General features: G+C 44.2%; 50 protein-coding genes and 1 other annotated feature (1 of these 51 cut by a window edge). Of the genes, 28 read left to right on the forward strand and 22 right to left on the reverse strand.

Annotation, left to right across the window (positions count from 1 at the left end; genetic code table 11):
• Window positions 1-1064: the 3' portion of a sodium/glutamate symporter gene (gene gltS / locus AB4323_RS14650; protein WP_372152784.1), read on the forward strand. The gene continues 151 nt to the left of window position 1, outside the view; 1064 of the gene's 1215 nt are visible here — the last part of the coding sequence; its start codon lies off the left edge, out of view; it ends in the stop codon at window positions 1062-1064.
• Between the two features lie 64 nt (window positions 1065-1128).
• Here the strand turns inward: gltS and AB4323_RS14655 are convergent, their stop codons facing one another.
• On the reverse strand, window positions 1129-1881 hold the full coding sequence (locus AB4323_RS14655; protein WP_372152786.1) for a DeoR/GlpR family DNA-binding transcription regulator: 753 nt from the start codon (window positions 1879-1881) through the stop codon (window positions 1129-1131).
• 9 nt (window positions 1882-1890) lie between these two features.
• Entirely contained in the window at window positions 1891-2595 is a 705-nt protein-coding gene (locus tag AB4323_RS14660; protein ID WP_372146067.1) for a glycerophosphoryl diester phosphodiesterase, read from the reverse strand.
• 272 nt (window positions 2596-2867) lie between these two features.
• Here AB4323_RS14660 and AB4323_RS14665 point away from each other — a divergent pair, with 272 nt between their 5' ends.
• The 13 genes from AB4323_RS14665 to AB4323_RS14725 all read left to right on the forward strand — a co-directional run bounded on the left by AB4323_RS14665 (window position 2868) and on the right by AB4323_RS14725 (window position 16310).
• Window positions 2868-3881, forward strand: a complete 1014-nt coding sequence (locus AB4323_RS14665; protein ID WP_372152787.1) for a C4-dicarboxylate TRAP transporter substrate-binding protein — start codon at window positions 2868-2870, stop codon at window positions 3879-3881.
• Between the two features lie 107 nt (window positions 3882-3988).
• Window positions 3989-4453, forward strand: a complete 465-nt coding sequence (locus AB4323_RS14670; RefSeq protein WP_017062049.1) for a TRAP transporter small permease — start codon at window positions 3989-3991, stop codon at window positions 4451-4453.
• A 9-nt stretch (window positions 4454-4462) separates the two neighbouring features.
• Window positions 4463-5746 (forward strand): TRAP transporter large permease, encoded by a 1284-nt coding sequence (locus tag AB4323_RS14675; RefSeq protein ID WP_065585139.1) that lies wholly within the window; start codon window positions 4463-4465, stop codon window positions 5744-5746.
• 35 nt (window positions 5747-5781) lie between these two features.
• Window positions 5782-6567 carry an HAD-IIB family hydrolase gene (locus AB4323_RS14680; protein ID WP_372152789.1) on the forward strand — a complete coding sequence of 262 codons (786 nt, stop codon included), beginning with the start codon at window positions 5782-5784 and terminating at the stop codon, window positions 6565-6567.
• A gap of 762 nt (window positions 6568-7329) precedes the next feature.
• Window positions 7330-8313, forward strand: coding sequence for a hypothetical protein (locus AB4323_RS14685; RefSeq protein ID WP_372152791.1), 984 nt, complete (start codon window positions 7330-7332; stop codon window positions 8311-8313).
• 50 nt (window positions 8314-8363) lie between these two features.
• Window positions 8364-9371, forward strand: a complete 1008-nt coding sequence (locus AB4323_RS14690) for a hypothetical protein (protein ID WP_372152793.1) — start codon at window positions 8364-8366, stop codon at window positions 9369-9371.
• Between the two features lie 3 nt (window positions 9372-9374).
• Window positions 9375-9986 (forward strand): lipoprotein, encoded by a 612-nt coding sequence (locus tag AB4323_RS14695; RefSeq protein WP_017062044.1) that lies wholly within the window; start codon window positions 9375-9377, stop codon window positions 9984-9986.
• An 84-nt stretch (window positions 9987-10070) separates the two neighbouring features.
• Window positions 10071-11564 carry a transglycosylase SLT domain-containing protein gene (locus tag AB4323_RS14700; RefSeq protein WP_017062043.1) on the forward strand — a complete coding sequence of 498 codons (1494 nt, stop codon included), beginning with the start codon at window positions 10071-10073 and terminating at the stop codon, window positions 11562-11564.
• A 78-nt stretch (window positions 11565-11642) separates the two neighbouring features.
• Window positions 11643-11813, forward strand: coding sequence for a hypothetical protein (locus tag AB4323_RS14705; RefSeq protein WP_017062042.1), 171 nt, complete (start codon window positions 11643-11645; stop codon window positions 11811-11813).
• 2 nt (window positions 11814-11815) lie between these two features.
• Entirely contained in the window at window positions 11816-12622 is an 807-nt protein-coding gene (locus AB4323_RS14710) for an ETEC_3214 domain-containing protein (protein ID WP_017062041.1), read from the forward strand.
• Window positions 12623-12680: 58 nt separating this feature from the next.
• Entirely contained in the window at window positions 12681-13658 is a 978-nt protein-coding gene (locus tag AB4323_RS14715) for a bifunctional oligoribonuclease/PAP phosphatase NrnA (RefSeq protein ID WP_017062040.1), read from the forward strand.
• Between the two features lie 245 nt (window positions 13659-13903).
• A complete protein-coding gene (locus tag AB4323_RS14720) occupies window positions 13904-14830 on the forward strand; it encodes a LysR family transcriptional regulator (RefSeq protein ID WP_017062039.1) in 927 nt (308 codons plus the stop codon).
• Window positions 14831-15056: 226 nt separating this feature from the next.
• A complete protein-coding gene (locus AB4323_RS14725) occupies window positions 15057-16310 on the forward strand; it encodes a D-amino acid dehydrogenase (protein ID WP_229647089.1) in 1254 nt (417 codons plus the stop codon).
• A 75-nt stretch (window positions 16311-16385) separates the two neighbouring features.
• Here the strand turns inward: AB4323_RS14725 and AB4323_RS14730 are convergent, their stop codons facing one another.
• The 4 genes from AB4323_RS14730 to AB4323_RS14745 all read right to left on the reverse strand — a co-directional run bounded on the left by AB4323_RS14730 (window position 16386) and on the right by AB4323_RS14745 (window position 20383).
• Window positions 16386-17123: a dienelactone hydrolase family protein gene (locus AB4323_RS14730; RefSeq protein ID WP_372152794.1), complete on the reverse strand. Its 738-nt coding sequence runs from the start codon at window positions 17121-17123 to the stop codon at window positions 16386-16388.
• Window positions 17124-17348: 225 nt separating this feature from the next.
• Entirely contained in the window at window positions 17349-18284 is a 936-nt protein-coding gene (locus AB4323_RS14735; RefSeq protein ID WP_372152796.1) for a pyridoxal-phosphate dependent enzyme, read from the reverse strand.
• Between the two features lie 126 nt (window positions 18285-18410).
• Window positions 18411-19709: a sensor histidine kinase gene (locus tag AB4323_RS14740; RefSeq protein ID WP_372152798.1), complete on the reverse strand. Its 1299-nt coding sequence runs from the start codon at window positions 19707-19709 to the stop codon at window positions 18411-18413.
• Window positions 19706-20383: a response regulator transcription factor gene (locus AB4323_RS14745; protein WP_065585153.1), complete on the reverse strand. Its 678-nt coding sequence runs from the start codon at window positions 20381-20383 to the stop codon at window positions 19706-19708. Before AB4323_RS14745 ends, AB4323_RS14740 begins: the two co-directional genes overlap by 4 nt.
• Before the next feature lie 125 nt (window positions 20384-20508).
• Between AB4323_RS14745 and AB4323_RS14750 the strand changes: the two genes are divergently transcribed.
• From AB4323_RS14750 to AB4323_RS14760, 3 genes are read left to right on the forward strand one after another with little or no spacing between them, the layout of a single operon-like run.
• Complete coding sequence (locus AB4323_RS14750) at window positions 20509-21528, forward strand: glycosyltransferase family 2 protein (protein ID WP_017063526.1); 1020 nt, start codon at window positions 20509-20511, stop codon at window positions 21526-21528.
• Window positions 21525-23012: an ArnT family glycosyltransferase gene (locus tag AB4323_RS14755; RefSeq protein ID WP_372100500.1), complete on the forward strand. Its 1488-nt coding sequence runs from the start codon at window positions 21525-21527 to the stop codon at window positions 23010-23012. The genes AB4323_RS14750 and AB4323_RS14755 overlap by 4 nt, the downstream gene beginning before the upstream one ends.
• On the forward strand, window positions 22999-23463 hold the full coding sequence (locus AB4323_RS14760) for a GtrA family protein (RefSeq protein ID WP_017070766.1): 465 nt from the start codon (window positions 22999-23001) through the stop codon (window positions 23461-23463). Before AB4323_RS14755 ends, AB4323_RS14760 begins: the two co-directional genes overlap by 14 nt.
• Before the next feature lie 85 nt (window positions 23464-23548).
• On the opposite strand, the gene AB4323_RS14765 is transcribed toward AB4323_RS14760, so the two are convergent.
• Window positions 23549-25846 carry a YgiQ family radical SAM protein gene (locus AB4323_RS14765; RefSeq protein ID WP_017067347.1) on the reverse strand — a complete coding sequence of 766 codons (2298 nt, stop codon included), beginning with the start codon at window positions 25844-25846 and terminating at the stop codon, window positions 23549-23551.
• Window positions 25847-26176: 330 nt separating this feature from the next.
• On the opposite strand from AB4323_RS14765, the gene AB4323_RS14770 reads away from it, so the two are divergent.
• Both AB4323_RS14770 and AB4323_RS14775 read left to right on the forward strand, forming a co-directional pair.
• Entirely contained in the window at window positions 26177-26857 is a 681-nt protein-coding gene (locus tag AB4323_RS14770; protein WP_016768378.1) for a hypothetical protein, read from the forward strand.
• Window positions 26858-26972: 115 nt separating this feature from the next.
• Window positions 26973-27173 (forward strand): DUF4250 domain-containing protein, encoded by a 201-nt coding sequence (locus tag AB4323_RS14775; RefSeq protein ID WP_010437991.1) that lies wholly within the window; start codon window positions 26973-26975, stop codon window positions 27171-27173.
• Between the two features lie 138 nt (window positions 27174-27311).
• Here AB4323_RS14775 and AB4323_RS14780 read toward each other — a convergent pair whose 3' ends face one another.
• On the reverse strand, window positions 27312-28223 hold the full coding sequence (locus tag AB4323_RS14780; protein WP_010437993.1) for a LysR substrate-binding domain-containing protein: 912 nt from the start codon (window positions 28221-28223) through the stop codon (window positions 27312-27314).
• Window positions 28224-28504: 281 nt separating this feature from the next.
• Between AB4323_RS14780 and metE the strand changes: the two genes are divergently transcribed.
• On the forward strand, window positions 28505-30853 hold the full coding sequence (gene metE / locus AB4323_RS14785; protein ID WP_372152800.1) for a 5-methyltetrahydropteroyltriglutamate--homocysteine S-methyltransferase: 2349 nt from the start codon (window positions 28505-28507) through the stop codon (window positions 30851-30853).
• A 108-nt stretch (window positions 30854-30961) separates the two neighbouring features.
• On the opposite strand, the gene AB4323_RS14790 is transcribed toward metE, so the two are convergent.
• The 6 genes from AB4323_RS14790 to AB4323_RS14815 all read right to left on the reverse strand — a co-directional run bounded on the left by AB4323_RS14790 (window position 30962) and on the right by AB4323_RS14815 (window position 34566).
• A complete protein-coding gene (locus tag AB4323_RS14790; protein ID WP_372152801.1) occupies window positions 30962-31357 on the reverse strand; it encodes a GspS/AspS pilotin family protein in 396 nt (131 codons plus the stop codon).
• A 1-nt stretch (window position 31358) separates the two neighbouring features.
• Window positions 31359-31655, reverse strand: a complete 297-nt coding sequence (locus tag AB4323_RS14795) for a YciI family protein (protein ID WP_010437999.1) — start codon at window positions 31653-31655, stop codon at window positions 31359-31361.
• A 195-nt stretch (window positions 31656-31850) separates the two neighbouring features.
• Window positions 31851-32249: an acyl-CoA thioester hydrolase YciA gene (gene yciA / locus AB4323_RS14800; protein WP_010438001.1), complete on the reverse strand. Its 399-nt coding sequence runs from the start codon at window positions 32247-32249 to the stop codon at window positions 31851-31853.
• Window positions 32250-32444: 195 nt separating this feature from the next.
• A complete protein-coding gene (locus tag AB4323_RS14805) occupies window positions 32445-33011 on the reverse strand; it encodes a septation protein A (RefSeq protein ID WP_372107034.1) in 567 nt (188 codons plus the stop codon).
• Window positions 33012-33144: 133 nt separating this feature from the next.
• A complete protein-coding gene (locus AB4323_RS14810) occupies window positions 33145-33393 on the reverse strand; it encodes a hypothetical protein (protein WP_010438008.1) in 249 nt (82 codons plus the stop codon).
• Window positions 33394-33678: 285 nt separating this feature from the next.
• The gene (locus AB4323_RS14815) at window positions 33679-34566 is read right to left on the reverse strand and encodes a LysR substrate-binding domain-containing protein (protein WP_065585159.1); all 888 of its coding nucleotides are present in this window, start codon (window positions 34564-34566) and stop codon (window positions 33679-33681) included.
• A 181-nt stretch (window positions 34567-34747) separates the two neighbouring features.
• Between AB4323_RS14815 and hisC the strand changes: the two genes are divergently transcribed.
• The 5 genes from hisC to AB4323_RS14840 all read left to right on the forward strand — a co-directional run bounded on the left by hisC (window position 34748) and on the right by AB4323_RS14840 (window position 40090).
• Complete coding sequence (hisC, locus tag AB4323_RS14820; RefSeq protein WP_102427834.1) at window positions 34748-35890, forward strand: histidinol-phosphate transaminase; 1143 nt, start codon at window positions 34748-34750, stop codon at window positions 35888-35890.
• 10 nt (window positions 35891-35900) lie between these two features.
• The gene (locus AB4323_RS14825; protein ID WP_029235360.1) at window positions 35901-36674 is read left to right on the forward strand and encodes an ABC transporter substrate-binding protein; all 774 of its coding nucleotides are present in this window, start codon (window positions 35901-35903) and stop codon (window positions 36672-36674) included.
• A 580-nt stretch (window positions 36675-37254) separates the two neighbouring features.
• Complete coding sequence (locus tag AB4323_RS14830; RefSeq protein ID WP_017063537.1) at window positions 37255-38214, forward strand: TRAP transporter substrate-binding protein; 960 nt, start codon at window positions 37255-37257, stop codon at window positions 38212-38214.
• A gap of 67 nt (window positions 38215-38281) precedes the next feature.
• A complete protein-coding gene (locus AB4323_RS14835) occupies window positions 38282-38761 on the forward strand; it encodes a TRAP transporter small permease (RefSeq protein WP_017061503.1) in 480 nt (159 codons plus the stop codon).
• Between the two features lie 21 nt (window positions 38762-38782).
• Entirely contained in the window at window positions 38783-40090 is a 1308-nt protein-coding gene (locus tag AB4323_RS14840) for a TRAP transporter large permease (RefSeq protein WP_010438025.1), read from the forward strand.
• A 102-nt stretch (window positions 40091-40192) separates the two neighbouring features.
• Here the strand turns inward: AB4323_RS14840 and AB4323_RS14845 are convergent, their stop codons facing one another.
• The 8 genes from AB4323_RS14845 to AB4323_RS14880 all read right to left on the reverse strand — a co-directional run bounded on the left by AB4323_RS14845 (window position 40193) and on the right by AB4323_RS14880 (window position 48978).
• Entirely contained in the window at window positions 40193-41512 is a 1320-nt protein-coding gene (locus AB4323_RS14845) for a dicarboxylate/amino acid:cation symporter (RefSeq protein ID WP_346393668.1), read from the reverse strand.
• Between the two features lie 310 nt (window positions 41513-41822).
• Complete coding sequence (gene trpA, locus AB4323_RS14850; RefSeq protein WP_017069986.1) at window positions 41823-42629, reverse strand: tryptophan synthase subunit alpha; 807 nt, start codon at window positions 42627-42629, stop codon at window positions 41823-41825.
• Window positions 42629-43819 carry a tryptophan synthase subunit beta gene (gene trpB / locus AB4323_RS14855; RefSeq protein ID WP_048607243.1) on the reverse strand — a complete coding sequence of 397 codons (1191 nt, stop codon included), beginning with the start codon at window positions 43817-43819 and terminating at the stop codon, window positions 42629-42631. The genes trpA and trpB overlap by 1 nt, the downstream gene beginning before the upstream one ends.
• Window positions 43820-43965: 146 nt before the next feature.
• A complete protein-coding gene (gene trpCF / locus AB4323_RS14860) occupies window positions 43966-45417 on the reverse strand; it encodes a bifunctional indole-3-glycerol-phosphate synthase TrpC/phosphoribosylanthranilate isomerase TrpF (protein ID WP_372152803.1) in 1452 nt (483 codons plus the stop codon).
• Window positions 45418-45442: 25 nt separating this feature from the next.
• Complete coding sequence (gene trpD / locus AB4323_RS14865; RefSeq protein WP_372152804.1) at window positions 45443-46438, reverse strand: anthranilate phosphoribosyltransferase; 996 nt, start codon at window positions 46436-46438, stop codon at window positions 45443-45445.
• A 9-nt stretch (window positions 46439-46447) separates the two neighbouring features.
• Window positions 46448-47056 (reverse strand): aminodeoxychorismate/anthranilate synthase component II, encoded by a 609-nt coding sequence (locus AB4323_RS14870; RefSeq protein WP_017063544.1) that lies wholly within the window; start codon window positions 47054-47056, stop codon window positions 46448-46450.
• Window positions 47057-47058: 2 nt separating this feature from the next.
• Window positions 47059-48666, reverse strand: a complete 1608-nt coding sequence (locus AB4323_RS14875; protein WP_372152806.1) for an anthranilate synthase component 1 — start codon at window positions 48664-48666, stop codon at window positions 47059-47061.
• Window positions 48667-48791: 125 nt separating this feature from the next.
• Window positions 48792-48906 (reverse strand) — a sequence feature (Trp leader region).
• Window positions 48853-48978: a trp operon leader peptide gene (locus AB4323_RS14880; RefSeq protein ID WP_009848753.1), complete on the reverse strand. Its 126-nt coding sequence runs from the start codon at window positions 48976-48978 to the stop codon at window positions 48853-48855. It overlaps the preceding feature by 54 nt.
• A 120-nt stretch (window positions 48979-49098) precedes the next feature.
• Here AB4323_RS14880 and rnm point away from each other — a divergent pair, with 120 nt between their 5' ends.
• The 3 genes from rnm (at window position 49099) to rluB (ending at window position 51830) form a co-directional block, all read left to right on the forward strand.
• On the forward strand, window positions 49099-49953 hold the full coding sequence (rnm, locus tag AB4323_RS14885) for an RNase RNM (protein WP_017061496.1): 855 nt from the start codon (window positions 49099-49101) through the stop codon (window positions 49951-49953).
• A 62-nt stretch (window positions 49954-50015) separates the two neighbouring features.
• Complete coding sequence (locus tag AB4323_RS14890) at window positions 50016-50636, forward strand: L-threonylcarbamoyladenylate synthase (protein WP_009848751.1); 621 nt, start codon at window positions 50016-50018, stop codon at window positions 50634-50636.
• Window positions 50637-50795: 159 nt separating this feature from the next.
• Window positions 50796-51830 (forward strand): 23S rRNA pseudouridine(2605) synthase RluB, encoded by a 1035-nt coding sequence (rluB, locus tag AB4323_RS14895; RefSeq protein WP_017055112.1) that lies wholly within the window; start codon window positions 50796-50798, stop codon window positions 51828-51830.
• Window positions 51831-52050: the final 220 nt, after the last annotated feature.

Raw genomic sequence — 52050 nt, forward strand, 5'->3', positions numbered from 1 at the left:
TAGCGGCGCTTTACTATATTTTTGAAATCCAAATCACTTTTAGCCTAGATGTCAGAGACTTTTTGCTTCTCTACTTTTTTGCTGGCATCGGGCTCCAAGCGGATATTAAAACACTGATTAAAGGCGGGCGACCGTTGTTCATCCTACTGTGTCTTGCTGCCATTTTTATCGTGTTGCAAAACGTAGTCGGAATGGCAGTCGCTTCTGGCTTTGGAATGGATGCGAAAGCAGGCTTGCTATCTGGGTCTGTTAGCTTGATAGGCGGCGTAGGCACAACGTTAGCTTGGGCGCCAATGTTTGTGGAAGAGTTTGGTATTGCTAACGCGCTCGAACTTGGTGTCGCTTCAAACACGGTTGGTTTAATTGCAGCGTGTGTGATTGGTGGTCCGATTGCGAACTACCTGCTCAATAAACACAAAGTAAGCCCTTCTAATGAAGAAGAGGTTACGGTTGGTGCATTCCAAGAGAGTGAAACAAAAACAGAGCTTAGCCACTACGGCGTTCTGTGGGCGTGGTTGATTCTTAACTTAACACTAATGCTGGGTTACAGCTTGAGTGAAGTTATCGACTCGATGGGCCTAAAACTGCCGTTATTCGTTAGCTGTTTAATCGCAGGTATCCTAATTGGAAACGTTGGTCGCGCACTGTTTAAGAAACGTCGTACACAAGAGAAAATCGCTCAAGGCCGCAAAGGCTTAGCGATGATCTCTGATATTTGTTTAGGCATGTTCTTGACCATGGCATTGATGGGGTTGCGTATCTGGGATCTCGATGGACTGTTTGGCTATATCTCTGTTGTCATGAGTATCCAGATCTTGCTTTCCCTGTGGTTTACTGTGTTTGTCGTTTATTACTTGATGGGAAGAAACTACGATTCTGTGGTGATATGTTCAGGCTTCGGTGGTATCACTCTAGGCTCGACCGCAACAGCAATTGTGAACATGACCGCAGTAACTCACCGCTATGGCGCAAGCCCACAAGCGTTCATTGTGGTGCCATTAGTGTGTGGTTTCTTTGTTGATTTGATTAATGCGCTAGTGATCAGTTTCTTTGTTGGTCTGTAGCGCTAATTAAGAGCAATTGTCTTAAGCAAAAAAAGCCTAGCTGTGATGCTAGGCTTTGTTGTATTCAAGTATGAGCATTCTCTTCTACTAAGTGTATGTTTAGCTCCGAAGGTAATTGGCTGCTATTGGTGTATATGCGGTCAAAGTCATTCAGTGACGCTACCTTTAGAGCGGCAAAGCGTCCCCATTTACTGGCATCCGCGACAAGCCAGCTTTCACGGCTGTTCTTTATGATTGATTTGGATAGGTCAGCCTCAACTTGCTCATGTTCCATAGCGAAATGACTGTCTGTTACTGAGCCACACCCACAGATGCCAATGTCAGTTTCAAAATCGGAAAAGAAGTGGACCACGCTACTGCCCACCATGTCTTGGTGTTCTCGTCTGAACAAACCACCGGCCAAATACACTTCAATTTGCTCGTTTGCTTCTAAGATACGGGCCACTTGTAGGTTATTGGTGATCACTCGTAACGCGGGCTTTGCCAACAAATACTGCGCAATTTGAGTGACGGTCGTACCAATGCCCATCATGACGGTTGAACCTTCAGGTATCGCGTCGGCAACCGCCATCGCAATACTGTCCTTTGTCTCTGACTCAACACCAGCACGGAATCGGTAGCTCGTGTTGGTGAGCGTTGTGGGTAAGCTAACGCCTCCGTGCACTCTTCGTGCTAGGCCTTGCTCGCACAGGTGGTTTACATCACGACGAATGGTTTGAGTGGTAACAGAAAAAAGCTCGGCTAAGTGGTCGATCTGTATATCTTGATTAGCCTTAAGCGTTGCGAGTATTTCTTTCTGACGATGGTTCAGTTCCATAGAAGCTCACTAAAATTGGTTTGGTACGTCGGTGATGATGTTATCGACACCAAGGTTGAAATATTTAGCCGCCAATTGAGGATCGTTCAGTGTCCATATTTTCAGAACCGCGCCTGAAGCTTTGATTGCTTTGGCCTTTTTCTCGTCAAGAATTCGGTGGTCAATATGAATGCTGTAAAGGTCGAGTGATTTAAGTGACTCGAGGCTGAAATCATTCCAAACCTCGCAGATAAAGCCTCTTTTAACCTCTGGCATTATTTGCTGGCAAAGGCTTAGTGCCTCCTTTTTGAAGCTTGAGATGAGTAGCTTTTCAGTAGGGAACTGCTTTTGTTCAATCAGTGCCGCGACTTTCTCAACTAAAGGTTGGATAGCCTTATCGTCGTAAATTTTGATCTCAAGGTTCAAAGTCACATCGAGCTCTAGACACTTGTCGAGCGCTTCGCTCAACGTAGGAATAGTTGTCCCCGCGAACTCGCTACCAAACCAACTGCCAGCATCTAGAGCCTTGAGTGCAGTTAAATCTAAGTCTGCAATATTGCCCGTTCCGTTGGTACAACGATTTACCGTCTTATCATGAAAAACCATTGGGGTGCCATCAGCGCTTAACTGGGTATCAATTTCAATCCATTTAGCACCAGCTTTCGCTGCTTGTTCAATACTGACTAACGTATTTTCTGGTGCTAAAGAAGCGGCACCGCGGTGGCCTGTGATCATAATTCAATCTCGATGTTCATTTGAAAATTCAGGAAACAGTATCTCTACTTTATTACAGATTTATTATCTATCCGCCATATCTGCTTACTTTAAATGAGAGCTAGCCTAAATCTGTTGTACAGAGTTTATACAATAGTGAGACCTTATACTCACAATGTTCAAATCGGTAGGATTAATGTTCATATGAATGTAATAATTCACTTACATACTCTACGAAAACTTAATAACACCCTCTATATTTAGAAACGATAGCCAAGAAAAGGTGATTAGAAATGAAAAAGCTATTGGGTACAGTAATTATGGCGGCGACGCTGCTTGTTGGTTGTGGTGAAGCTGACAAGGCTGGTTCTGAAGCTAAAGACGAGCCGAACAATATCAATATGAGCCTTGTATTCACTCAAAATGAGTTGTTAACACAAGAACTTATCAAAGCGACCGACAAAATTAGAGAAAGAACCGACGGCTCGGTAAACATTAAAGTTTTCCCTGGTGGCCAATTGCCTGTTTACAAAGATAACTTGGAACAAGTGGTTAACGGTGCCAACTGGATTGCCGTAGAGGATTTGACTTATCTAGGTGATTACGTGCCTGACTTTGCTGCACTTGCAGGTCCAATGCTGTACAACACCTACAATGAATACTTAGCGATGATGGACACTGATTTCGTCGCTGGCCTTAAGACTAAAGCGGAAGAGAAAGGCATCAAAGTATTGAATGCAGACTACATGTTTGGATTCCGCCACATGATCACCAATAAAGAGATCGTTAACTCTGATGACATGAAAGGCATGCGTATTCGTGTTCCACAAAGTCAGCTGTTCATTAGCACACTTTCAGCAATGGGCGCAGCTCCAACTTCTCTTCCATTCCCTGAGACCTATGCAGGTGTTCAACAAGGCGTTGTTGACGGTCTTGAAGGTTCTATCCTGACAATGTACTCAACCAAGATCTACGAAGTGGCTAAGAACATGTCTTTGACTAAGCACTTCCTTGGCACAGTGGGTATCTACATTTCACCAACGCTTTGGGACAAATTTACGCCAGAGCAACAACAGATCATCAACGAAGAGCTAGAGGCTGGCGCTGAATCTAACACTGCTGAGCTAGTTAAATTGGATGTTGAATACACTCAGAAACTTGAAGAGCTAGGCGTTACCTTCAATGAAGTGAATTCTGAAGAGTTCAACCAGTTGACGGCAGATGTGTACAACCAGTTCCCAAGCTGGAGTGAAGGTATACACGCGACGATCATGAAAGAGCTAGAAACGATCCGAGCTGCACAGTAATCCTGCATACGTCAATTAATTAGTTAATGATTACGGCCTAACTATTCTTAGGCCGTTTTATTCCTGAAATACCCACGTTGTATTCGGTATTTCGCTGGAGAAGTCTTTTGTTTTTATTGAAAAATATTGAAGAAATCCTCGCTTCTATCGCTATATCGATCACCGTTTTGGTTGTTATCGTTAACGTCGTCCTGCGTTATGGATTTGGCTTTGTTGTCCCGTGGAGCGAAGAGTTGTCGGTTATTTGCTTCATTTGGGCTGTCTACTTAGGGATTAGCTCCTGTTACAAACACAAGCTTCACATGGGTGTGGACGTGGTGGTTGCCATGTTGCCAGAAAAAGCAAAAATCCCATTTAGGCTATGTGTTTCCGTTTTCCTACTGGCTCTGAACCTCTTAATGGCAGTTCTGAGTTATCAATATCTCATGTTATCTAACAAGGTAACGCCAGTCATGGGCGTATCATATTTTGTTATCAATGGCGTGTTGTTGCTTTGTTTCTCATTGATGGCGATCCACACCGTTCGATTTATTGCGAACGATGTCGCTTCTCTAAAGCGCTCTTCTAAGTAGGTACGATTCATGGAAAGCTATCTTCCAATCCTTATTCTGTTTGTTCTATTTCTTTTGAACATCCCCATCGCGTTTTCTCTGATTGCATCGGCGATGGTTTACTTTCTTTTTATCAATGACTCTATTCCGGTGAGCTTGGTTATGCAGCGCTTTATTAGCTCTGCTGAGTCTTTTCCGTTGTTGGCTATTCCGTTCTTTATCATGGTGGGTTCGGTGATGAACTATGCGGGGATCAGTAAGAGCTTACTTGCCTTTGCTGATTCTATGATTGGTCACAAAACCGGTGGCCTTGCTCAAGTGAATGTAGCATTGAGTACTCTGATGGGCGGTATCTCTGGATCTGCCAATGCGGATGCGGCGATGCAGTCTAAGATTCTTGCTCCTGAGATGACCAAGCGTGGTTACGACTTACCATTCACGGCCGCTGTAACAGCTGCTTCATCAAGTATCAGCCCTGTGATTCCACCGGGTATCAACCTAATCATCTTTGCTTTATTAGCGAATGTGTCGGTCCATCAAATGTTTATTGCGGGTTACGTTCCGGCATTTTTGATGGCGCTGTCGCTGATGGTGACGATCGCGTTCATCGCTCGCAAACGTCGTTACAAACCGTCGCGTTCTGAGCCAGCTTCTGCCAAAGAGCGCTTTCATTATTTCCTGAAAGCGATTCCGGCACTGTTGATCCCATTTGGCATTATTTTAGGCATGCGTTTTGGCTTGTTCACGCCTACTGAAGCGGGTGCGATTGCTGTATTACTCTGCGCGATTATTGGCATCTTTGTCTATCGTCAACTGGGCTTCCGCCATATCCCGCTGATCATGCGTGAAACAGTGCAAGGCACCAGTAGTGTCATGTTCATCATTATCGGTGCCATGGTCTTTGGTTACTACATGACGCTAGAGCAGATCCCACACAATGTTGCGTCTGCGTTGATTGAACTTACCGACAACAAGCTCGTCTTGCTGTTGTTGATTAACGTACTGCTGTTAGTGGTTGGCATGTTCATCGAAGGCGGTGCTGCGATGATCATACTCACGCCATTACTATTGCCAGCTGTGCTTAACCTAGGCGTTAACCCGGTTCACTTCGGCATTATTGTGATTGTGAATATCATGATTGGTGGTGTGACTCCGCCATTTGGTTCGATGATGTTTACGGTTTGCTCGATTTTAAAAGTTCGTATTGTCGACTTCGTAAGAGAAGTGGCTCCGTTGTTGCTAGCACTACTTACGGTTCTGATGTTGCTGACTTTCTCTGAAAGCTTAGTGATGTTTTTACCGAATTTGCTTTAACACTGTTTAGTGATTGATTGTTTAGAGGTGTAGAAATGAATTCGGTATCGAATGAATTGAACCAAAATTGGAAAAAGATAGATTGGGTGTTAACCGATGTGGATGACACCTTAACGTGGCAAGGTCAATTGCCTCCTGAAACCTTGATTGCGTTAAGCAAGCTACGTGATTCAGGGAAAAAAGTAGTTGCGGTAACGGGCGCATGTGCAGGGTGGTGTGATCACATTGCTCAGTTGTGGCCTGTTGATGCGGTTCTCGGCGAGAACGGCGCGTTCATTATGGAAAAGAAAAACGGTTATCTGACATTGCGCTCTGATATCCCTTTGCCAGAAGTCAGTGCCAATCAGAGTAAGCTGAAAGAACAAGTATTGGCTATTTTGGGCGATTACCCAGAGCTCAGTTTAACGCTGGATCAGTCTTACCGCCTGTGTGAGGTGGCAATCGATATCGGTCAAAACCGTCCTAAAGTCGACGATGCCATTATCGAAGAGATAGTCTCTAAGATTCACGCGTTAGGTGCACATGCGATAGCAAGCTCTATTCACATCAATGCTTGGTATGGTGAGCACTCTAAGAAAGCGACATCGACCGCTTTTCTTAAAGAGAAGGGGTTATCTGACCAAGAGATACTTGAGCGTAGTTGCTATGTCGGTGACTCGATGAACGACCAATATATGTTTGAAGCCTTATCAAATAGCGTTGGGGTATCTAACATTCAGCACTATTGGCAACGCCTTGAACACCATCCAGTCGTTGTGATGACTCAACCTGGCGGATATGGTTTTGCCGAGTTTACGGACAAGTTACTCGCGCTAAAATAGTCAGAAAGACATGCTCAAACCCTTCATAGATAAAAGTGAAACTACCCTTAAGGTGGTATCTGTACTTTCTGTCTATGAAGGTTATTTTTAATAAGGATTCATTGTCTGTTGGTGTTTTATTTGGTTTCTTGGTTCGATTTAAATAGAAACTAAAAATAATTTATCTTCCCACAAGATCTACTTCCCATCTTTATTTATCCGCTAATGGCCTATATTTCTGATATCCATTTAATTAGACCTTATTTTCATTTTTATCAGTATTGGCATGAGAAATAGACAGCTCATTTCTGTAAATCCCGCGCGATAGTGATTTATTAACATTGTTGTGATTAACGGAATTTCATTTTTTCGAGTGTCTGTCTGGTATCTTTATTTAGGGTAGAGACTAAAATCTGCTGTTAATATCAAATTTGTCATTGAGATCAGTATCTCACTTTTATTGAATGAATATCACTTTTTTAATCAAAGTTATGTGTATTTTTTGAACCGAAATTCGGTTTTTTTAAGACTTTGTTCACGTTTTTATCAATGGAAAATAAAGAGTTATTGTGTAATTTATAATTTACATTAATTGCCTAAAAATCAAGGCTTTGTATTGTCTTTTTTGTTAATTAACGGAGGTTTTGTATGAATTTGATGTGTGAGATCAATAGAAAATAAATATATTTGGCTCAAAAATTAATCAAACTATAAATTTGGTCGTTTGAATGTTTAATTTTGAGGATATAAGATTGCGACAAACTTTTTCGATGTTGGTTCCAAATGTCTTCAAATAAAAAAATAGTTCGCTTTTTCATAGCGCTATTCGCGTTGCTTGTTCTTTCTGGCTGTCAATCTACAAAACCTGAATGGTATCTAAAGCCTAAAGTAGACAGTGACGAGTACATTTATGCAGTTTCTCAAGCGCTAACTCTGTCTCATGCTAAAAAAATTGCTGTAAACAACATCAACGAAAAGTTATGGACTCAAGTCGAGTCGTCTTTTTACATGAGAGACACCGTTCGAGAAACCAATGGTAAGGGTTTTTCAAATAGTCTAGTTGATAACAAAGTTAATACTAAGACTGAATCCTTGACCTTAAATGGTATCGAATATGTACAAATGGAAGAGAATGATCTTGGTGCGTTTGTCGAAGTAAGAGTGAAAAAGTCACTCGTGACTCAACAGTTGATTCGCGAAATAAAAGATCTAAACCGTAAATCTCAAATCGAACTTGATGCGCTTTCTCACGAAGATAAATTACTTTGGTGGTTAGACAATCGCAGTGTTTATCAAACTGAACACGATGCTTCTGTGCGTATCGCAATGCTTTCATCTCTGAAGCCTAGTTATAAAGCTGACATCAGCGCAATCGAACTGCTGACTATTACACACCAAAAACTAAGCAGCCAAATTAACATCCGTCTCTCTTCAGATAGAGAGTCAAGAAAAGCAATTGAACTGCTGGGGAACCAGTTATCAGAGTTCAATATCGCGACCTCAACTTCAAAGAACAAAAACCAAACTCATGTGTTGAAAGTGGATTCTGAGCGTCGAAGAAACAAAGTCGGAGACGCGTATATTTCAACCTTGGTCTCTAATATCAAAATTATAAATAAGAAATCTAAAACAGTGTCACGTAGTGAAATTATCTCTACAGGAAATTCTGTAACTAGCTACAAATATGCCGACGAAGGGGCTGCTCGCCACTTTGATGAGCAAATAAAAGAGAAAGGGATTTGGACTGCGCTGGGCTTAATTAAATAGCGAACCTCTAGTCCTAGAAAAATAAAATAAACATATTCGGGAGAGAATATATGTTAAAGAAAACGTTAATGGCTAGTGCTGTAATCACTGGTTTAACTGGCTGTGTTATCAAGGAAGATGTTGTTTGTACTCCTGATACGCGTGTAGATATTGAAACTGCTGAAATTCAAATCCCATCTTCAGAAAATATGAAGGTTGTTGTTCTTCCTGTCGACATTGATTTTGAAAACTCTGCTTCGAACAAAATCCAGTCAGCAATGCGAAATGCAATAGAGACCCAGATTGACGAGACAGGTGCAAACCTTGTTGATCGCAAAATTGCCAACAAAGTAAAAGGTGAAATTAAACTGGCCGAGCAGAGCGGTCGCCTAAGCACTAAAGGTGTACCAATCGCCGATTACGCGATTATTACGGAGGTTACACACGCTGACCTAAGTACATCGTTTAGCGAGCGCCGCACATATAAAAACGATGATGGCGAAACAGTGGAAATCGCGCCTTCATGTAGCTACGACTTTGACGTAGAAGCGGTAGCAAAAGTTGTTGTACTGCCAAGTATGGAAGTTGTTAAGCGAATCAAGCTTGAAGGCGACGAGTATTCCTCTACGGAAACAAATAATTCACGTTGTCCTGTTAGTAACGCGACTTATGGCTCCATGGCGGCTAAAGCAGCAGCAGAAGCGGTCAATTACTCTACCGAACTTAACAAAATGCTAGCGGCAAGTGCACCTGTTCTTGAGATGCGCCAATGTGAGGCGGGCACACAAGTACGCATTGCGATGGGTAAAAACCAGAAGATTAAACCAGGCGCAGATATTTTGTTCTCTAACGCTATGAAATCTATGGAAGGCGAAACTGAAATTCACCCAATCGGTGAAGGCTACGTTGTAAATAATGAGCAAAATGCTGTAACTAACAAGTATTCTTGGGTGGTAATTGATGAAGAAGTATCACTGAAAGTTAAGCAAGGAACAATTAGTAAGGTAGATGCATCAAGCATTGACTGCCCTCTGTTGGATCCATCATGTCATGTCGAAAACTTAAAGAACGAATTTTAATTTATGAAAAAACTACTTATTGCAACTTCACTAGTAGCAGTTCTAGCTGGCTGTCAGAGCAACAACGCGACGGTTAAGGAAGCGCAAAACTTCGCTCCATGTACTTTCCCAGATGCACCTACCGTATCTGCGCCGGGTTGGATTTGTGATGTGATACCAAGCGATATCGCTGCAGCGGCAAAAGGCTACTCCAAGAAGAGTGCAGCTGGTATGAGCGTTATGCGAAAAGTTGCAGTCAATGATGCTCGTGTAAACCTTGCAGCTGAGTTTGAAACTGACGTGAGCAACCTATTCCAAGCGGCTACTGAAGGTGTGACTTCTACATCGGCAGCAGAGGGTATAACGCTAGTGACTGAAGATGTTCAAGAGACATTCGAGAACATCACTAAGACAGTCGTGAATAAAACGCTTACTAGCAGCCGCATTATCGTAAGCCAAGCAAGCCCAACGGGCGGCTTGTACGTTCTAGTCGGTATGGACCAAGCTGCATACGATGCGAATATGAACAAAGTAATTGATGAAGTTGGTGGTGAAGATTCTGCTTTGTGGGATCAATTCAACAATGAGAAAGCGGCAGCAGACCTTGCGGCGGCGTTCGATGCATTGAAAAAATAACCGCGAACGGAACCGCGATTAGTATTAGTGAAAAAGGCCGCCATTTGAGTGGCCTTTTGTCTCTATACACTCTGGGAGTGAACTATGTACAAAATGATCAATAAGACCGTGTTAGCTGTAGTTATTTCGGCAGCTATTAGTTCTCAGGCATTTGCTGTGTCAGAAGAACAAAAGCAGCAGCTAAACAATGCTGTTGCCAAAGCAAGCCAGTCTCAAGAAGACAAAGTCAAAGAGTTTCATGCTTACGTTAATGCTTATTTGGATGAGTACGAAGCTTGGCGTGATGAATATACTAACAACCTCGATGAGCGCAGAACCGATCTAATCAAGACATGGGGCGAGGGTGAGGTTTCATCTCAAACCAAGCAGGTGGATTACTCTCAAGACGATCAGGTGAAAACTTCAGTCGATTACGAAACCAATACTGCAACAGTATCTGTATTGGTGGATGAAGATAGCAGCCCTGAAGAGATTAAAGCGCTTGTTAAAAACATTCCGGTTGAGGTTGCTGGTCAAAACGTTGAGCTAGCGGAGCTAAAAGCAGAAGACCACGCGGTGCTTTACTCTTTGGAGAAAGAGCAAGAAGAGAAAAACTTCGTTATCCAGCAGACGCAAAGCCAGATGAATGAGTTGGATGTGCAAGCCGAGCGATTGATTTTATCTGATACTGGTATTCCAGACTCTTTCATTTACCAGCGTGCTCATAACAAGAAAATGGCACTACTGGCAAAAGCTCAGGAACGTATTGCGGCGCAAACCAAGCTGTATGACGAAATGCGTGCCAAACATGGTATTGAGGTTAAACGACCAGAGCCAGAAGTTGAGATCGTAAAGCCAGCTGAAAAGGTTGAAGTATCAAAAGAGGTTGCCAAGCTAGAGCCCGCGCCAACAAAAAAGCAGCCGCCAAAAGTTGTGGAAAAAGTCGTCGAAAAAGCGCCACAGCCACAAGTGGTAAAGCCTAAGCCAGCCGTTGACGTTGCGGCGGCCCCGGCTAAGCCGAAAAAAGTGATCAGTTACAAAGTTAAGCTTCCTGAGAACAGCTTAAAAGCGCGCGCGAGCAAGTACAGTGCGTTGGCTGAAAACGAGAGTAAAAACTGGGAAGTTGATGCTGCACTGATTATGGCAATCATGCACTCGGAATCGGCGTTCCGTCCGGATGCGAAATCACACGTGCCTGCGTTTGGTTTGATGCAAGTGGTACCAACCAGTGCGGGTCATGACGTTAACAAACAAGTCCGTAATATCGACGCGCCAATGAAAGTGGCGGATCTGTATCAACCAGTTATCAACGTAGAAACAGGTACGGCCTATTTAGACATCCTAAACAGTAAGTATCTTCGCAAGATAAAGAATGACGAAAGCCGTTTGTACTGTGTCATTGCCGCATATAACACTGGTGCGGGTAATGTGGCTAGAGCGTTCAATAAAGATCGCTCCACCAGTATTGGCAAAGCATCGAAGATTATCAACCAGCTGACGCCTCAACAAGTCTATGATCAGCTAGTGGTTAATCTGCCGTACGACGAAACCAAAAATTACTTGAAGAAAGTAAACAGTCGTATCGCTTTGTATAAGTAATAAATTAGTTAAGCAAAACAAACAAGTACATGTCATTGGCATGTACTTGGATTACCAGTTAATGAATTGAGAGTAGCAATGTTTAAAATTTTCGCTTTAGTATTTATCGGTATCGGCATTTATCTTGGTCTTAATTACAGCGATGAAATTGAAAGCACCATGGACACGGATGCTTTTGAGCGAGTTCAAGAGAAGGCTGAAGATGGTACAGATGCGCTAATGGATAAAATCGACGAGATCAAAGGTTAAAAATGTCTGAAGAGCAAAACAAGGATATTCAAAAAGATATACAGGAAGAGTTACAAGAACTTCAAGACACTCAAGAGTCTCTGTTGGAAGAGCAGAAGAAGGGCGGTATGGCACGCACTATCGGCTTAGTGTCGGTTATTTCCATTGCTTTGGGCGGCTTTAATGACAGCTTTGACGCGCTAGAAAAGATGTTCGATTTTGGTCTTTCTCAAATGACAGACATTCCATCGCATAGAAAGTTGGACAAAATCTATATTCGTTCATCTGCCGAAACCTTAGACCAAACATTTGGTGCGCCTGTTTATATTAAGCGCGCTACAACGGATGATGTGATTAAGTACTACCAGGACGACAACTTCATCCTTTCTGCGATTACTCGAGATAATGCGATCGTCGCTTATCTGGTCTTCCCAAATGAAGACTTTGCTCCAGAAACATTCGAGCATGCAGGTGGTTCTGAGTTTTTTGCACAGACGTTTAGTTCTATTGAAAGTGTCAATGAGATCCGTGCATCGTTTGCAAGAACAGGTAACTACTACATTGAAGAGAATAATGGTGGCGAATTTGGCTACTTGTACTCATCAATCAGTGGTGCGAGTGAGTTTATTTCGCCGATGTCACAAGAGAACAGGAAGTTGCTTTCGGAAGTGGTAGACGCTTTAACAATGGACGAGAACGTTGTAGAAAGCGTACAGTCTTTACGTTTGAATGCGAAACCTAATTTCTATGGTTACAGTACGTTAGGTGTGGGGGCTTTAGAAGAAGCTATTTTGTCTAACACCGAATATCGTTTAATTCATAAGAGTTAACCATTAACACATCAGTTCTAGCTTATGATCAAGCTAGAACTTTATTAGCAGTGGGATTATGGCAAATTTAAAGTTCGAAAGCTTTCTAGAACGGCTTAAGGGTGATGACAGAATCATTATTCAAGCTCATGACTTCCCTGACCATGATGCGATTTCTTCCGCATACGCTTTAGCATACTTATTAAAAAGCAAAGGGTTGCGCCCATATATTACGTTTCATGGTTATATAGATCGAGTGTCACTCAGGAACTTAATAGATTGGTTAGATATTCCAATCTATCAGCCAAAAGATTTGAAACTACAACCGGATGACAAGGTTATTGTTGTTGATGGCTGTATTGGTGAGAAAAATGTCATCGATTTTCCGGGGCTTGAGGTCGGAGTGATCGACCACCATCAAGTGAAAGCACCTGATTTTGTATGGTATTCCGATATACGTTCAAACTATGGTTCAACAGCAACCATAATGGTTGAGTATTATCGTTATTTTTCTCTGCAGATGCCCCAAAATATTGCGACAGCACTATTGGTTGGTCTGAGTTTTGATACCGCAAACTTTACCCGAGGGGTAGGGACTGCAGATCTAAAAGCATTGTTGTATCTTCAAGCGAAGGCCAATAATGATATGGTTAACAAAATTTGTCGTAATCAAGTAGAGTTCCATGAATTAAAACTTTTCTATTCCATGCTCGATAGCTTACGTCGTGAAAAAAACGCAGCATTTGCTGTGCTTCCTGAAGGTTGCCCTAAAAATATGCTTGGCGTGTTAGGTGATTTCTTGCTGAGTGTTGATGAGCTCGATATTGTTGTTCTCACTGCTAGAAATAGAGAGAAGACCTTTATCTCTCTCCGTTCAGAGTGTTCAAAAAACAATGTCGCGAAGATAGTTAGAAGGGCCCTTAATGAAAAAGGGATTGGTTTTGGCGGCGGGCACCCTCATATGGCTGGCGGCATTATCAACAAACAGTTTGAATTCAGCAGTGAACTTGCTTGTGTTTATGACTTGATTCGACCGAACCTTTTACTTGATGCCTAAGTCCATCAGTGAAAATGATTGTTGCTCTACAAGAAGTAACAACTCAAAGGTGATGACGAAAGTTGTCGCCTTTGTTTTATCGACAGCAAGCTAAAACACGTATATCAGCCTTTGATGTGATGTCTTGAAGTGACTCGGTGCACAAGTTAGAAAGTGCAATTACAATCTTGATAAATTGGGATATATGTTCGTAGTAAAATTGTGAGACGCTTGATCAAGTGTTAGTCGAATCACAAGGAAGTTGAATGCACCACTTTAATATCCGTGCTCTTGAGTATTTAAATGCGTTGTCAAAATATGGGTCGTTACGTAAGGCATCTAAGATGATGAACGTTGACCCTGCCGCGATGAGTCGGATGTTGACACAGTTAGAAGCGCAAGCGGAAATGAAAGTATGGGAGCGCAACAACCGCCAATCACTGTTAACCGAAGCGGGTAATGAACTGCTGAATTACTACCGTTCCATTGTTCGTGGAGAGGCCGCTGTACTTGCTCGACTAACTAAGCTTAAAAACCTCAAAGGAGGCAATGTCAGCATTGCTATCGGTGAAGGGTTTATTACCAACTTGGTGTCAAAACCGATGCAAACCTTCATGACTCGTTATCCTGATATCAATCTTTCTATTGAGATCGCTGGGGCATTGGATGCAGTCAAGATGTTGGAAGATCAACAGATAGACTTTGCGATAACCTATGCGTCTGCACCGCACCCTAAACTGCACTCCCACGTTGAACGCAGCCATCCGCTCGAATTGATTGCTCCGAAGGGGCACTTCCTTACGATGAAAGAAGCACCAGTGGTAATGCAAGATATTCAAGACGCTTCTCTCGCCTTGATCGATAACTCGACCGGTATGGGGAGGCTAGTAAAGCAGGCTGAACAAATTTCCCATCTTACCTTGCAGCCAAAACTTCAAACTAACTCAGTCACGGCACTGACTAACTTCGTTTCAGCAGGGTTGGGCGTCACCTTTATGCCTAAGCTCACTGTGATCGATGAAATAAAGTCAGGGCAGATTGAAGTGGTTGCGACCGAGTTGGAGATGCTATCGAAGGCGACGGTTAAGGTTCAATCTTTGAAAGGCCGTGCACTTACGCTACAAGCCGAAACCTTGTTGGATTTCTTACTCGAGAACGCCACTTTCTTAAGCCATGACGCTTACAATATCTAGGCTTAGTTGATTTACTTAGCGACTCCTACCTAAGCTTTCAAATACCGCCAATATCACACTTTCAAACTGCCGAATTCGTTTTTAAGTCGAATTGAGTTTTTGTCAACGCTTTCTCTATTGTTAAGTCAACACGTGCGGAATAAGTTACAAACCATTAACGAAACGAGTTTTACACTGACAGTTGTGTTCGGCTGGTTTTGGCTTTGTCGGGCATTAGGGGAAGAGAATGGAAGTAATTGTAATTGGCAGCGGTGTGATTGGCTTGACCAGTGCTTGGTATCTGGCGAAAGAGGGCCACTCGGTGACGGTTATCGATCGTCAAGATAGCAGTGGCAAAGAAACCAGTTTTGCGAATGCCGGGCAAATTTCTTACGGTTATTCATCACCATGGGCGGCACCGGGCATCCCTTTGAAAGCGATGAAATGGCTTACCCAAGAACATGCGCCACTTAAAGTGAAGCCTTCTCTTTCTCCAGAGTTAATGTCTTGGGCGACTAAGATGCTCGCCAACTGTAATGAAGCCAAGTACGCACAGAATAAATCGCGGATGTTACGAGTCGCTAACTACAGCCGAGATTGCCTGACTCATCTAAGAATCAGTGAAGATTTGGCTTATGAGGGCCGGCAGAAAGGCACCTTGCAAGTATTCAGAAGCGAAAAACAATTGGACGCTATTCAGCAGGATATGAAGCTATTAACAGAGAGTGGAATCGAACACTCGCTGTTTGATGTTGAACAGTGTCTGTCAGTGGAGTCTGGTTTAGCAGACGTTAAAGACAAGCTGGTGGGCGGCCTGTATTTACCACACGATGAAACCGGTGATTGTCATCAGTTCTGTTTAACCTTGACCGAAAAAGCCAAGCAACTCGGCGTTCAGTTCGTGTTTAATACCGAAGTGGTTAGGCTCAATCATCAGAATCAAACCATTGAGAGTATTACAACGACTCAAGGCGAGTTCAAAGCGGATGCTTACGTGGTCGCTTCAGGAAGCTATTCTCGAGAACTGTTGAAGCAAGTCGATTTGTCGATCCCGGTTTATCCAGTGAAAGGCTATTCGCTAACACTGCCGATCGTGAATGCAGATAAGTCACCAACCTCGACTGTGATGGATGAAACTTACAAGGTAGCGATGACGCGATTTGATGATCGTATTCGCATTGCAGGGACGGCTGAACTTGCGGGGTTTAATTACCTTATCCCTGAAAAACGCAAAGCCACGATTGATATGGTGATTAAAGATCTTTTCCCACAAGCGGGTGACTTTTCTAAGGCTGAATACTGGACTGGGTTAAGACCAATGACGCCGGATGGTACGCCTATTATCGGTAAGACGCCTATCAAGAACCTATTTACAAATACTGGACATGGGACATTAGGTTGGACAATGGCATGTGGCTCAGGAAAGATCTTGGCAAGCGTGGTCAGTGGCTCAGCTAGTGATATTAAAACTGATGACTTAAGTATCCACCGCTATTTGTAGCGAGATGATGCAGTGATAATTAAACAACCCCATTCTTAAGTTTTCGAATGGGGTTGTGGGTTCTGAGGGAGAAGATTATCTGGTCGTGGTTTCTAGCACATGGGTAAATCTATCCCAAGATTTTTGGTCAGCTTCTTGTTGATAGTTGTTTGAGCCGAATACGGTAAAGGCATGCGGCGCACCACTATAAGTGATCATCTCATGCGGAACTTTGGTTGATTCAAGTTGAGCGGCGAGGCTTCCAAAGTCGTGCATTGAAATCATGGCATCAGCCGTGCCGTGGAACACGACTACGGGAGCTTTAGTCTGCGAGTAGTCTTGGCCTTTTGGTGTTGATAAACCGCCATGGAAGGTTACGTAAGCCTTCGAAGGAATTCCCGCACGAGCGGCTTCCAATACAGCAGCTCCACCAAAGCAGTATCCCATTATTACGTTGTTATCTAAGTTGCCGCCAAGTCTTTTCGCTTCCATGGCTCCTGCGTTGAGTAGCGCACGCATTTTCTCTCTGTCTTTGTACAGTTCACCTGTGTGTTGTTTTTTGTCTTTCACTTCGGTTGGGCGAATGCCTTTACCAAATAGATCGATGGCGAACACGTTGTAACCGAGTTCGTTGAGCATCTCAGAACGTTTCTTTTCGTAATCGGTTAAGCCATCCCAATCGTGTATTAGCAGTACCAAAGGCGCTTGGTCACTGGCTTCACTCCAATAACCTTCGTAATCCATCCCATCGACTTGATAAGTGACGTTTTCTCCTGAAATCGCAGAGAAGGGCAGTAAAACTGAAAACAGGCCGAGCGTAGTGAGTTTTCGCATGCGTAATTCCTTTCGATGACAATTGACGTTCCAATCGAAAGTATAGATAACGCGATGATTCTCGCCAGATTTATGTCTCTAACTTGAAATGTATGGCAGGGATAGCAGGTGGCGATTACTGATAAACAGCCATCGAAAGGGAGTGCGATAGCTGTTCATGATGTGCTGAGAAATTCTCAGGTCCGCAGAAACGCGGGGGGTATTAGAGTAGAAAAGAACGGATTACTACCAAGTAGCGTTATCAGCGGTGTGACTACTTCGAAGTTCTGGGTACTTACGTTGATAGCGCGGCAACATCGACTCATTACCTAAGATGCCGCCTTGGTGGATATAGATGACGGTTTTTGTTGGGTTCTCTTCTTGCCATTGCTCTAGGCATTGCCACATCAATGGGTCGTAGAGCAGGTCGAATTCAATATCCGTCTGTTCTTGCAGATCCAACCAAGTTTGATAGTCCTGCTGGTAAAGCTTACCAAAGTGGTGTTTGGCTTTAAGTGGTAATATCTGCGGGTGATCGGTTTCGCCGAGTTCATTGAACTGCTGTGTTAGGTAATCACTGCCGCCAACACAAGCGCAAGTTAACACTGGGATGTTGTGCATTTTTAAATGCTTATGCAGATACAGAGCTGTGCTGCCTGTGCCTGCTGGAAGTACTACCACGAAATCGTGTTTGTTTTCGAAACGCGTCCAGCTGAGTATTTCAATCGCCAGTTGCTTCACGCCGTATTCAGAAAGCTGAGAGCGTCCACCTTCTGGTAACACAATGCATTGTGAGTCAGGTTGTCTTACTTGCTCAATATACTCTTGTGGATGAAGCTCAGAGCCTGTTTCTTTGACTGAAATAACCTTAGCCCCTAGATCGATAGCGCCACGGTAGTTGCCGAGTGGGCGTTCTTGTAGCCATTGAGGCAGGTGGTCGACGTAAAACTCAAGCGTCCAGCCTTTGATTTTCGCAAGTGCGGCGAGTGAGAACAAGGAGTTAGCCTGAGCGGAACCATAGCTTATTAGAGTGGTGGTGTTTGGGCTATCGTCTTCCAGTAGCTTCATGAACTTTCTGGCTTTGTTGCCGCAAAAGTGGGAGTGAAGCTGATCGTCACGCTTTAAGAAAAAGGTGTGCTCGTTGTATTGATGTTGAGTTACAGGGCTATTATTTAGTTTCATCGCACTTAGACAAAATGCTGACTCAGAGCCAGCATTTATAGTTCAAATAGGACTGACGAGTATCTAGTAGCTAGGGACCGCTGTAAACCAACTAAATCAAGTTTTCGTTCGATATTGAGCCGTGAACTACGAATTCATTTGCTCTGGGATTGATGAGGATAGATCGGTTTGAAAGGTGATCTTAGCGGTACATCCACCACAACTGCGATTGACCAATTCAAAGCCCCATTGGAAGCGTTGACATAAGTCCTCGACAATCAATAAACCTAACCCATGCCCATTCGGATTGTACTGTTCTTGTAGGCCTTCGCCTTGATCTTCAATCACAACACTCTCTTGGGACAGAGTGACCGTTACGGTGCCACTATTGGTCGCTGCAATGGCATTTCTCAACAAGTTTCCGACCAACATATTCATTATCGCGCTGGTGGCCTGAATTGTGGGTTCTGATTGAACGTACATGGAGATGTCGACGTCTTTCTCATCCGCCTGTGCTGAGTTTTTTGAGACGATAGTCTCTAACTCTTGTTGGCTAAACAATCGCAGTGGCGCATCGTCACTGTTTCTTTCGTAACGCACGAGGCCGAGTAGGGCATCGACCATCTCTGACATCTGAACAATGGCTTCATCAATGCGCTCAATCTGGCGAGATTGAAACTCGGTGGTTTCGCTTCTTAGCAGTAATTTATTTGCGCCACGAGCGACCGTTAACGGTGTTCTTAGTTCATGACTTGAGTAGCGAGCAAAGGCTTGTTCACGTTTGAGTAAGGAATTGATTTCTCTTCGGTACTGATTGAGTTGATCTGTGAGCTGACGAAACTCAACTGCGGCGTCGTCATTGACACTAAATTCTTCATTGAGGTTGAGCTTATTGGATTCCAATTGTTCGGAAATAGAATTGAAGGGTTCAATCAGTCGTTTAGATAATCGATAGAGCAGAGCACCAAAGCTAAAAATTAGAATAGAGAGTAATGTTAGTACAAAGGTGGTCGCATAAACCAGTTCGTAAATCTCAAACTCGACGCGGTCGATCTCGGAAAGCAGAACGATTGGGTGGGTTTGACCTTTATCAGAATACTCACCAACATACACCATGCGAGAGTTAGGTTCTTCACCTACCTCGCCAACAAAGCTTTCTTTGCCTTTAATGTATTTGAGGTATTCGGCAGGTATCAATGAAAGATCATTGTAGGCGATTGTCAGGTCATCAATTCTTAACGTACCGCTTTCCCCTGCTTGGAATAAACCAACCGCATAGTTACGGTCGATCAGGATGCGTCTTTCACCGACGCGATCTTCTGACATGTAGAGTGCGGCAACAAAGACTAAATAGACAAAGGCCGATACAATCACGGCCATTAACCCAAAGAAAACCGCTAAGCGGCCGGTTAGGGTTTTGGTGCTCGTGAGAACATTTAAAATCAATTCGATGACTCCAGACGGAATCCAACTTTAGGGACGGTAATCAACATCTGAGTATCAAACGGCTTGTCGAGTTGGTTACGTAATTGATAGATGTGACTGCGCAACACGTCATTGTTGGGTTCGTCTTCTTCCCAGAGTTTGTAGGAAATATCTTCGCGAGTAACCACTTCTGGTGCTTTTTGGCACAACATCTCAAGGATGGTGTAAGTGGTTGGGTTGAGTGCGAGTAACTTATCTTGACGGTACGCTTTACGCGTTTTTTGGTCGATGGTGAGTTCATCAAACTGCAATTTAGAAGAAGCTACTTTTCCTCGGTAACGACGAACAAGCGCTTTCATTCTGGCTTCCAAAATATCCAAATCAAAAGGTTTGGTTAGATAGTCATCGGCACCATGCTCAAACCCTTTTAACATATCATCGCGGCTATCTAACGCAGTCAACATCAAAATAGGTGTCGCGTTGCCTTGGTCTCGCAGTTTATTACAAACCGTGAGGCCGTCCATTCTTGGCAACATCAGATCCAATATGATGATATCAAATGAGTTTTCCAACGCGAGTTGTAGGCCAAGTTCACCGTTGTCTGCGTAATCGAGTTCCATGCCAATACACTCAAAATAATCAAACAAGACACCTGCAATTTCACGGTTATCTTCGACTAATAGAACTCGTTTCATTTTGATTCTCATACAGAAATAGACAGTAACATTATCCTGAGTGAGCGTGAAAAATATGTCAATAACATAACTTTCACTTATGGGAGGGTAGATTGGCTTCAGATTAAAAAATAGAAGAACGTATTATGTCTGAACTTCATATTAGCCGACCTAAAGTCTCCACATCACGGATCAACCCTGCCGTTTCACTATCGATCATTGTGCCATTTTACGATGAACAAGAGGTGTTAGAAGAGTTTCATTCTCGCTTAACTAAGGTGCTGGATAGCTTACCCATCACCAGTGAAATCGTTTATGTCGATGATGGCAGCAAAGACAACAGCTTGAATTTGGTGAGTTCATTCACTTCAATCAATAGCTCAATTTCTGTGATCGGTTTAAGCCGTAACTTTGGTAAAGAGTCAGCGATGAGTGCTGGCCTCGAACATTGCCGAGGACAAGCCGTGATCTTGCTCGATGCCGATCTGCAAGATCCGCCCGAGCTGATTCCTCAAATGATTGCCAAATGGCGCGAAGGTTATGACGTCGTCAATATGCAGCGTAGCCAACGTGACGGTGAAACGTGGTTTAAGAAGTTTTCAGCCGCAAGCTTTTACAAAGTCATGAACGTGGCGGCGAAGATCGATGTTCCAGAAAATGTGGGTGATTTCCGATTGTTAAGCCGAGAGGTTGTCGACCATATCAACCAACTGCCTGAACGTAACCGTTACATGAAAGGCATCTTTTCATGGCCAGGTTTTAGACAAGCAACGATTCAGTTTAAGCGCGATGCTCGCTTCTGTGGCGAGACGAAATGGAACTACCTGAAACTCATCGGATTGGCGATGGATGGCATCACATCATTTTCTATCCGCCCACTGCGTATTGCGACGGCCGTTGGTGGATTAGTGGCGCTTACCGCTTTTGTGTATGGCGTCTTCATCGTGTTCAAAACCATGATGTTTGGTGAGCCTATTACTGGCTACCCATCCATGATGGTGGTTCAACTTGCCCTTGGCGGCATTCAACTTCTGAGTATTGGTTTAATGGGGGAATACATAGGTCGTATTTTCATTGAGACCAAGAACCGCCCTTTGTATCTGATTCAATCGGTGGTCGATACCCCAGCATTAAAAACACATTTTAAATTAGAGGAGTCAGCATGAGCCTGAACCGAACGCACCTATGGTATTTGTTGGCTTTTGCATTGGTTCTAAGGCTCTTATCTCTGGCGACATACCCTTTAATGGATACTACGGAAGCGCGCTATGGAGAAATGGCTCGCTTGATGGTAGAAACCGGCAATTGGTTAACCCCTCAATTTGATTACGGCATCCCTTTCTGGGGTAAACCACCGTTGTTCACATGGATGAGTGCGGCTGGGATTGAGCTGTTTGGTTTGAGTGAGTTTGCTGTGCGTGCACCACACTGGCTAGCAGGTTTTGCGACGATTCTGTTGGTTGCATACATGGCTAAGCGTACCGGACAAAGTGCCTTGGTGGCGGCTGTGGTATTGGCGACATGTGGGATTTTCTCTATTGCGGCGGGTGCTGTGATGACCGACATGGCGTTAACGTTAGCGATGACCATTGCCATGTTAGGTTTTTACCTATGTTGGTTAGGAGGAGAGAGTTGTAAGGGAGAGGGCAATGCTGAGACTAATCGGTCTTGGGGTTATGTTGGTTTCATTGGTTTAGCACTAGGCTTGCTTGCAAAAGGGCCGGTAGCGATTGTGATCATGGGTATCGCTGTTTTCCCTTGGTTAGTATTGCAACATGGCTTCTTTGGCGCTTTCAAAGTGTTATGGCAACGCTTTCCACTGTTGTCTGGCTTAGGTGTGATGCTGGCGATTGCCTTGCCTTGGTACATCATGGCTGAAATGGCAACACCGGGTTTTATTGATTACTTTATTGTTGGCGAGCACTTTAAGCGTTTTGTTGTGAGTGGCTGGGAGGGCGATTTATACGGTTCTGCCCATGACCAAGCAAGAGGCATGATCTGGTTGTTTTGGCTTCAAGCGGCTGCACCGTGGTCGATTGTGTTGCCTATTTTGACTTTCGCCCGTCGTAAGAAAATCGCAGAAGTTAACGCTGAACATAGTGGATTGTTTTCATTCCTCGTGTGTTGGTTGGTCTCTCCTCTGATTCTTTTTACCATGGCGGGTAATATTCTTCCTGCCTATGTGTTGCCAGGCATTCCTGCCCTTGGCTTGTTGGTGGCAATGCTTGTAGTAGAAAAAGATAAGAAGTGGTTCTCGAGTGTGGCTTTAGTGCTACCTGTGTTGCTAATGATTGCAATGGTCTACCTCAACTTAGGCAAAGCGAATGAGAAAAGTGACCGTATTATCTTCGAACAGATTACGGATGAAGCGCCGAGCTTTTATGTCGGTAAACGACCGTTCTCCGGGCAGTTTTACAGTCATGGACAAGCGAAAAAGTTACTCGATGTTGAACAGTTAGATGGTATCGACAAGTTCTATCTGATTGGTAAAAGAGCGGAAGTAGAAACCAAGATTAAAGACAACGCGTTAACCTGTATTTTAGAACCGACGGTGAAGATCAAGCGCGCTCTATTTAGTTGTCATAGCCAAAATATCAAACCAAATCTATCGTTGAGCCATATTCGAAGTGATGGCGATGTTCAATTTTAACTCGTCATCGAGACTGTTTAGCCACAAGTTCGACGCGCTAAACAAAAAACTACAACCTCACCATAAGATGATTAAATTCGCTATGGTGGGGGCGGGTGGCTTTGTTGTCGATTGTGCCGTGTTTGCATTGCTGCATTACGTTATTGGACTGCCTTTGATGAGTGCTCGAATTGGTTCTTTCATCGTAGCTGCAACGACAACTTGGTTTGGAAATCGAGTGTTGACCTTTGAGCTCAAAGGGCAGGGGAGTTGGTCCGAAAAGCTGATTCAGTGGCAAAAGTTCATGCTGTCAGCATCGATATCGGCGATACCTAATTTGCTGTGCTTTAAGTTGATGACGGAGTTACTCCCTGCATTTACTGGGGCAGTGTTTATCGCAATGGCGGTTGGCATCTTGGTGGGCATGGTCAGTAACTATTTGCTTAGTCAGTATTGGGTGTTCACACGTTAAGCTCCCTAGTAGCAGACACAAAAAAGCGCAGCTAAATAGCTGCGCTTTGTGTTTTTACGATAGCGAAGTAAACTGGTTCGCGATATTAGCGTTGTGCTGCGCGCTGGCGGTTCTTGCCGTTACTTGCAGGTTTGCCACCTTGACCATTGCCCGCTTTGTTACGGTTTGGTTTGCCATTTCCGCCGCCATTACCTTGTGATTGCTGACCACCAGGACCTTTCTTAATGAAGCCAGTCGCTGGTTTACGAGCATTGCCATTACCGCCACCTTGGTTAGCATTACCTTGGCTACCGTTGCCGTTACCATTCGGCTTCTTGCCACCCGGTTTCTTACCAGAGTGGTTACGTGGGCTTTCGCCACCAAGACCTGGCTGAGATTTACTGTGCTTAGTCGCAAAGCGTTGTGAACCGTGACGACCAGACTTACGACGTTGTGCCGGTGTTTGTGCATCAAAGTCTTCTGCTGGTACTAGGCAGTTTGCTTTGTCACCAATTAGGTGCTGTTTACCCATGCTGATCAGTGCTTCACGGATGATTTTCCAGTTTTCAGGATCGTGGTAACGAAGCAGTGCTTTATGCAGACGACGTTGACGATCACCTTTTGGCACAGGAACATCTTCACGCTTCTTATATTTCACGCGTTTCAGAGGGTTAGTCTCTGAGTAGTACATCGACGTTGCATTACACATTGGCGATGGGTAGAAGTTCTGTACTTGGTCACACTCGTAGTTGTGCTTTTTCAGCCACATTGCAAGGTTAAGCATGTCTTCATCTTCTGTGCCCGGGTGAGCAGAGATAAAGTAAGGAATTAAGTACTGTTTCTTACCGGCTTCAGCGCTGTACTTCTCGAACATCTCTTTGAAACGATCGTAAGTGCCCATGCCCGGCTTCATCATCAGATCCAGTGGGCCTTTTTCAGTATGCTCTGGAGCAATCTTCAAGTAACCACCAACGTGGTGAGTCACAAGCTCACGAACGTATTCTGGAGATTCAATCGCTAAGTCGTAACGTACACCAGAAGCGATCATGATCTTCTTAACACCCGGTACTTTTCTCGCAGAGCGGTACAGGTCGATAGTGTGTTGATGGTCTGTGTTTAGCTTTTCACAGATTTTCGGGAACACACATGATGGACGACGACAGTTAATTTCAGCTTTTGGATCTGAACAACCTAAACGGTACATGTTCGCCGTTGGGCCGCCCAAGTCAGAAATAGTACCTGTGAAGCCCGGTACTTTATCTTTAATGTCTTCGATCTCATCCAAGATAGATTCTTTCGAACGGTTCTGAATGATGCGACCTTCGTGCTCTGTGATTGAACAGAAAGAACAACCACCAAAACAACCACGCATGATGTTAACCGAGGTTTTGATCATGTCGTATGCTGGGATTTTCGCTTTGCCGTACATCGGGTGCGGAACACGCTTGTACGCAAGGCCAAACACGTAGTCCATCTCTTCTGTGGTCAATGGAATAGGCGCTTGGTTAATCCAAAGCTCGCGATCACCGTGACGTTGAATCAGAGCACGACCTGAGTACGGGTTTGTCTCAAGGTGCAGAATACGACTAGCGTGAGCGTAAAGAATACGGTCATTGTTTAGCTTTTCGTAACCTGGGATACGAACCGCTGTAGTTTTTGCATCGTGACGAGAAGGGCGAATAGTAATAGGTTGCGCTTTTACTTCTTCTTTTTCGTCTTTCTTGGTATCACACTGAGTTTCAACTTCGTACGGGTTAACCGGAACATACGCTTTGTTCGGCTTTTCGATACGAGAAGAGTCAATGATCTTGAAGCCTTCAGGGGCCGCAGGAAGATTGATAGCAGTACCGCGGATATTGGTCAGCGTAGACATGTCTTCACCATCGGCAATGCGGTGTGCTACTTCAACCAGTGCACGCTCAGCGTTACCAAAAAGAAGAATGTCAGCTTTTGCATCAAACAATACAGAGCGGCGAACTTTATCTGACCAGTAGTCGTAGTGAGCTACACGACGTAAGCTCGCTTCAATACCACCAAGCACGATTGGCGTGCCTTTGTAAGCTTCACGACAACGTTGAGAATAAACCAGAGTTGCACGATCAGGACGCTTGCCACCTTCATTGTTCGGAGTATAAGCATCATCGTGACGTAATTTGCGATCAGAGGTGTAGCGGTTGATCATGGAGTCCATGTTACCCGCTGTGATGCCGAAGAATAGGTTAGGTTTACCTAGCTTCATGAAGGCATCTTTATTGTCCCACTTTGGTTGAGCAATAATGCCCACGCGGAAACCTTGAGCTTCAAGCAGACGGCCGATGATAGCCATACCAAAGCTCGGGTGATCGACATAAGCGTCACCAGTTACAATAATAATGTCACAGCTATCCCATCCAAGAGCATCCATCTCCTTTCTACTGGTAGGCAAAAAGGGTGCAGTTCCGTAGCACTCGGCCCAGTATTTTTTGTGTTCGTGAATAGGAGTGATATCGCTGTACATATTTCAACCTCTGATTTTTGAGGCGGGAATTATAGCGGCATGAGCCTAGACTAGCCAGTAGAACATGCCCCTGTTAGTTCTGGTGTCTTTCGTCTTTTTACGATAAATGGCGACAAAAGAACCATACAACAGCATAGTTGAAGCCTTGAATAACGTCGCTAATTTGTGATTTTGATTAGTGTTCGCAGCAGTTTTTGATATTATTCGCGAAAATAAGTCTGAAGAAGTAGATCCACAATGGTCGAAACGTTATTAGTACAATTTGCTCCGATGCTTTTAGGAGCCCAACTGATCTTAACCCTCATCTTGGTGAAAGGGGATATTTGTCCGGGGCAGCGTGGTCGTATCCACAAGATGTTACCTGCGATTGGCGTGCTGTGGCTTGCCGTTGCCTCAGTAAAAATTGAAGCCTTTCTGGTCGTGTTTGCGATCTTTTATTTCTATTCTCAAGTTCAAACCAAGAAGACTCGCGATTCTGGTCCTATCTGGGTGATGTACTTGGCCTGTGGTTTAGCGTTGTCATATGTTGCTATACAAGCGACTGAGCAAGCAACCGCTGTTGGTATCATTACTACTTTGCTGCTAGTGGTACTGTTAGGAGCAGCGTTTGGCCATCTACTACTGACGATTGCAAGGACACGGTTGCAGGCATTTCATCGAGTGCTTCCTGTTGTGGGCGTGCTAACCGGTATGTTGGTAGTACTGGCGACCGTCGTGAGTGTTTACTCTTTGTCTGAAGCTCAATTAGAACCTGTGATTTCCACTTTGCTATTTAGTTTTGCTTTGTTGATCTCCTCAATCGTGGTGTGGTGTTGGCATTTACTGTTCGCAAGAACGCCTGAAAAGCTTCAACTGAGTATTTCGTTGTTGATGTTATTGGTGGCCGTTGTGGGTTTAACGCCAGTTTGGGCGCTTTAATCACGCACTTTCATTAATTACGTATTCTTGTTAAGAAGTGTGATCTGTTTTTTAGCGTGACGTTGGTAAGCGTTCTAAACTTAACTCTAGTCAGTGTGTTCGTAAGGAGTACGAGATGGATTTAAGCAACGTCAAAGGTTTCGATAGCATTATTTTGCTAGGAATCGTTAATGAAAAACTTCGCCTAGAATGCGATAGCTTTGAAGAGCTGATCAGCATGTATGAAATGGATACAGAAAGTGTTGTGGGCAAGCTCGATATGCTTGGCTATCAATACGATCCATTGACTAACCAGTTTAAGTCTTACTCGAGATAAGCTAAAGATTAGCGCATCTTTTATCGAAAATGACATGCATCGCGTGTTGTGGGTGTTGAGAGAAAAAAAGTCACAGATTATCTGTGACTTTTTTGTTTCTGACGAATCGATCGAGCTTAACTTAGCCATAAATCATCTTTAAACGACCTCTATGCCATCTAAGTGACTCTTACTTTGCTGTCTTGCCGTGCTAAAGAAAGCTTGCAGGTAACGTTTATCTTTCTCAGAGTTTCTTACCGCTGCGAACAGTCTTCTTGATAGTCCTTTGCCTAATGGCTTGCTGGCAATCAGCCCTTGTCTTGAGAATTCACTGATCGCCCAGTTTGGTAGAGCCGCTACTCCCAAACCTGCTGATACCATTTGAACTAGCATTAACGTGTTGTCCGCTTGTTTCCACTTTTTAGGTTCTACACCCGCAGGCTGTAAAAAGTGCTTCACGACATCTAAACGCTGTTTTTGAACAGGGTAGGTGAGCATAGTGAGATCGCTAAGATCTTGCGGTTCAATGCTCGCTTTTTCTGCCAAAGGTGAGTTGATTGCGGTGATCAAACGCATCTCAAAATCAAAGAGTGGTTCGTAGTGAACCTCAGAGCGAGGCTGTATATCAGAGGTGATCACCAAATCTAGCTCGCCTGCCATTAGCGCGGGTAGCGGCTCAAACCCAAAGCCTGACGAGAAATCTAGCGTTACGCTTGGCCAAGCCACTTGATATTCCTTCAAAGCAGGCATTAACCATTGGAAGCATGAGTGACATTCAATCGCCATGTGCAAACGACCATTCACATCCTCTTTCAGGCTCGCGAGTTCGTTCTCCGCTTTAGCTATTCTTGGCTGTATCTCATCGGCAAGCCTAAGCAAAATCTCACCTTCAGAGGTGAACTTAACTGGTCTAGTTTTACGTAGGAAAAGCTGACCACCGATACGCGCCTCAAGGTCTTTCAGTTGGTGAGAAAGCGCCGACTGAGTCAAGTGAAGAGAAGTTGCCGTCGCTGTTAGCGAGCCGCTGTCTCTTAAGGTAGTCAATGTTCGAAGGTGTTTAAGCTCTATCATGAGTTTTCCTCATATTCCCTAAGCCAATTCAATATTTCTTAATAATCACCCTACGGGGTTTTCTTTCATTTGTAAACGTCTAGATGTCCAGATGGATTTAATTTTTTCAGCTTTAGATTATTCAAGATGAATATTTTTAATAAACAAGATGAATATTTGGACGTTGTTCATCGTTCAAATTAGGGAGATAGTTTAGCCATCCAGACGCCTTATAAAGAACTTAAACCATAAGCTAGGCAGTTTGATCGAACACTAAAAATTATTGAATAAGGAACAGGTTCATGACTACGACAACGCATATTTTAGGCTACCCACGTATCGGCGAAAAACGCGAACTCAAATTCACTTTAGAAAAATACTGGCGCGGTGAGATTAGCCAATCAGATTTAAAGCAACTCGGTAGCGAACTAAGAAATCGTAACTGGAATGTACAAGCTGACGCGAATCTTAGCTTTGCAACTGCGGGTGACTTCGCATGGTACGACCATGTATTAACAACGACTTTACTTCTAGGCCACGTACCAAAGCGCCATACTGGTGGTTCTGAAGATGAAAAATCCTTCCCAGATTTAGATACTTTGTTCCGTGTGGGGCGTGGTCAATCTCAGGTTCAGTCGACTTGTTGCGGTGGTACGCATACGTCTAGTGACGGCACTAAAGATAGCTCTGCGGCTTCTGATATGACTAAGTGGTTCAACACCAACTACCATTACATTGTGCCTGAGTTCAGCAAAGACGATTCCTTTGAAGTGAGCTGGCCACAACTGTTTGACGAAGTGAGTGAAGCGATAAAATCCGGGCATAAGGTGAAGCCAGTTTTGTTAGGCCCGTTATCTTATTTATATCTTGGTAAAGAAGTGGAGGAGGGTTTTGATCGTTTATCTCTTCTTCCGCGCCTTCTTACCGCTTACCAAGCAATTTTGGCAAAACTCGCTAAGTTGGGGGTTGAGTGGGTTCAAATCGATGAACCAATTCTTTCGCTTGAGCTTGAGAGTCAATGGGCAGATTCATTCAAGTTGGCGTATCAAGTGATTCAAGGTGATGTAAAACTGCTGCTCACTACTTATTTTGATTCGGTGACTGATACCTTAGATAAGATAGTAGAGCTACCAGTTAATGGCCTACATATCGACTTAGCAGCAGCACCACAGCAACTTGATGAAGTAGTGGGTAAGTTACCTGAACACTGGGTACTTTCAGCAGGGGTGATTAATGGACGAAACGTTTGGCGAGCTGATTTAGCCGCTCAACTAGAGTTACTACAACCAGTGAAAGAGAAGCTAGGAGACAAACTTTGGGTAGCAAGTTCATGTTCACTTTTGCATAGTCCAGTCGACCTTGAGTTAGAAGATTCACTCAGCGATGAAGTGAAGAGTTGGTTTGCTTTCGCGAAACAGAAAGTGACCGAGGTGAGTATATTGGGTGCGGCACTAGACGGTAACCACAATGCTATCTTGGCGTGTGAAACCTACAGCCAGCCGATTGTTGCACGCAAGAGCGCGACTCATGTGAACAAGCCTCAGGTACGAGAGCGCCTTAATACCATCACGAAAGCACTAGCAGATCGAAGTGCGCCTTATGCAGAACGTGCGGCACATCAGTCTGAAGTTCTCGGCTTACCGCTATTACCAACCACAACCATTGGTTCGTTCCCACAAACAGGAGAGATCCGAGTTCAGCGCAGTGCTTACCGTACTGGTAAACTGAGCGAAGCGGAATATACAACGGCATTGAAAGGTCATATTGCTGATGCGGTTAAACGTCAAGAAGCGTTAGATTTGGATGTGTTGGTTCATGGTGAAGCCGAGCGTAATGATATGGTGGAGTACTTTGCAGAAAATCTAGCAGGCTTTCAAACCACCAAGTTTGGTTGGGTACAAAGCTATGGCTCTCGCTGCGTGAAGCCAGCGATTGTGGTCGCGGATATAGAACGTGAGAAACCGATGACGGTGGAATGGTCGACCTATGCTCAATCTCTGACTTCAAAGCAGATGAAAGGCATGCTGACAGGACCCGTCACTATTCTATGTTGGACATTCCCACGTGAAGACATCTCACGCAAAGAAATCACCAATCAACTGGCGTTTGCTCTGCGAGATGAAGTGTCTGATTTACAAGACGCAGGCATTAACATTATTCAAATTGATGAGCCTGCTATTCGCGAAGGTTTACCACTGAAAAAGCGGGACCACGCAGAATACCTAGAGTGGGCGGTCGATGCCTTTAAGATCTCAGCGGCGAGTGCTAAACCAGAAACTCAGATCCATACCCATATGTGTTACAGCGAGTTCAACGAGATCATTGATTCAGTAGCCGCGCTAGATGCCGATGTGATTACCATTGAGACTTCTCGCTCGAACATGGAGCTACTGAAAGCGTTTGAAGAGTTTAACTACCCGAATGCGATTGGACCGGGTGTTTATGACATTCACTCGCCAAACATTCCTTCAGAGGAGTGGATTGTGGATTTACTTAAGAAAGCGGCAGAAAGAATCCCAGCAGAACGTTTGTGGGCGAACCCAGATTGTGGATTAAAGACTCGTAACTGGGCAGAAACAGAAGCCGCACTGACAAACCTTGTGTCGGCGACTAAGACACTGCGTAAAGAGTGGGAATCAGCTGAGGTATAATTCAGTCTAAGATTTTGATTGATCCGTTAATCCACGATGAACCACAACAAAGGCCTCGCATTTGCGAGGCCTTCTGGTTTTATACTTGTTCGAATCTCGAGCTAGAAACTAGCTGCTGCTCTGACACGTCTCTTTGCTGATCAACTTCTCAACCATCAGTTGTCCGCGAGTGTTGCGAATCTTGATGTTGTAAGCCAAGCCCATATCAAGGTTTGCTCTAACTTCAGAGTTGGTGCAGTAGCTGTTAACACTCATATCTACGACTTGGTTTAAAGGCTTAGCACCTTTAGCGTCTTGGTTGTAGATCATCATGATCTCGATAACGGTGTTTTTTGCCAGTACACGCATGACTGACAGTGGGCCATACTCAATCGGCAGGCCGGCAGATAAAACGCCAGCACGGTGTTGCGCCATCATTTCAAGCTGTCTTTGTTGGTCTTGCTCACTTGAAGCACAGCCTGCGAGCAGAGCTAAAGCCAGAGAGCCAATAATCCATTTTTTCACGTTAAAATACTTTCTTGAATGGTTTTACAATGACATTTTGGTAGACACCTGCCTCAATGTACGGATCTGCGTCTGCCCATACCTGTGCGTCCTCTAAAGAATTAAACTCAGCAATTACAGTAGAGCCAGTGAAGCCGGCTTCACCAGGGTTGTCTGAATCAATCGCAGGCATTGGGCCAGCAGTCAAAAGTCGGCCTTCATCGTGAAGTGTTTGCAGGCGTTCTAGATGTTGTGGGCGAACACTTAGGCGCTTTTCTAATGAATTTTCGACGTCTTGAGAAAAAATCACGTACCACATATTGGTATATCCTTATTTTACTTCACTGAATTGGGGGCGTTTAAATTCGCTATCTTGCTAATTTACGCGAACTAATTGGTATTGGAAGAGCTAATGATAAGAAATTGTGAAATGGTGCGAGAGAGAAGTATGGTCTTTAGCGATTTCATTCGTTGAAACTAAAGACCGTCTACATTAGCAGCTTGGTGAAAAGTACTATTTATTGATCGGGCGAGGCTTACCACCCTCATCGACAGCAACGTAGTTGAACGTTGCTCCACAAACCTTATATCGGTCGCCGATGCCGTGATCAAGTACAGGCTTAACCCACACTTCTAGGTCGATATTCATCGAGCTACGGCCAATCTTGGTGCAGTCACCATAAACACACACAACATCACCCACTGAAACCGGCTGTTTGAACTCAATACTCGATACTGAAACAGTGACAATCTTGCCGTTAGAGATCTCCTTCGCCAGTATGCCGCCAGCAAGGTCAAGCTGAGACATTATCCAACCACCGAAAATCTGGCCTGCTGCATTGGTATCAGAAGGCATCGCCAATGTGCGAAGAAGTAAAGAACCAATCGGGTTCAAAGTTGATTGAATAGTCATTGTTGTACTCTTAATGGTATTGATTGTTTTAAATTTAAATAGATGTGTTTGCCGCGCTCGCGGTGGTCGTATTTTTAACGTATTCACCGAACACAAACAATCAGTGGCCAATGATCACGAGTATCATTGGCCACTGTTAAATAGCATATTGATAATAATTGTATCAAAAAGGGGATGAGGACTCATCCCTTAGGGTTACTTCTCGTCGGTATTTTTATCCGTTAACTCGTTCTGCTGATCTTTTGGTAGATGCTTATAGATGTAGACACCCGTTAGCAAGGTAAATGCAAAAGTAGCGATCAGTAAGCCAAACACTTTGAAGTTTACCCAAACATCCAAGGGTAGGCTGAAAGCAACGTAAACGTTGAGAATGGCACATAGGGTAAAGAATAAAGTCCAAGCCCAGTTGATCTTGCTCCATACCGCTTCAGGAAGTGTGATCTCTTTACCCAGCATGCCTTTAATCGCTGACTTGCCCATTCGGTGACTGACGGTCAGGCCGATAGCGAACAATGCATAAACGATGGTTACTTTCCATTTTATGAAGTTATCATCATGCAGAAAGATGGTCATGCCACCAAATACGGCAACCATCAAAAATGTGATGATCTGCATTTTCTCTACTTTCTTGTAGATAATGTACGTCAAAACGATTTGTACTGCAGAAGCAACAATCAATGCGCCTGTAGCTGTGTAGATGTCGTACATCTTATACAGCGCAAAGAAAATAATGAGAGGAATGAAATCAAGAATTTGTTTCATGTGGCACTGAATGTCCAGTTAGTTGAGTTGCCAACAGTCTAACGAAAACTGTCCCGATGCTAAATAGCCCGAGACAATTGGGTAACAATTAATTCCATCTAACCGCTAATCGTTTATAACGATTTCAAGCCAGTTATCGCATTGATGTGGTTTGGTAGCGAGGTATCAGTTTCTTGATGTCTTCAAGGTAACCCTCACTTTTCAAATCATCTAGCGTATTTTCGAGTTCTTGCTCGCTCATCGCAAAACAGGTTGATTTGCCAGTCGTTAGGTCGAGAAACTCGTGATATTCACGCTCTGTGAAGTGGCCGATTCTATCCATTAATAAGGTTTTAACCCCATGGTGAATTAAGCCGTAATATGTATGTCTTTGTAAGGTCATAGCCTATCCTCCGTGACAGGGTGCGAAGAAAAGACAACCTGCTGTAAATTGTTTGGGTTATCTATGACAAAGCAATTCGAATGCCATTTGGGTCACAGACACAGAATATTTCTGTTATCAAATTGAATTGATTCTTTTTTCAATCAGTTAAATGAAAGCTAATTCTGTTCTCAACCAAACAATACGTCGCTGACGGAAAATAGTTTTATTTTGAGAACGTTGTCATTCTCATTATGACGCTTTACTGAAGCCTTATGGTCTTTGAGCTTGGCAATTTCCCCGTTGTTAACCGACAAGCCACTCGACCAATGTAGTTAGGGATACATTTTGGCGATTCTTGGGCTGAATTAAGAAGTAACCATTTCCTGAAAAGACACTGTCTTCACTCACTTTGACTAATCTGCCTAAATCAATATCTTGCTTGGCAAGCGTGATGTCGCCTATCGCAATTCCAAATCCTTGAATAGCTGCATTCATCGCTTGATCGAGTGTTGCGAACTGTTGGTTATTCTTGCTCGAAAGGTCATGACTTCCTATGTGCTCCAACCAAAGTCGCCAATCACTTTGTTCATTGTTGGCGTGTAACCACGTGTAGTGAGCGAGTTGGTGCGGTTTGATTAGAGAAGAGGAACCACTGGTAAGGTGATTGGGTTTGATGCTTTGCGCTTGGCAGACGGGTGCGAGTTGCTCGTTGAACAATAACTGGCTGACGATCGATTGTTGGCTCGGCTTCTTGCCATAGGTAATCACGGCATCGAACGGGTCAAAACTTGGCTCAAAAACATGCTTGATGGTAGAAGTGAGCTCAACATCAATCTCAGGGTAGGCTTCTTGAAAAGACATCAGTTTTGGTAGCAACCAAGAGGTAATGCAACTCGGTGCGTTTAGCTTAATTTTGGAAGGGGAACTCGCCACTTGGTTCAGTGCGGATTGCAGTCGCTGAATTGTATCTTGGATGAGCGGAACCAGTTCTTCTCCTTTGGGTGTTAATGACAACCCCCGAGCATGACGATAGAAAAGGTCGCACCCAAGATTTTCTTCAAACGACAATACCTGACGACTCACTGCACCTTGCGTAACATTGAGCTCATGTGCCGCGCGTGTAAAGTTGAGGTGCCTTGCCGTAGACAAAAACGCGAGCAAGGTTTTGGTTGAAGGAAGTGTGCGATTCATATCTTTACCTATGACTTTTTATCATGGCTATTATGTGATTATTTCGATTCATTTATCAATAGTGTTCTGTTTGAATGTAAATACTTAATCATCATTTGTGATTCAATATTTGTATAAGTCACATTTTTTGAATATGAAGGCAATGATGAAGACATTGTGATTTTGTGAAAGGGATAGCTTCTTGACATCTTTTATTGATAGCTTAGTGCCTCAGGCTGTAAAAAAATTAATACCTTATCAATCGGCAAGAAGAATTGGTGGTGATGGACGTGTCTGGCTAAACGCCAATGAATTGGAAAGCTCGCTGTTTCAAGGAGAAGCAAGTCACAACCGATACCCAGACTTCTTACCACAAGATATTGCTAAGGCTTATCAAGATTACTGTAGTACCGATGCCGCGACTGTGGCTGTTCGTGGTGCAGATGAAGCGATTGATTTGCTGATCAGAACATTCTGTAAACCGGCGTGCGACAACATACTTATCTGCTCTCCAACGTATGCGATGTATGAGTTTTGCGCTGATGCATTGGCGATTAATACCTTGGACTCTCCATTGCAGGAAGACTTTAGCCTGAACGTCGCTGATATTGTGAATAAGGCAGAACTGGCGAATATCGTGTTTCTTTGCTCACCAAACAATCCAACGGGCAATGTGATTCCTAAATCGGATTTGATTCAGGTATTGGAAGGCACGATTGGGAAGTCGCTAGTGGTCGTCGATGAAGCGTATATCGAATTTGAACCACAAACGTCAGCCGTTAGTCTTATTGAACGCTATCCACATTTGGTTGTGATTCGCACCTTGTCTAAGGCATTTGGACTGGCTGCGGTTCGTTGTGGTTTTATCTTAGCGAGTCAAAATGTGATGCAGTATGTCGCGAAGCTGATTCCACCGTATCCGATGCCAGATTGCTCATCTCAAATCGTGCTAGACGCTTTGTCCGATGAGCGAGTCTCAGTGATGCAAGACGCGACGCAAAAGCTGGTTGAACTACGTAACTGGTTTGCTTGTGAGCTAACGCGGTTTGATTTCATCGAGTCTGTTTACCCTTCATCGACAAACTTCATTTTGCTGCGTCAAAAAGCAGGGCACCAAGTGTTCAGTGTCTTGGCGAAGGACGGCATTGTGACAAGGAACCAAAACCATGAACCGGCTTTGCGTAACTGTGTTCGAATCAGTATTGGTAGCCAAGAGAGCATGCTAGAAGTGATAACGTCACTAACACGTTACCAAACCGAATTAGAACAGAGTCAACAAGGCAAACAAATTCAACAAGCTCAACATAAAGAAATTCAATCTCAACTCGATAAAGATCATATCTAGGATGGCAATGATGAAAAAGATAATACTAGGACTCGCTTGTGCGGCCGCTTTACTTGGTACAACGGTACAGGCGAAAGAAATCCGTTTAGCGTCGGACTTTACGTATCCGCCATTCAACTATAAAAACAGCGACGGTGTGCCTGTCGGGTTTGATATTGAGATAGCTGATGCTTTGTGTGAGCAAGCTAAACTCGATTGTACTTGGGTTTCACAAAGCTGGGATTCGCTAATTCCAAGTTTGTTGGCAAGAAAGTCGGATGTGATCATGGCTTCGATGCGCATTACCGAAGAGCGTAAGCGTAAAATCTTATTTACTGACAAGTACTACCAAACACCAGCCGTATTTGTTGCTGCTAAAAGCGCAGAATTCAGCGTTGATGAGGCAGGCTTAGCGGGTAAAACCATCGGTGTTCAGCAAGGTACGATTCACGATCGCTACGTAACCGACAAGTTTGGTAGTGTTGCCAACATTAAGCGTTACACAGGGCAAGATGAAGTGTATCTGGATCTGCAAAACGGTCGCTTAGATCTAACCTTCGGCAACTCAGATCAACTGTCATTGGCTTTCTTAGATAAGAAAGAAGGCGAGGGTTTTGAGTTCAAAGGCAAAGCCGTTACCGACAAAGCCTACATCGGTGAGGGTACGGCGTTAGCATTAAGAAAGCAGGATTCAAAATTGGCGAAACAATTCAATGCTGCGATTGAAGAGATCAGAGCAAACGGTACTTACGACAAGATCGCCGCTAAGTACTTCACGTTTGATATCTATGGCGCTGATTTGTAATTCGTTTAACGCCTAAAAATTAGAACACCAAAAACAAAAATCCGAGGGCTGTAAGGCTCTCGGATTTTTGTTACAAACAATTCATCCTCTCAAGCTTCTCTCTATTGCCTTTATCTATTCTTGTTACCTAAATCCAACCGAAAACCTTGCCTTCATCACCTCACAAAGCACTGTTCACGACTCGCGTTTTCGAGCGAGGAGACCTTCTTTGTCGTGCTCCATAACTGAATTTAATGTCTTAAAATAACATAAATAGATCGATACTCTTTTACTAAGAGATTGTTCTTAAAGCAGTTGAAAGTAATCGAAATTACAAAAAAATCCAAAGTAGAACTGATTAATGGTCTAATTAGTCCCAAATATGATTGGTATCACAATCAATTAGGTTCTCAGGCCAATAGATAAACCTTAGTTCACAAAATATACATATAGTATTGTAATACAAGATTCATAGGGTAAGAATATTGTAATGAAACGTTACTGCTATGAGCGATGTGCAATTGAACGTTAGATTTCAAACTTAGCTATAGCGTTGCATATAAAAACTGTACCTCTTACAAAATGGATTCTGGAGAAGAACATGAAAAAACACCTACTGACGATTGCAGCGGCTTCAATTCTTATGGCATTTGGCGCTCAAGCAAAAACTTTGACGTTAGGGCATGCAATGTCATTAGAAAGCGCAGCTCACCAAGGCATGGTGATCATGGCTGATAAAGTTAAAGAAAAATCGAATGGTGAACTTACGATTAAGATCTTTCCAAACGGTCAATTAGGCTCTGAACGTGACCAAGCGGAGCAAGTTGTTACTGGCGCGATTGATATGGCCAAAATCAATGGTGGGTTAGCCGAATCTTTTGAACCAACGTTTAAGGTTAATGCACTGCCTTTCTTATTCCGTGACGTTCCACATATGAGAACCTTCATGCGAAGTGAAGCTGCACAAGAGATGCTGCTTTCAAGCGAAGGTAAAGGTTTCATCGGTCTTACATTCTATGATTCAGGCACACGTAGCTTCTACGCTAAGAAAGCCATCAACTCACCAGCAGATCTAGCTGGCATGAAAGTTCGAGTTCCTGGTTCTCCAACCATGATGGAAATGGTTAACTTACTTGGTGGTAAAGCAACACCTGTACCTTTCAATGAGGTATACACGGCTCTGCAACAAGGTGTAATTGATGGTGCTGAGAATAATATTTCTAGCTTAGTTGAAATGAAACACAGTGAAGTTGCCAAATTTTACTCTATGGACCAGCACATGATGACACCTGACGTGATCATCATTTCAGAATACAAATGGGGTTCATTAACGGCAGAAGAGCAAAAGATCTTAAAAGAAGCTGCTGCTGAGTCTCTTGAAGAGCAGATCAAAATCTGGGATGCAACAGATGACATGAACAAAGAGAAAGGAATGAAAGAAGGTGTCACGTTTGTTGAAGTTGATAAAGCCCCTTTCCGTGCAGCTGTTAAACCTATGATTGATGAGGCGAAAAAAGATCCAAAACTAGCTCCATTCATTGAAAAAATTGAAGCTCTTTAATCAGTCTTAGTGAAAATATAATTTTGCCTTGGCTTTGCTAAGGCAAAATTTTTTGAGGTATCACACCATGTTAGCAACTTTCAGAAACCTACTTGATAGGCTGATTCTTTTTGTCTCTTCTTTTGCACTAATGTTACTTGTCGTTACTGTCACTTGGCAGGTTTTTAGTCGCTATGTTTTGAATGACCCAAGTAACTGGACTGATGAACTTGCTCGTTATGCGATGGTATGGCTTGGATTATTAGGAGCAAGCTACTTATTCGGTATCAAAGGGCATTTAGCTATAACGTTATTGGATGGTTATCTTAAGGGTAAAGCGCACATAGCATTACATCTACTCATCAATATCATTTCTGGCGCATTTGTATTTCTGGCAATGCTTCAAGGTGGCATCGCCTTAATGGGAAGAACCACACAACAACTCTCTCCAGCACTGCAATTACCGATGTCGACAGTGTATTCAATCTTGCCGATTTCAGCCGTTATTATCCTCATCTATTTGGTCATGAATACGTTTGATCTTTTTTGTGAACCCAACAAAAAGTAAGTTTTAAAAGGATTCTATATTATGGATTTGTCCATTGGTGTTTGGCTGCTAGGCCTATTCTTATTCATGATCGCGATAAGCATGCCGATTGCGATTGCAATTGCCATGTCATCTTTAACCATCATGTATTTCATCTTACCGTTTGAAGTCGCGAGTATTACTGCGGGTCAAAAAATCATTACCGGTATCGATAGTTTCAGTTTATTAGCTATCCCTTTCTTTATCCTCGCGGGGAATATAATGAATGTGGGTGGCATTGCGAGTCGACTCATCAACCTTGCAAAGCTCTTGGTTGGTTGGATTCCGGGCTCACTTTTTCACGTCAACATCTTCGCCAATATGATGTTTGGCGCAGTTTCAGGATCAGCCGTTGCAGCAGCGGCTGCGGTTGGTAAAACCTTAGGTCCTGAATTAGAAAAAGATGGTTATGATAAAAACTTAGCAACAGCAGTAAACGTTGCATCCTGCCCAGCAGGCTTACTAATACCGCCGAGTAATTCACTGATCGTATTTTCAGTGGTATCGGGTGGAACATCCGTTGCGGCGTTGTTTATCGCAGGGTATGTCCCAGGTATTCTAATGGGCTTAAGTTGTATGGTCGTCGCCTATTTCATCGCTAAAAAGAAGGGCTACAAAACAAGTGCGAATGACGGCTTCACAACGAAAGATGTGCTGAATATTGTTTGGCAAGCAACACCAAGCTTAGGGCTTATTGTTGTTGTTATTGGCGGTATTATTGGTGGTATATTCACTGCAACAGAAGGGGCATGTATAGCGGTTCTATACTCTTTTATACTGTCACTCTGTTACCGAACCCTCAAATGGGCACACTTTCCGATAATTTGTAGAGAAACGGTTCAGGTTACTGGCATTATGCTGTTCTTGATTGGTGCTTCTACCATTATGTCATGGGCAATGGCGTTTACCGGTCTACCAACCATGATCAGTGATTGGATGCTCTCTATTTCAGACAATCCAATTATCATCTTTATTCTGATGAACCTGATTCTACTGATTGTGGGTATGTTTATGGACCTTACGCCAGCCGTATTGATCTTTACCCCTATCTTTATGCCGATTGCTGAGCATTTAGGCATGCATCCAATTCACTTCGCGATGATGATTATCTTCAACTTATGTATTGGCATTGCAACGCCACCCGTTGGTACGGCGCTATTTGTGGGTTGTAGTGTCAGTGGCTCTAAGATTGAAAACGTTATAAGAAGTATCATGCCGTTTTGTGCCGTATTGATCGTCACACTGTTGGCCATTACTTTTATTCCTGAAATTAGTTTGGCTCTGCCTCGTGCGTTTGGACTCATCAATTAGCCTGACAAGGGTAAGATTTACCGAATCAATATCGATCATTACCTAATAAAAAAACCGCCTCATGAAGGCGGTTTTATTTATCAATCAAACTGAAGCTTAATATTACGCTTGCTGTTTTTGTAGCTCAGCTTCTTTCGCTTCGTCTTCGATTAGAGAATCAACGATGACTGCACATGCTGCATCACCAGTGATGTTTAGAGCAGTACGGATCATGTCGAAGATACGGTCTAGAGCGAACAACAGAGGTAGACCTTCAATAGGGATACCAGCTGCTAGAAGAACCGCAACCACTAGGAAAGAAGGACCTGGAACACCTGCTTGACCAACTGCGCCTAGAGTCGACGTTACGATGATAGCAATGTAAGCGCCCATAGACAGGTCGATGTTGAACAGCTGTGCGAAGAAGATAGCAACTAGGCCGTAGTAAATTGCGTTACCAGACATGTTGATCGTCGCACCAAGTGGCAGAACGAATGAAGCCGTAGAGTTACGAACGCCAAGTTCTTTCTCTACCGTTTCCATTGTTACTGGCAGTGTCGCCATTGAAGAGGCTGTTGATAGTGCAACCGCTTGAGGCTTCTTCATTGCCACTAGGAACTTCTTAGCAGAAGTCTTAGTGAAGATTTGAATCATTAGCGGGTAAGCAACAAAGCCGAAGATCAGAATCGCAGCGATGTAGACAACGAACAGTTTGAACACAACCATAAGTGCGCCAAAGCCGAATGTACCCACAGCTTCTGCCATTAGGCCGAATACGCCTAGTGGTGCAATGATCATAACCTTGTTGATCATCCAAACCATAGCGTCAACAATCGCGTTTACGCCATTGATGATAGGGTCACGTTTCTCTTTCGCTTGTTTAGAAATCGCAATACCGAAGAATAAGCAGAAAACTAGAATTTGCAGAATGTTTGCTTCATTCAGTGATTGGAAAACGTTGGTCGGGATCATGCCTGTGATGGTTGCCCAGAACGTTGGAAGTTCACCTTTCGCAGCGTATTCAGAAGAGAACATGCCTTCAACGCCAGAAACATCGATACCACGACCTGGTTCGAATATTTCACCCATTACTAGCGCTAGTGCTACAGCAAGTGCAGACGTTAGTGCAAAGTAACCTAGAGTGGTCACGCCCACTTTACCTGCTGATGAGCTGTTGCCTAGACCAGCAGCACCTGAAATTAGGGCAACCGCGACTAGAGGGATAACCAGCATCTTGATCAAATTGATGAAGATAGCACCCAGTGGAGCGAACATAGTTGCGCTGTCACCCATCATCGCACCGACTAGGGTACCGATGATCATTGCAATAACGACTTGAACGCCGATGTTGCTTAGTAAACTCTTTTCTTTTAACACTTCCATAACCTCTGTGCTACTAAATATAAAAATCCCAGAACTACTCACCAATGTACGATGTACCATTGGATTAATATTTCGCGAGAAGTTTTACACGTATCTTTTACATTTATCAATATGAGCAGAGATGAAAGAACACCAAAAAGCAGTAATCAAATGTCATTTGATGATTTTTCACACTAAAGCAAACGTTTGCTTTTTGGTTTGTCATTGTTTTTATAAATGGTGGTGATGTTTTGGTGGGGTATTATAGGTGTGCTACAGGTTTGTATGAGGTGTTGTTTTTATCAGAAATTTAACAATTGAGAGGGTTTGGACGTGTTCTCGGAGAAAAACTCCCACAGCGCAAATTATCGCACTAGTGGGAGCCTATTTATTATTTTTGCGTTGCCGCTTTCATTGGCGTAACAAACTCAGCAAGTGCTTTAAGCATTGCTTCTGGTTGTTCAACGTTGTTTTCAATGATTTTCACAACCGCAGAGCCAGAGATAGCACCAGCAGCGCCAGCTTCGATGGCTTCTTTTACTTGCTCAGGAGCAGAGATACCGAAACCAAGCAGTGCTGGTGGCGCATCAAACTTGTTCAAACGGTCAAGTAAGGCTGTCACAGGCATGTTTGCTTTGGTTTCTGCACCCGTTACGCCAGCACGAGAAAGTAGGTAAGTGTAACCACCACCTAGCTCAGAAACCGATTGAAGCGTCTCATCACTTGCTGTTGGTGGAGCAATAAAGATTGGGTGAATACCAAACTTCTTAGCTGCAGCAACAAACTCGCCACTCTCGTTGGTTGGTACATCAGCAATCAATACTGAATCGATACCTGCATTCGCACAACGCTCGTAGAAGTTCTCGATACCACGTGCGTACACCAAGTTTGCGTACATCAGTAGGCCGATTGGCAGATCTGGGTATTTAGCACGAATTTGACCAATAAGATCAAAACACACATCTGGCGTTACTTTTGAATCTAACGCGCGAATATTTGCGCCTTGGATTGTCGGGCCATCTGCAAGCGGATCGGAGAATGGAATACCAAGCTCAAGTGCATCTGCACCCGCTTCAACCAAAGTTTCCATGATCTTAAGCGATTGCTCAGGGTTAGGATCGCCAACTGTTACGAATGGTACGAATGCGCCCTGATTCTTTTCAGCTAAGCGAGTGAAGAGTGATTGATAGCGATCCATTATAATGCTCCTTTCTCTTTAAGAATGTCGTGTACAGAGAAAATGTCTTTGTCACCACGGCCAGATAAGTTAACGACTAATAGCTGTTCTTTCTCTGGATCATCGTGAGCCATTTTGATTGCATGAGCCAAAGCATGAGATGACTCTAGCGCTGCGATAATACCTTCGTTACGTGCGATAGCTTGGAAAGCTTCTAGTGCTTCGTCATCGGTTACGTTGTCGTATTCAGCACGGCCAATAGCATTTAGGTGCGCGTGTTGAGGGCCAACTGATGGGAAGTCTAGACCCGCAGATACAGAGTAAGACTCTTCTACTTGACCATTCTCATCTTGCATCAGTGGTGCTTTCATACCGAAGAAGATACCAGTTTTACCGTGTTTAAGCGGCGCGCCGTGTTGGTCGGTATCAATACCTTTACCAGCCGGCTCTACACCGATTAGGCGAACAGTTTCTTCTTCAATGAAATCCGCAAACATACCGATAGCGTTCGAACCACCGCCGACACAAGCGATAACCGCATCAGGAAGGCGACCTTCACGAGCTAGAATTTGGTTCTTCGTTTCTTCACCAATCATGCGTTGGAAATCACGAACAATCGTTGGGAATGGGTGAGGACCCGCTGCAGTACCCAATAGGTAATGTGCGTCTTCATAAGTTGCAGACCAGTCACGTAGTGCTTCGTTACACGCATCTTTTAGCGTTGAAGAGCCAGAATGAACAGGGATAACCTCTGCGCCCATTAGCTTCATACGGAACACGTTCGGGCTTTGACGTTCAACGTCTTTTGCACCCATGTAAACACGACACTTAAGACCTAGTAGAGCACACGCTAGAGCCGTTGCCACACCGTGTTGGCCTGCGCCAGTTTCAGCGATGATTTCCTGCTTACCCATACGTTTTGCTAGCAATGCTTGACCAAGAACTTGGTTTGTCTTGTGAGCACCGCCGTGAAGTAGATCTTCACGCTTTAGGTACAGTTTTGTTTTTGTACCTTTTGTTAGGTTGCGTGCTAGCGTTAGTGCCGTTGGACGACCTGCGTACTCTTGCAGAAGCGTCATGAATTCACTGCGGAACTCAGGATCGGCTTGTGCATCGATAAATGCTTGTTCTAGTTGGTCTAGTGCTGGCACTAGGATCTGCGGTACGTATTGACCACCGTATTCACCGAAGTAGGCATCGAGTTTAGCCATTGTGTTATTCCTTCAATTCTATTGGAGTGTCTTCACACCAAGTCATTTAATCTTGTTTGAGCTTCGCAAAGGCAAAGCTCACTAATTAGTTTTTTGATTCTGTTTTCTAGCTTCTAAGCTCTAGATTTCAAGTTTTAGAAATCGGACTAGTAATTACGAATCGCTGCAAAAGCGCGTTGCAGCTTGTCTGCGTCTTTTTTACCTGGAGCGGATTCAACGCCAGAGTTTAGGTCTAATCCTAAACAACCTAACTTAGCGGCTTGGTTAGCATTTTCTGGGTTTAGACCACCCGCCAACATGATTGCGCTTTGGTCGTTGATTAGGTTCCAATCGAACGCTTGGCCTGTACCACCCGTTTGAGAGCCCACTTTAGTATCTAGCAGGTGACGAGTCACGTTGCTTTTCAGTAATTCTGGTAGCGCACTTTCAGCGCCGTTTTCAGCACTGCAAGCCACACCGTAAGCTTTCCAAATTTCAACGCTTTCAGGTAGTGATTGTTTCAACTCATCTACAAATGCTTGAGACTCATCACCGTGCAGTTGCACCGCAAATAAACCTAGCTCAGAAACCGTTTTCGCAACATCAGTAACGCTATGGTTTTGGAACACACCCACGTAGTTCAAAGGTGCGCCGCTCATAGTCAAACGAGCCGCTTCGATATCCACATGACGCTTAGATGCTTCAACGAATATCAGACCACCGAATACCGCACCAGCTTGATACGCTTTCGCTGCATCATCAGAGTGAGTTAAACCACACACCTTGTTTTCACCCAGTGTTACTTTGCGTACCGCAAGCTCGAGGTTCTTCTCTGCCATTAGAGAGCTACCGATTAGGAAGCCATCTGCAAACGTTGAAAGGTCACGAACTTGTTGATGTGTGTAGATGCCAGACTCTGAAATCACAACTGCGTTTGGAGCCAGTTCGCGAATCAGCGGCGCCAACTCTTTAGTACGGTTCAAATCAGTCGAAAGGTCACGAAGATTACGGTTGTTAATGCCGATCACCTTAGCGTTTAGAGCGACTGCACGGTGAAGCTCTTCTTCGTTGCTGACTTCGGTCAATACACCCATGTTGAGTGAGTGAGCGACTTCCGCCAGCGCTTTGTACTCTTCGTCATCTAATACCGATAGCATTAGCAAGATAGCATCAGCTGAGTAATGACGAGCTAGATACACTTGGTAGGTATCAACCATGAAGTCTTTACACAGGATAGGCTGCTTAGCAATGCTGCGAACTTTAGGTAAAAACTCAAAGTCACCTTGGAAGTACTTCTCGTCTGTCAGCACAGAAATCGCGTTTGCGTGGTTGTTGTAAACAGAAGCAATGTAGTCGAGGTCAAACTCGTCACGGATTAAACCTTTTGACGGAGAGGCCTTTTTACATTCAGTGATGAAAACCGTTTGTTCTCCGCTCAGAGCGTCATAAAAGCTGCGGTCTGTTGCAGTTAGTGACGCTTTAAACTCGTCTAATGGTTGAGTCTGCTTACGTGCTTCAACCCATTGGTATTTATCACGAACGATTTTTGCTAATACTTCCGCCATTTCAGCTTCTTTGACTGAAACGTGGGTCGACAGTTTATCGGTAGTCTGTGTCATGTTCTTTGTCTCGATTCGTCGTTCGTTAGGCGTGTGCAGCAAGCTTTTGTACAAGCTCGTATGCTTTGCCAGAGTTCATCGCGTCAATTGCTTGCTGTGCGTTGGCTTTTAGGTCTTCGTGACCAAACAGACGCATCAGTAGAGCAACGTTGACTGCCACTGCGCCAACTTGACCATCAGTGCCTTTACCCGTCAGGATATCGGTTGTGATGGCTTTGTTCTCTTCTGGCTCGCCGCCCTTGATTGCTTCAAGAGGGTGAGTGTTCAAACCAAAGTCTGCTGGTCTCACTGTGTATTCGTGAATTGTGCCATCTTTGATTTCAGCAACCATGGTTTCGCCGTGAATCGCTACTTCATCAAGGCCGCTACCGTGAACAACCGCCGCGCGCTTCATGCCCATTTGCAGCATGGTTTCTGCGATAGGGCGTACCAGCTCTTTGCTGTAAACACCCATTAGCTCGATGTTAGGGCGAGCAGGGTTAATCAGTGGGCCAAGAATATTGAAGATAGTGCGCGTTTTCATTGTTTGACGAACCGGCATCGCGTGACGTACACCAACGTGATACTGCGGAGCAAATAGGAACGCTACGCCAAGTTCATCAACAGCCGTACGCGTGTTTTCTGCTGTCATCGCTAGGTTGATACCGAACGAATCCAATAGGTCAGAAGAACCTGATTTGCTCGATACGCTGCGGTTACCGTGCTTCGCGACTTTTAAGCCACACGCTGCGGCAACAAATGCAGAAGTCGTCGAAATATTAATGGTGTTGTGACCGTCGCCACCTGTACCAACGATGTCTGCGAAATCGTAATCAGGGCGAGGGAACGGGTTTGCATTCGCAAGCAGTGCTTTCGCCGCACCAGCGATCTCATCGGGCGTTTCGCCTTTGATTTTTAGTGCAGTCAGCGCAGAAGCCATCAAGATTGGGTCAAGTTCCCCCTTGATGATCACATCAAACAATTGTTGGCTTTCTTCTTGAGTAAGAGACTGCTGTTCGTAAAGTTTATTAATCTGTTCCATGATCGTTTCCTATTTTCCAGTCTTTTCAAGGCGAAGAGGTTTCTCAAGAGCCCATTCGATAGCGTTTGCTAGAAGCGTTGCACCGTAGGTCGTCATAATTGATTCAGGGTGGAATTGGAATCCACACACCTTGTCTTGTTCTTGAACCACAGACATCACCAAATCATCGACTTCAGCTGTCACCGTTAGGCTATCAGATACATGCGTTGCCACTAAAGAGTGATAGCGAGCGATAGCCAGTGGCGAAGGTAAGCCTTGGTAAGTCGCATGGTTTTGGTGTTCCATCATCGACACCTTACCATGAATGATTTCGCCAGCGCCTGCAACGGTGCCGCCATAGGCTTCAACGATTGCTTGGTGGCCTAAGCAAATACCAATCATTGGTACTTTACCTTTTAGAAGCTGAATTAGCTCTGGCATACAGCCCGCATCTGCTGGAGCGCCAGGGCCTGGCGAAAGCAGTGCAACAGGGTTGTCTAGTTCGTTGATAGCAGCTTCAACAACCTTTGCCGGAATGTTGTTACGGTAAATCTTTACGCTGTGACCTAATGAACGAAACTGGTCTACAAGGTTGTAAGTGAATGAGTCGAAGTTATCGATGAATACAATATCAGCCATGATTACGACTCCTTCTTGTTTGATGTGTTCTGATTTACTGCAGCGCTTTTAGTGTGTGCAGCTTGAATCGCTGAGATAACCGCTTGTGCCTTGCCGCGAGTTTCATCGGCTTCTGCTTGTGGGTCTGAGTCAAATACGACCCCAGCGCCTGCTTGTACTTGTGCCACGCCATCTTCAACGTAAGCAGAGCGAATTACGATACAAGTATCTAGAGTCCCTTCACCAGTTAGATAACCGACTGCACCACCGTAGCTACCACGACGCGTTTTTTCTACGTCTCGAATAAGCTGCATTGCGCGGATTTTTGGTGCGCCCGTTAGCGTGCCCATGTTCATACAAGCTTGGTAAGCGTGCAGAGCATCTAAGTCTTCACGGAGCTGACCAACAACACGAGAAACCAAGTGCATTACATGGCTGTAGCGGTCTACTTTCAGTAAGTCTGCTACGTGGCGAGTGCCAGCTTCGGCAATACGTGCCACATCGTTACGCGCTAGGTCAACTAGCATCATGTGCTCGGCGTTTTCTTTCTTGTCGGTACGCAGTTCAAGCTCGATACGGCTGTCTAGGTCGAAATCGATTTGACCGTCAGGGCGCTTACCACGACGACGAGTACCAGCAATCGGGTAGATCTCGATTTGGTTGGTTTCTGTCTCGTATTTCAGCGCGCTTTCTGGAGATGCACCGAACAGAGTAAACAGCTCGTCTTGCATGTAGAACATGTAAGGGCTTGGGTTGCTTTGTTTGAGTTCTTTATAAGCCGCCAGTGGGGCAGGGCAAGGTAGAGTGAAGCGGCGTGAAGGTACCACTTGGAATACATCGCCTTTAACTACGTACTCTTTTAAATCACGAACCGTTTGGCAGAAGTCTTCATCTGAAACGCTAGGTACAGCTTCAACGTTGTCTAACGGCGTTACTTCAGTGATGGCTTTCAGGGACTGACACTGAGTTTGAATGTCGGCTAGACGGTCAGTTAATTGCGCTTTGATGTTGTCATCTTGAGCAAATAAGCTCGCGTGAAGTAGGCCTTCGTTCTCTTGGTGATCGAAACGCAATAGTGTTTCAGCTACATAGAAGACAAAGTCAGGACAATTGTTGGTTGCTTCAGCATCACCTAGTGGCTCAAAGTTTGCCACGATGTCGTAAGCGAATAAGCCCGCCATGAATAATGTGTGTTTGTTATCCGCGTCTTGCTCAAAGCTGTGCTGAACCAAACGCAGTGCATCGAATGAAGAGGCTTCTCTTAAACGTGAGTCTTCGTCTAATTCGTTGCTTGGTTCGATAAAAGTCAGCGTCAAAACGTTATCAGTAAGGTCAGATTTAATTTCTGCTTTCACGTTTTGAGTGAGATGTTCGATAAGCGCTTGACCGTTTTCAGTCAATGCTTGAAAGGTTACTTCATGTCCGCGACATACGATGCGAACAGCAGAGTCGATAAGGAGTAGGCTTGTCAGGTTCTGTTTAGATTCAATCTCGGCAGATTCCAACAAAAGACTATCAGTTTTGTTTTCACACAAAGTATGAAAAACGCTGGTTGGATCTTGCGAGTAAGGAACTGAGGAATTGATGACCTCAATGGTTCCCAGCTTTTTGATTTCAATGGCCTTGTTCACAAGACCTCCTTTATGATTCTTTAAATTTCCTGCCGTACATAGTCGCATAAAGATACCTTTCACCCAATCTAGAATATGGTCAATTCGATGATTTGTTAGTCAGTTGAATGTGAGATGTTCGACAAATTAAAAAGCCCGCTATTAAAGCGGGCTTAGTGATAACTTTTTTATAAACAAACTGTTTAATTAGAAGTACACGTTAGCCCACCAAGAACTTGTCCAAGTGCGCCACCAATTAAGCTCTGAACTTGCTTCTACTGAAGAAAGTTCTAAAACTTTATCTTTATGGTTTTGGTTAAATTCTTGTAACATGGTGAACCTATCAAATGTGATACTTCGTATTTGTGTACTAGTTAACTAGTTTTCTACTTGCGGGTCAAGTGTGTTGACACAAATATAACGATAAAAATTGAAAACAATGAAAAAGAATATATGAGAATTGATCTACATAGTCATACAACAGCCTCAGATGGCCGACTTACTCCACCTGAGCTAATTGACCGAGCGCTTGGCTTTAACATCGAAGCGCTAGCGATTACAGATCATGACACGACTGATGGGCTTGCTGAAGCACGCAGCTACATTGCGGATAACAACCTTCCTATTCAGTTGATAAACGGCATTGAGATTTCGACTGTTTGGCAAAACAAAGATATCCATATTGTTGGGTTAAACGTTGATCCTGAGTCACCAGAACTCAAAGCGCTCATTGAACAACAGAAGCAACACCGTATTGGGCGTGCTGAGATGATCGCTCACCGTCTTGAGAAAGCGACTCGTGAAGGGGTGTTAGAAGAAGTTAAATTGATTGCGGGTGATGCACCAATCACTCGCGCTCACTTTGCTAAGTGGCTAGTCGACAATGGCTATGCGAAAACTATGCAGCAGGTGTTTAAAAAGTTTCTTACTCGTAATAACCCAGGTTATGTGCCGCCAACTTGGTGTTCAATGAGTGATGCTGTCACGGCTATTCATGCTGCTGGTGGACAAGCCGTACTCGCTCACCCTGGGCGATATGGACTTACAGCCAAGTGGGTTAAGCGCCTGCTAGCGGCATTTGTTGAAGCGAAAGGGGATGCGATGGAAGTAGCTCAACCTCAGCAAGCGCAACAAGAAAGACGCACACTCGCGGATTATGCTATACAATACAAACTATTAGCCTCCCAAGGCAGTGATTTCCATTACCCATCTCCGTGGATGGAACTTGGACGCAATCTCTGGCTACCTTCTGGGGTCGAAGAAGTATGGAAAGATTGGGAGTTTCAAACGGTTTCACCATCTGAATAGTCTTTAGGTGAGCCAGCTCCTTCTGATGATAGAGTCGAGAGATTCGATAACGAGGATCAACAATGAGCCAGTTTTTTTATGTACATCCAGATAACCCACAAGCACGCTTAATTACTCAAGCGGTTGCGATTATTCGCAATGGCGGCGTTGTGGTTTATCCAACAGATTCCGGTTATGCGCTGGGCTGTCAGCTTGAAAACAAACAAGCACTTGAACGTATCTGTAAAATTCGTCGCATCGATGACAAGCACAATTTCACCTTGTTATGCCGTGATCTTTCTGAGTTATCACTGTATGCACGCGTTGATAACGTGGCTTTCCGTCTGCTGAAAGCACACACGCCAGGTGCTTACACGTTTATCTTTAAAGCAACTAAAGAAGTGCCAAAGCGTTTGATGAACGCCAAGCGTAAAACGATTGGTATTCGTGTCCCAGATAACAAGATTGCACTCGACCTGTTGGAAGCGATGGGCGAACCACTGATGTCGACGTCTCTGATTCTTCCGGGTAACGAGACTACAGAGTCGGATCCAGAAGAAATTCGTGACAGCCTAGAGCATGCGGTTGATGTGATTTTGAATGGCGGTTACTTAGGTGAGCAACCGACGACCGTTATTGACTTCAGTGACGATGATGCCGTGGTTCTACGTCGTGGTGCTGGCGATCCTGCGCCGTTTGAATAATCGCTTTACTGATTAACAGTCTGTAACGATACAGCAAACCTGCCACAGTAAATAACAAGTGCTTTTTGGCAGGTTATTTGCGATAATACGCGACCGCGATTTGGTCGTGAAAAATTCATTCGACGTCTGTGAAGACGACAATTAGGTAGAAAAGAGTAAATGAGCGAAAAATTACAGAAGGTTTTAGCGCGAGCTGGTCACGGTTCTCGTCGTGAACTAGAAGGTTTAATCAAATCTGGTCGTGTAAGTGTTAACGGTCAAGTTGCGAAACTGGGCGAGCGTCTTGAAGACGAGAACTCAGTGATCCGTATCGATGGCCATACTGTTTCAGGCAAGGCTTCTGAAGAAGTGGTTTGTCGTGTACTTGCTTACTACAAACCTGAAGGTGAGCTTTGTACTCGTCACGACCCTGAAGGCCGCCGTACTGTTTTCGATCGTCTACCTAAGATCCGTGGTTCTCGTTGGATTTCAGTTGGTCGTCTTGATGCAAACACATCAGGCCTTTTGCTTTTCACTACTGATGGTGAGCTTGCAAACCGTCTAATGCACCCAAGCCGTCAGGTTGAGCGTGAGTACCTAGTACGTGTATTCGGTGAAGTGACTGAGCAAAAAGTTAAAAACGTTACTCGTGGTGTACAACTAGAAGACGGCATGGCTCGTTTTGAAGATGTTGTTTACGCTGGTGGTGAAGGTATGAACCATACTTTCTACGTAGCGATTAACGAAGGTCGTAACCGTGAAGTTCGTCGTCTTTGGGAATCTCAAGAAACGACAGTAAGCCGCCTGAAACGTGTACGTTACGGTGATATCTACCTTGATAAGAAACTGCCTCGTGGCGGTTGGAAAGAGCTAGATCTTCAAGAAGTTAACTACCTGCGTGAGCTTGTTGAGCTTAAGCCTGAGAAAGAGACACTGTTGGATCTTGATCCTTCAAACACTTCTCGTAAGCGTGAGCGTTCTCGTAGCCAAAAAATTCGTCGTGCTGTTAAACGTCACGAAGAGCGTGCAAACGCACCAAAAGGCCGTAGCAACCAAACTAAGCGTAAGAAGCCTGCAACTCGCGGTACTACAACACCTGATTCAGGTCGTAGCGCTCCAGCTGCAAACAAAGGCAAACCTCAGGCTAACAAAAGTAAGCCTAAACTGAACAACGGTCGTCCGGCTAAACCAGCTAAGCCAAGAACACGTCAGTAATTACGTAATTTCTTACGCGTAAAGCTTCATTAGCTGAAAGCACTGAATACTAAAAAACCTGCTCATTGAGCAGGTTTTTTTACGTCTGGAGAAATAGCAGATGCGGGATGCGAGTAACCGAGTATCGAAAACATGCTGCCATAAGTGACAGTAAGCGAGCTTTTCGCATCTCTTATCTCGTGTAGGCGCATCTATAATCTGCTCGTATCTCGTATCTCGT

Origin of the sequence: Vibrio sp. 10N.261.52.C11 (assembly GCF_041471405.1) — a bacterium.
GTDB lineage: Bacteria > Pseudomonadota > Gammaproteobacteria > Enterobacterales > Vibrionaceae > Vibrio > Vibrio crassostreae_C.

Excerpts from the sequence above, each read along its gene's own strand:
- AB4323_RS14815 (WP_065585159.1), bottom strand. The coding sequence starts at position 34,566 with ATGAATCGCACACTTCCTTCAACCAAAACCTTGCTCGCGTTTTTGTCT.
- AB4323_RS14830 (WP_017063537.1), top strand. The coding sequence starts at position 37,255 with ATGAAAAAACACCTACTGACGATTGCAGCGGCTTCAATTCTTATGGCA.
- AB4323_RS14755 (WP_372100500.1), top strand. The coding sequence starts at position 21,525 with ATGAGCCTGAACCGAACGCACCTATGGTATTTGTTGGCTTTTGCATTG.
- AB4323_RS14890 (WP_009848751.1), top strand. The coding sequence starts at position 50,016 with ATGAGCCAGTTTTTTTATGTACATCCAGATAACCCACAAGCACGCTTA.
- metE (WP_372152800.1), top strand. The coding sequence starts at position 28,505 with ATGACTACGACAACGCATATTTTAGGCTACCCACGTATCGGCGAAAAA.
- AB4323_RS14705 (WP_017062042.1), top strand. The coding sequence starts at position 11,643 with ATGTTTAAAATTTTCGCTTTAGTATTTATCGGTATCGGCATTTATCTT.
- AB4323_RS14765 (WP_017067347.1), bottom strand. The coding sequence starts at position 25,846 with ATGGATGCTCTTGGATGGGATAGCTGTGACATTATTATTGTAACTGGT.
- rluB (WP_017055112.1), top strand. The coding sequence starts at position 50,796 with ATGAGCGAAAAATTACAGAAGGTTTTAGCGCGAGCTGGTCACGGTTCT.
- AB4323_RS14805 (WP_372107034.1), bottom strand. The coding sequence starts at position 33,011 with ATGAAACAAATTCTTGATTTCATTCCTCTCATTATTTTCTTTGCGCTG.
- AB4323_RS14700 (WP_017062043.1), top strand. The coding sequence starts at position 10,071 with ATGTACAAAATGATCAATAAGACCGTGTTAGCTGTAGTTATTTCGGCA.
- AB4323_RS14690 (WP_372152793.1), top strand. The coding sequence starts at position 8,364 with ATGTTAAAGAAAACGTTAATGGCTAGTGCTGTAATCACTGGTTTAACT.
- AB4323_RS14695 (WP_017062044.1), top strand. The coding sequence starts at position 9,375 with ATGAAAAAACTACTTATTGCAACTTCACTAGTAGCAGTTCTAGCTGGC.
- AB4323_RS14880 (WP_009848753.1), bottom strand. The coding sequence starts at position 48,978 with ATGTTACAAGAATTTAACCAAAACCATAAAGATAAAGTTTTAGAACTT.
- yciA (WP_010438001.1), bottom strand. The coding sequence starts at position 32,249 with ATGACTATTCAATCAACTTTGAACCCGATTGGTTCTTTACTTCTTCGC.
- AB4323_RS14870 (WP_017063544.1), bottom strand. The coding sequence starts at position 47,056 with ATGGCTGATATTGTATTCATCGATAACTTCGACTCATTCACTTACAAC.
- AB4323_RS14835 (WP_017061503.1), top strand. The coding sequence starts at position 38,282 with ATGTTAGCAACTTTCAGAAACCTACTTGATAGGCTGATTCTTTTTGTC.
- AB4323_RS14810 (WP_010438008.1), bottom strand. The coding sequence starts at position 33,393 with ATGACCTTACAAAGACATACATATTACGGCTTAATTCACCATGGGGTT.
- AB4323_RS14665 (WP_372152787.1), top strand. The coding sequence starts at position 2,868 with ATGAAAAAGCTATTGGGTACAGTAATTATGGCGGCGACGCTGCTTGTT.
- AB4323_RS14780 (WP_010437993.1), bottom strand. The coding sequence starts at position 28,223 with ATGATAGAGCTTAAACACCTTCGAACATTGACTACCTTAAGAGACAGC.
- trpCF (WP_372152803.1), bottom strand. The coding sequence starts at position 45,417 with ATGACACAGACTACCGATAAACTGTCGACCCACGTTTCAGTCAAAGAA.
- AB4323_RS14675 (WP_065585139.1), top strand. The coding sequence starts at position 4,463 with ATGGAAAGCTATCTTCCAATCCTTATTCTGTTTGTTCTATTTCTTTTG.
- AB4323_RS14770 (WP_016768378.1), top strand. The coding sequence starts at position 26,177 with ATGGTCGAAACGTTATTAGTACAATTTGCTCCGATGCTTTTAGGAGCC.
- AB4323_RS14655 (WP_372152786.1), bottom strand. The coding sequence starts at position 1,881 with ATGGAACTGAACCATCGTCAGAAAGAAATACTCGCAACGCTTAAGGCT.
- AB4323_RS14685 (WP_372152791.1), top strand. The coding sequence starts at position 7,330 with ATGTCTTCAAATAAAAAAATAGTTCGCTTTTTCATAGCGCTATTCGCG.
- AB4323_RS14680 (WP_372152789.1), top strand. The coding sequence starts at position 5,782 with ATGAATTCGGTATCGAATGAATTGAACCAAAATTGGAAAAAGATAGAT.
- AB4323_RS14775 (WP_010437991.1), top strand. The coding sequence starts at position 26,973 with ATGGATTTAAGCAACGTCAAAGGTTTCGATAGCATTATTTTGCTAGGA.
- AB4323_RS14730 (WP_372152794.1), bottom strand. The coding sequence starts at position 17,123 with ATGCGAAAACTCACTACGCTCGGCCTGTTTTCAGTTTTACTGCCCTTC.
- AB4323_RS14715 (WP_017062040.1), top strand. The coding sequence starts at position 12,681 with ATGGCAAATTTAAAGTTCGAAAGCTTTCTAGAACGGCTTAAGGGTGAT.
- AB4323_RS14825 (WP_029235360.1), top strand. The coding sequence starts at position 35,901 with ATGAAAAAGATAATACTAGGACTCGCTTGTGCGGCCGCTTTACTTGGT.
- AB4323_RS14720 (WP_017062039.1), top strand. The coding sequence starts at position 13,904 with ATGCACCACTTTAATATCCGTGCTCTTGAGTATTTAAATGCGTTGTCA.
- AB4323_RS14725 (WP_229647089.1), top strand. The coding sequence starts at position 15,057 with ATGGAAGTAATTGTAATTGGCAGCGGTGTGATTGGCTTGACCAGTGCT.
- AB4323_RS14750 (WP_017063526.1), top strand. The coding sequence starts at position 20,509 with ATGTCTGAACTTCATATTAGCCGACCTAAAGTCTCCACATCACGGATC.
- trpD (WP_372152804.1), bottom strand. The coding sequence starts at position 46,438 with ATGGAACAGATTAATAAACTTTACGAACAGCAGTCTCTTACTCAAGAA.
- AB4323_RS14795 (WP_010437999.1), bottom strand. The coding sequence starts at position 31,655 with ATGTGGTACGTGATTTTTTCTCAAGACGTCGAAAATTCATTAGAAAAG.
- AB4323_RS14760 (WP_017070766.1), top strand. The coding sequence starts at position 22,999 with ATGTTCAATTTTAACTCGTCATCGAGACTGTTTAGCCACAAGTTCGAC.
- AB4323_RS14745 (WP_065585153.1), bottom strand. The coding sequence starts at position 20,383 with ATGAAACGAGTTCTATTAGTCGAAGATAACCGTGAAATTGCAGGTGTC.
- AB4323_RS14735 (WP_372152796.1), bottom strand. The coding sequence starts at position 18,284 with ATGAAACTAAATAATAGCCCTGTAACTCAACATCAATACAACGAGCAC.
- trpA (WP_017069986.1), bottom strand. The coding sequence starts at position 42,629 with ATGGATCGCTATCAATCACTCTTCACTCGCTTAGCTGAAAAGAATCAG.
- AB4323_RS14845 (WP_346393668.1), bottom strand. The coding sequence starts at position 41,512 with ATGGTACATCGTACATTGGTGAGTAGTTCTGGGATTTTTATATTTAGT.
- AB4323_RS14710 (WP_017062041.1), top strand. The coding sequence starts at position 11,816 with ATGTCTGAAGAGCAAAACAAGGATATTCAAAAAGATATACAGGAAGAG.
- trpB (WP_048607243.1), bottom strand. The coding sequence starts at position 43,819 with ATGGCTAAACTCGATGCCTACTTCGGTGAATACGGTGGTCAATACGTA.
- rnm (WP_017061496.1), top strand. The coding sequence starts at position 49,099 with ATGAGAATTGATCTACATAGTCATACAACAGCCTCAGATGGCCGACTT.
- AB4323_RS14660 (WP_372146067.1), bottom strand. The coding sequence starts at position 2,595 with ATGATCACAGGCCACCGCGGTGCCGCTTCTTTAGCACCAGAAAATACG.
- AB4323_RS14840 (WP_010438025.1), top strand. The coding sequence starts at position 38,783 with ATGGATTTGTCCATTGGTGTTTGGCTGCTAGGCCTATTCTTATTCATG.